The organism is Streptomyces similanensis (assembly GCF_039543625.1).
GTDB classification, from domain to species: Bacteria; Actinomycetota; Actinomycetes; order Streptomycetales; family Streptomycetaceae; genus Streptomyces; species Streptomyces similanensis.
On sequence record NZ_BAABKC010000147.1, the window covers coordinates 57,219 to 106,342 of the forward strand.

Here is a 49,124-nt window from a genome sequence, read left to right on the forward strand (position 1 = left end):
GCTCCGGCCTGCCGCCGTCCACCTCCAGCAGTCCGTCGCCCGCCTCCACCACCGCGATCCCGGCCGTGTGCAGCGCGTCGAGCAGCCGCTCGCGGTCGGGGGTGCGGATACGCACCCAGGAGCGGGAGTTGCGCTCGATGAAGTCGGCCATCGTGGTGTCGGCGAGCAGCCGGCCCTGGCCGATGACGACGAGGTGGTCCGCGGTCAGCGCCATCTCGCTCATCAGATGCGAGGAGACGAACACGGTGCGGCCCTGCGCGGCCAGCGACTTCATCAGACCGCGGATCCAGTGGATGCCCTCCGGGTCGAGGCCGTTGACCGGCTCGTCGAACATCAGGATCCGCGGGTCGCCGAGCAGCGCGCCCGCGATGCCGAGCCGCTGGCTCATGCCCAGCGAGAACCCCTTCGCCTTCTTCCGGGCGACCGCCGTCAGCCCGACCGTCTCCAGCACCTCGCCCACCCGGCGGGCCGGGATGCCGTTGCTCTGGGCCAGGCACAGCAGGTGGTTGCGGGCGCTGCGGCCGCCGTGCACCGCCTTGGCGTCCAGCAGCGCGCCGATGTACGTCAGCGGGTCGGCCAGCTCGTGGTAGTGCCGCCCGTCGATCCGGACGTCACCGCCGGTGGGGTGGTCGAGACCGAGGATCATCCGCATGGTCGTGGACTTCCCGGCGCCGTTGGGCCCGAGGAACCCGGTGACGGTCCCCGGCCGCACGGTGAAGGTGAGACCGTCGACCGCCAGCTTCTCCCCGTACCGCTTGCTCAGCCCCGCAATCTCGATCATGCGGCCACGCTAATTCCGCCTCCCACCCCCCGCCACCGGAGCCACCCCCGGACCACCCGCTCGCCCCTCGGGCCGGCCTCCCGGTACCGGGCCGACCGTCCGCCCCCGAAGCCGCCTCCCGCCACGGGGCCGGCCTCCCCGCCCCGGACGCGCACGAAGCCCCCCGCTGCCCGAGGGCGGCGGAGGGCTTCGCGACGTCGGTCCCGTTCGCAGGGGCTACCGGGTCTGCTGGGCCGGCACGCTGCGGGAGACCGGCTCGTCCTCGGCCGGGGAACCCGCGGCGGCCACCGCGGCACCGGTGAGGGTGGCCAGCATCTCGCGCACGTTGGTCAGCTGCGCGTTGATCGAGTCGCGGCGGTTGGTCAGCGCCGCCAGCTCACGCTCGGACTCCGAACGGATGCGGTCCGCCTTGGCGTTGGCGTCGGCCACGATGTCCTCGGCCTGACGCTGCGCGGTCTCCACCGTCTGCCGGGCCCGGCGCTCCGCGTCGGTGCGCAGCTTCTCCGCCTCAAGACGCAGCTGCTCGGCGCGGTGCTCGATCTCCGCCAGCCGCTTCTCCGCCTTGGCCTGACGCGACGCCAGGTCGCGCTCGGACTGCTCGCGCCGCTTGGCGAGGTTGGTCTCGAAGTCGGCGGCGGCCTGCGCGGCCTTGGCGCGGGTCTCCTCGAAGAGGGCGTCCGCCTCCTCCCGCTTGGACTGCGCGTCCTTCTGCGCCTCGGACCGCAGCTGCGTGGCGTCGGCCTTGGCCTTCTCGACGATCCGGACGCCCTCGTCCTCGGCCTTGGACTTGCGCTCCGCGGCGAAGGACTCGGCGTCGTTGCGCACCTGCTGGGCCGCCGACTCGGCGAGTTCGCGGTGCTGCTCGGCCGCGCGCCGGGCCTCCTCACGCAGATCCTTCGCCTCCTCCTCGGCGAGCCGGAGGATCTTCTCGACCCGCGCGCCGAGACCCGCGTACGACGGTTCGGCGTCGGTGATCTGCGCCTGCGCGTTCTGCGTCTCGAGGTGCAGCTCCTCGATGCGCTTCTCCAGGGCGGTGATGCGGGAGAGAGCACTGTCACGGTCGGAGACGAGCTTGGAGATACGGTCGTCCACCTGAGCGCGGTCGTACCCACGCCGCACAAGCTCGAAGCCGTAGGGGGAAGTGTCGCTCATGGGGTTCCTGTCGAATGAGACCGGTGAGGTGATAGGTCGAATCCTAGGGGCCGAAGCGGTGTGTCATCGAGCGGATACGTGTTTGATCTGGAGAATGACACCTCTTTTGGGTGGCTGACCGCCGCGAGGCTTGCCAACACCCCTAGCCGAACCCCCGGAGACTCCCCCGTCAAGTCCCCGAATTCACCTCAAAGACTACCCTTCTGACGATTTGCCACCCGAGCGGGGTGCGCCCACCGTCGCCCCGGCCCGCACCCCGGAGTCCTTGGCCGGCGCGGGCGCCTCGAAGGACTCCAGCGCCTCCAGCACGTCCTGGACCCGGGAGATCTCGGCGTTGATGTCCTCGCGCCGGCGCACCAGGACCTCCAGCTCGCGCTTGCCCTCCTCCACCGTGCGCCGGGCCTCGTGGACCGCCTCGGCCTTCAGCTCCTCGGCCTCCTTGACCAGCTTGGCCTTCTTCTGCTCGGCCTCCTTCAGCAGGCCCTCGGCCTTCTTCACCGCGGCGATGCGCACCTTGCCCGCCTCGGAGTTGGCGTCCGAGACGATCTCCTTGGCCTTGGCCTGCGCCTTGGCGAGCTGCTCCTCGGCGGCCTTGATCAGCGCGTCGCACCGGTCGCCCGCCGACTTCATCGTCTCGGCGGACTCGCGCCGGGCCCGCTCGTGCAGCTCCTCGATCTCGCTGGTCAGCCGCTCGCGCAGCTCCTCGGCGCGCTCCCGGATCTGGGTGGCGTCCCGGCGGGCGCCGACGAGCAGCTCGTCCGCGTCCGTACGGGCCTTCTCCACCGCCGTGTTGCCCCGCACGGTCGCCTCGGCGAGGATCCGATCGGCCTCCTGGCGGGCGGCGCCCACCATCGTGTCGGCCTGCGACTCCGCGTCCGCCTTGGTCTTGACCGCGCTCGTCTGCGCCTCGGTCAGCAGCTTGTCGGCCTCGGCGGCGGTCTCCGTGATCAGCGTGTCGACCTGCTCGGCCGCCTCCGAACGCCGCTTGTTGGCCTCCTTGCGGGCCTCGTCCAGGGTCCGCTCGGCCTCCTCGCGGGCGGCCGTCAGCGTGCGCTCGGCCTCCGCCTCCGCGTCGGCCTTCAGCCGCTCGGAGTCGGTACGGATCCGCTCGGCACGGCTCTGCGCGGCGCCGACCGTCTCGGCCGCCTCCGCCCGCAGCCGTTCCGCGTCCCCGCTCGCGTCCGAGATCAGCTTCTCCGCCCGGTCGACGGACTCCGCCCGCACCCGCTCGGCCTCGGCCAGCGACCCGGTCCGCACCCGCTCGGCCTCCGCGGCCGTCTCGGTGCGCAGCAGGTCCGTCTCGGCGGCCGTCTCCGCGCGCAGCCGGTCGGTCTCGGCGATCGTCTCGGTGCGCAGCCGGTCCGCCTCCGCGACCGTCTCCGTCTGCAGCCGCTCCGCCTCCGAACGGGCCTCGGAGATCAGCGCGTCCGCCTGCGTCGCCGCGTCCGAACGGATCCGGTTGGCGTCCTCGCGGGCCTCGGCCCGGGTGCGCGTGGCGTCCTGGTCGGCCTGCGCGATCGTGTCCGATGCCTCGGTGCGCACCCGCTGGGCGTGCTCGGCGACATCGGTGCGGACCCGGTCGGCCTCCGCGATCGCCTCGGACACCGTGCGCTCGGCGAGCGCCTTGGCCGCCTCGGTCTCCTCCTGCGCCTCCCGGCGCAGCCGGGCCGCGTCCTCGCCGGCCCGCTCCCGCTCCGCGTAGGCGTCGGTGCGGACCCGGTCCGCCTCCTCCTCGGCCTCCCGCCGGGTACGGTCCGCCGCGTGCTCGGCGGCCGAGCGCAGCCCGGCGATCTCCTCCTGCGCCTGCTCGTGCAGCCCGGCGACCGACTCCCGTACCTGCTGGGCGTGCTGCTCGGCGGCCGACACCAGCTCGGTGGCGCGCCGGTCGGCCTCCTCCACCAGCCGGACCGCCTCGGCCTGCGCCTCCTCCACGCGCTTGCGCGCCGAGGCCAGCAGTTCCTCGCTCTGCTCGCGGGCCCGCTCGCGCTCCTGGCCGGCGTCGGCACGCGCCGCGCCGAGCAGCTCCTCGGCCTCGCGGCGGCGCCGGGCGGCCTCCTCCTGCGCGGCGGCCAGCGTCTCGGACGCCTCCGCGCCCAGCCGCTCCGCCGCGGCCTGCGACTCCGCGCGGACCCGGTCGGCGGTCTCCTGCGCCTCGGTCCGCAGCCGCTCCGCCTCGGCCGCGGCCTCCGACCGCAGCCGCACCGCCAGCGCCTCGCCCTCGGCACGGGAGGCGGACGCGTCGGCGGCGGCCTCGTCGCGCAGCCGGACGGCCTCCGTCTCCGCCTGCTGCTGGAGCGTACGGACCCGCTCGGCGGCCTCGGTGCGCAGCCGCTCGATCTCCTCGCCGGCCTCACGGCGGATCCGCTCGGCCTCGGCCCGGGCGTCGGTCAGCGCCTCCTCGGCGGCGGCCAGACGCTGCTCGGCCTCGCCGTGCAGCCGGGTCAGTTCCTCGGTGGCCTCGCCCTGGCGGGCCGCGATCGCCCGCTCGGTCTCCTCGCGCAGCTCGCGCGCGGCCCGCTCGGCCTCGGTGCGGACCGTCTCCGCCTGCTCGTCGGCCTCCGCGCGGTGCCGCTCGGCCTCCTTGCGGGTGCGCTCCAGGGTCTCCTCGGCCTGCCGGCGCAGCACGGTGGCCCGCTCGATGGCCTCGGTGCGGACCTTCTCGCTGTCCGCCGTGGCGGTCTTGCGCAGCTCGTCGGCGTCCGCCTTGGCCTTGGCCAGCAGCTCCTCGGCGGACTTGGCCGCCTCCTCGATCTGCGCGACGGCCTCGCGCCGGGCCTCGGCGCGGATCCGCTCGCCCTCGGCGACCGCCTCGGAGCGCAGCTGCTCGGCCTCGCCGCGCAGCCGCCGCGCCTCCTCCTGGAGCTCGACCGTCTTGGCCCGGTACTCCTTGGTGTCGTCCTTGGCGGCGCCCTTGAGCTGCTCGGCGATGTCGTGCGCCTCGGCGCGCAGCCGGTCCGCCTCCGCCTCCGCCTCGGTGCGGATCCGCTCGGCCTGCTCGGCGGCGTCCTTGGTGGTCCTGCGAGCGTCCTCGGCCGCCTTGTTCAGCACGTCCTCGGCGGTCTTCGCCGCCTTGGACAGCTGGGTGGCGGTCTCCTCGGCGGTGGCGCTGCGGGCCTTCTCGGCGGCCTCCGCGACGATCTTCTCCGCCTCGGCCCGGGCGTCGGCGACCAGCTGCTCGGCCTCGGAGCGGGTGTTCTCCGCGTCCTTCGTGGCCTCCTCGACCAGCCGGGCGACCTGCTCCCTGGCGGTGCGCGTGCGCTGCTCGTTGGCCGACTCGGCGCTCGACAGCGCCTTGGCGGCGGCCTCCTTCGCCTCGGTGACCAGCTTCTCCGACTCGGTCTGCGCCTTGCGCAGCGCCTCCTCGGCCTCGGCCATCCGCTGCTCGGCCGACCGGCTCAGCTCGGCGGCCTGGCGGCGGGCGGCGTCCGACTCGCTCGCCGTGCTGCTGCGCAGCTGCTCGGCGTGGTCGGTGGCCTCCTGGGCCTGGGTGGAGGCGGCGGTCAGCAGCCGCTCGGCGTCCGCGCGGGCGCGGCGCAGGAGCTGCTCGGCCTCCGTACGGGCCGACTCGGCCTCGCTCTGCAGCCGCTGCCGGGCCTCGGCGGTCAGCCGCTCGGCCTCCGCGCGCGCCGCGGCCATCGCCTGCTCGGCCTCCGCGCGGGACTCGTCGAGGAGCCGGCGGGCCTGCTGCTCGGTGCGGGCACGCAGCTGCTCCGCCCACGCCACGTTCTCGTTGACGTGCGACTCGACGGTCTGCCGGCGCTCGGCCAGCTCCTGGTCGAGCTGCTGGCGGCGGCTCACCGCCTCCTGGTGCAGCTCGGCCTGGAGCCGCGCGGCCTGCTCGGCGTGCTCCTGGAGGATGCGCTGCGTCTGCGACCGGGCCTGGCTCAGCTCCCGCTCGGCGTCCGCGCGGATCTGCTCGGCCTGCACCTGCGCCTGGCGCAGCAGCTGCTCGGCCTGGTAGCCGATGTCCGCGCTGTCGTAGGCGGGCCGGGTCATGATGGTCCGGCGCGCCTCGTGCAGCTTGGCGCGCAGCACCTCTACCTGGTAGCCGAGATCCTCGGCGTGCTGGATCGCCTTCTCCCGCTCGGTCTTCAGCCGATCCATCTCGGCCTCGAACCGAGAGAGGTGGTCGACGTCAGCCGCCGGCTCTCGCTCCTGGCGTTCGTAGCCCCGCACTGCGCGGTCCCATCCGTCCCCTGGTCGCAAGCCTGTCCAACGAGCTCCGTCCATCCGCCGGACGGGGCCCCCGGGGAATGGTGTCAGACCGACGGCGGAGCATGGGCTGCCGCCCGTCGCCCGTCCCCCGAAACGCGGACCCCGGAAAGCGGCCGCCCCCGCTTTTCAGGTGCGACCGCCCCCAACCCTACCGGCCCTTATGTACGAGGGTCAGTGCTCGGCCGACTCAACAGCCGCCGAAGTGACCAGTTCTGTCAGGACACCGTGGCAATCCTTGGGGTGCAGGAAGGTGATCCGGGACCCCATGGAGCCGACACGCGGCTCCTCGTACAGAACGCGTACGCCCTTCGAGCGGATGTCCGCGGCGTCCGCGTCCACGTCCGCCGTGCCGAAGGCGATGTGGTGGACGCCCTCCCCGTTCTTCGCCAGCCACTTCCCGACGGCGGAGTCCTCGCGGGTCGGCTCCAGCAGTTGCAGATAGGAAGCGCCGCCGTCGGACGTCTCGTTGATCTTGAGCATGGCCTCCCGGACGCCCTGCTCCTCGTTGACCTCGGTGTGGAACACCTCGAAGCCGTAGGTGGCCCGGTAGAACTCGACGGTGGCGTCGAGGTCGTGGCAGGCGATCCCGATGTGGTCGATTCGCGTCAGCATGGTTTCAGTGCAACGCCAAGGCGGTGGTTACGCAACGTGCGCGCGATCACACCGAAAGGCCGATGACGGGCGAAGTACCGCTCAGTACATTCGAAGTAAACCCTCGTTCACTCCTCGGCTGTGCAGGCCGGTAAGGGGATCGCAGCTCATGTCTTCTGGAACTCCCGGTACGACCAGCTCGGTGATCGTCGCGGGCGCGCGCACGCCCATGGGCCGGCTGCTCGGCTCGCTGAAGTCCTTCTCCGGAGCCGACCTCGGCGGCTTCGCGATCAAGGCCGCCCTCGACCGCGCCGGGATCGGCGGCGACCAGGTGCAGTACGTGATCATGGGCCAGGTGCTCCAGGCCGGCGCGGGCCAGATCCCGGCCCGCCAGGCCGCCGTCAAGGCCGGCATCCCGATGAACGTGCCGGCGCTGACCGTCAACAAGGTGTGTTTGTCCGGCCTGGACGCCATCGCGCTGGCCGACCAGCTGATCCGCGCCGGCGAGTTCGACATCGTCGTCGCCGGCGGCCAGGAGTCCATGACCAACGCCCCCCACCTGCTGCCCAAGTCCCGCGAGGGCTTCAAGTACGGGGCCGTCGAGATGCTCGACTCGATGGCCCACGACGGCCTGACCGACTCCTTCGAGGGCGTCGCCATGGGCGAGTCCACCGAGAAGCACAACACCCGCCTGGGCATCGGCCGCGCCGAGCAGGACGAGATCGCCGCCCTGTCCCACCAGCGCGCCGCCGCCGCGCAGAAGAACGGCCTGTTCGAGGCCGAGATCACCCCGGTGGAGATCCCGCAGCGCAAGGGCGACCCGGTCCTGTTCAGCAAGGACGAGGGCATCCGCGGCGACACCACGGCGGAGTCGCTGGGCAAGCTGCGCCCGGCGTTCGCCAAGGACGGCACGATCACCGCCGGCTCCGCCTCGCAGATCTCCGACGGCGCGGCGGCCGTGGTCGTGATGAGCAAGGCCAAGGCCGAGGAGCTGGGCCTGGACTGGATCGCCGAGATCGGCGCCCACGGCAACGTGGCCGGCCCGGACAACTCCCTCCAGTCGCAGCCCTCCAACGCGATCGCGCACGCCCTGAAGAAGGAGGGCCTGGAGGTCTCCGACCTCGACCTGGTCGAGATCAACGAGGCGTTCGCCGCCGTCGCCGTGCAGTCAATGAAGGACCTCGGCGTATCCACGGAAAAGGTGAACGTGAACGGCGGCGCCATTGCCCTGGGTCACCCGATCGGGATGTCCGGCGCCCGTCTCGTGCTGCACCTGGCGCTGGAGCTGAAGCGGCGCGGCGGCGGTGTGGGCGCGGCGGCGCTGTGCGGCGGCGGCGGCCAGGGCGACGCCCTGATCGTCCGCGTGCCGAAGGCGTAAGCGCGGCCCGCGTGCCGAAGGCGTCGGCGCGGGCCCACCCCCTCGAACGGCCCGGTCCGCACCGCCGACCCGCGCGGACCGGGCGAGCCGATCACGTGAACGGAGCTGTGATGCAGGACGTCTCCTCTCTGGTGGCCCAGGCCAGGGAAGGCCGGCCCCGGGCCGTGGCCCGGCTGATCTCCCTGGTGGAGGGGGCGTCCCCGCAGCTGAGGGAAGTCATGGCGGCCCTCGCCCCGCTGACCGGCAACGCCTACGTCGTCGGTCTCACCGGCTCCCCGGGCGTCGGCAAGTCGACGTCCACCTCGGCGCTGGTGACGGCGTACCGCAAGCAGGGCAGGCGGGTCGGGGTGCTCGCCGTCGACCCGTCCTCGCCGTTCTCCGGCGGCGCGCTGCTCGGCGACCGGGTGCGCATGTCGGACCACGCCTCCGACCCGGGCGTCTACATCCGCTCGATGGCCACCCGCGGCCATCTGGGCGGCCTCGCCTGGGCCGCTCCGCAGGCGATCCGGGTGCTGGACGCGGCGGGCTGCGACGTGGTCCTGGTCGAGACGGTGGGCGTGGGCCAGTCGGAGGTGGAGATCGCCTCCCAGGCGGACACCAGCGTGGTCCTGCTGGCGCCCGGGATGGGCGACGGCATCCAGGCGGCCAAGGCCGGGATCCTGGAGATCGGCGACGTCTACGTGGTCAACAAGGCCGACCGGGACGGCGCGGACGCCACCGCCCGCGAGCTGAACCACATGCTGGGCCTCGGCGAGGCCCGCGGCCCGGGCGACTGGCGCCCGCCCATCGTGAAGACGGTGGCGGCGCGCGCGGAGGGCGTCGACGAGGTCGTGGAGGCGCTGGAGAAGCACCGGGCGTGGATGGAGGAACGGGGCGTGCTCGCCGAGCGGCGCCGCGCCCGCGCGGCCCGCGAGGTGGAGACGATCGCCGTCACTGCCCTGCGCGAGCGCATCGGCGACCTGCACGGCGACCGCCGTCTCAGCGCCCTGGCCGAGCGCATCGTCGCCGGCGAACTGGACCCGTACCGGGCGGCGGACGAACTGGTCGCGGGCCTGACGGAGTCCTGAGCCGGACACACGGCGGCGGGCGGGAACCCTATGGGAAGGGTTCCCGCCCGCCGCCGTGTGTCCACGCGTCCTTGTCCGCCTCAGGGGCGGCCGCGCTGCCCGCGCAGGTGCTCGGCGATGGGCTTGAGGGACTTGTCCAGCTCCGTCAGGGACTCGGGGTCCAGCAGGTCGATGAAGTGCCTGCGCACGGACGCCACATGGTGCGGCGCGACCTTCTGCATCGTCTCCATGCCGTGCTCGGTGAGGACGGCGTAGAGTCCTCTGCGGTCGGACTCGCAGTTCTCACGGCGCACCAGGTTCGCGTTCTCCATGCGGGTGATCTGGTGCGAGAGGCGGCTCTTGGACTGGAGGGTGGCGGACGCGAGGTCGCTCATCCGCATCCGTACGTCCTCCGACTCGGACAGATTCACCAGGATCTCGTAGTCGTTCATCGTCAGGCCGAACGGCTGCAGATCCTTTTCGAGCTGGTAGGACAACAGCCTGTTGACCTCCAGGTGGGTGCGCCAGGCGCACTGCTCCGCATCCGTCAGCCAGCGCGTGGCCGTCTCGGTCTCCATGTATGAAGTCTACCTAAGAAGTTGAAAAGCGAACGAGTGAGGGGTGCTGTGACGGTGCGCACGCGTTCGAGCCGTCACACTCCGCAGACTACCGCTCACAGCCCGAAGCGACGCTGGAGGTCCCCCAGCTGTCCGGGAAGACGCGGTGCGCCGGCGTGCGCCCCGTGCCCCGCGGAACCCCCCGCCCCGCCGGGCACCCCGGGCTCCTGTGGAACCGCTCCCGTGGCCTGCTCCGCCATGAGCGCCTCGGACGACTGCAGCAGCACCGTGCCGGCCCCCACGAACTCGAACTGGTGCTCCTCCCCGGAGACCCCGCCGAGCCCCGTCATCGCACGTAGACCGCCCATCACCCCGGTCAGGTACCCATGATCGTAGTGATGGCACGGGGAGGGGCAGTCGGCCCAGCCGACGAGCGCCTGGGGGTCCACCCGGACCGGGGGTTCCATGAACACCACCGGACCGTTCGACGCGGCCACGAACTTTCCGGTTCCGATCAGGGTCAGGAACCCCGGCACGATCGACTGCTTGAGCGCGAGACTTGGCTGAAAAGCAAGCAAGTTGCCCGAGCGAATGGTCAGATTGCCGTCGTCCAAGTCATACGAATTCACATCGAAGGCCCGGTCGGCGAGGAGCATCTTGCCCGAGCCCTCCGCCACCACCCAGTCGCCGGCGTGCAGAGGCGAATGGAACGAACTGCGCACCAGCCGGTCCAGCCGGCCGTGCCCGACGCCGTTGAAGTCGATCGCCCCGTAGTAGGCGATCATCTTCCCCTTCTGAAGGAACCACTGGCTCCCCTTCAGCTCCACGCAGAAGGTGTACGCGTTCACGTTGTCGTCGACCGGCAGGGTCGTCGGGTCGTACACGACGCTCACAGCTTCTCCTCCGAGGCCTGGACGTAGACCACGCCGTCGCCGCTCAGCTCCAGCTGGAACCCCTCGCCGGAACCGCGCCCCACCATCTCGCGCCAGCCCAGGGCCGTGGACAGCTTGTTGCGCACCTCGCCGTGGTGGGCGACGTAGGCCTGGGGGTCGACGTGCACCGGCCGCTGCGGGCTGATCGGGATCTCCAGCACGCCGCCGTGCGCCATCACGGCGACGGCCCCGTGCCCCTGCAACGTCGTCGTGAAGAGGCCCTGGCCGGTCACCTGCCCGCGCACCATGCCCATCACGCCGCCCTGCGAGCCCATGAACATCGTGCCCTGCTGGAGGGTGCCCTCGAAGGCGAGCAGCCGGTCCGCCTCCACGTAGAGGGTGTCGCCCGCCAGGGTGATGACCTGGACGTGATGGCCGCCGTGCCCGAAGAACACGGTGCCGCTGCCCTCCACGCTCATCAGGGGCGTCGCCTCGCCCGCGACCCGCCGCCCGATCATGGACATCACCCCGCCCTGACCGCCCTGGACGCTGGGCGTGAACGAGACGTCCCCCCGGTAGGCGAGCATCGCGCCCCGCTGGCTGAACAGCCGCTGCCCCGGCACGACGGCCGCCTCGACCACCTTCGAGTTGATCTCCCGGAAGCCCACGTCACACATCCCCCGCGATCGTGTTCCGCTCACTGGGCTGCACGTAGACGAGCCCGTCGCCCTCGAACCGGATCTGGAAGGCCTCGCCGCCGCCCTCGCCGAGGAAGGTGCGGAAGGTCACCCCGGACTGGAAGGACTGCCGTACGTTCCCCTGGTGGGCGATGTACGCCCCGGGGTCGACCACCAGCGGGAACTGCGGCGCGACCCGCAGCACCACGGCGGGCCCGTCCGATATGATCGCCGCCTGCCCGTGCCCTTCCACGGTCGTGGTGAACAGCCCGTTCCCCTGCGAGGCCCCCCGCAGCCCGGTGAACGAGGTCCCCGTCCTGAGCCCCCCGTCGGTCGCCAGCACGTTGCTGGACTCGACGAACAGCTTGTCCCCGCGCAGCTCCACGAGATTGATCTCGGACGCCCGGTCGGCGAACCAGCACGTCCCCTGCCCCCGCACCTCCATCACGGTCATCTGCTCACCGGTGAGCCGCCGCGTCACCATCCCCCGCAGCCCGTCACCCCCACCGGTCAGCCTCTTGAACGCCATCTGCCCGTCGTACGCGACCATCGAGCCGTTCTTCGCCTTCACGGCGTCCCCGGTCATGTCGACGGCGAGCACCCTGCTGCCTTGAAGTCGGAACATCGCCACAGATGCGAAGGTAGCGGCGAACCGGCCCCGACCAACAGAGCCCACAGGGTGGAGACACCCCCCAAACCCACCCCTAGGGGACGGGCGCGGAGGGGGCCCTATCCGGCCAGATGCCGTTCCACCGTCTCGACCTTGCTGCTCAGACCGTCGGTGACCCCCGGACGGATGTCGGCCTTCAGCACCACGGAGACCCGCGGCGCCCGGGCCTCCACCGCGGCCACGGCACGCTTGACCACGTCCATGACCTCGTCCCACTCACCCTCGATCGAGGTGAACATCGCATCCGTCCGGTGGGGCAGACCGGAGGCGCGGACCACCCGGACGGCGTCGGCGACGTACTCGCCCACGTCCTCGCCGACGCCCAGCGGAGTCACGGAGAAGGCGACGATCACGCGTTCACCACTCCCTCACGACGGGCACGGGAGGCGATCACCGCGTCCTCGGCCTCCCGCTTGAGCCGGCGCTCGGCGAAGAAGCCGCCGGTGGGCAGCACGGACAGGACGAAGTACAGGGCGGCGGTCTTCAGGGGCCACTTGGCGCGGTTCCAGGCGTCGGCCCAGAAGAGCACGTACAGAACGAACAGGATGCCGTGGATCGCGCCCATCACAGGCACGCCGTTGAAGTCCGTGGTGCGCTTCAGGACCGAGCAGACGAGCAGCAGGATGAAGCTGACCGCCTCGGGTGCGGAGACCAGGCGGAGGCGGCGGAGGGCGGAGGCTGTCTTGATGTCCACGGATCACCTTCGGTGGGAGAGACGCTGGGCCAGAGTTTGTGAACGCAGGCACAAGGTTCCCCCCATTGTGACAAACCCCGGAAGAGACCCCAGACGCGGCCCGCCTCTCCGAAGCGGTCACGCTCCCGCAGCCGCACGACGGACGGGAGCGGGCCGTGGTGGTGCGTCCAATGCCCGCCGCATACTGCGGTCCCTCCCTACCTCAACGAAGGAACTCAGGGCCGTACGTCCGTGCGCGGCGGGCTGGACGCACCACCACGGCCCCGACCCCCGACGAACAGCAGGCGGCACAGCGCACCGAAGGCCGCACACCCCCGTCACCCCGCACCCCCCACCAGCGCCATCCCCAACGGCGTCCGTTCGTACAGCACCTGATGCCCGTACCGCCGAGAAGCGAGCAGCCCCGCCCCCCGCAGCACCGACAGATGCGCGGACACGGACGACGGCGCCAGCCCCAGCCGATGCGCCAGCGCGGACGTGGTGGCCGGCTCCTCCAGCGCCCCCAGCACGGCCGCCCGCCCCCGCCCCAGCAGCCGCACCAGCGCCACCCCCCGCTCCCCACCGGGCTCCGCCCACCACCCCGCCAGCCCCCGCGCCGGATACACCACCGTCGGCTGCCAGGGCGCCTCGAACCCGCTGACCACTTCCGGCCAGGAGAACACGCTGGGCATCAGCACCAGCCCCCGCCCACCCAGGTCTCGTACATGCTCACCGTGCCAGTCCACGGTCAGCGTCCGCCCGTCCCAGGCCAGCCGCCGGTCCAGCTCGGGCAGCAGCGCCCCCAGCCCCACCTCGGCCAGTCGCCGCGAGTGGTACGCGACGTCAGCTTCCAGCAGCGCCCGCAACCGCGGCCACTCCGGCTCGACCAGCGCATGCCAGGCGGCTTCCGTCAGATCGGCCAGCTCCCGCACCGCCCCCGCCGGATCGGCGAGCCACGCCCGCCCGCGAGGCGACTGAAGCGCACCGGGCGTGTCGGCCAGCGACCGCGCGATGTCCGCCCGAGCGGCCACCGGATCGGCGGCCCGCACACCGGCGATCTCCTCCTCGAACGTGGCGGTGGGCCCGATCGGCGGCGGCCCCAGGAAGTCCGGACTGTGCCCGCGCACGGGCATGAGCAGCCACAGCGGCGCGAGATCGAGCCCGCGCGCGGCCTCGCGGATACGCCGCAGCCACTGCGGGTGATACCCGTGCCGGTCGGGCCGCCCCAGCGTCCGCACCGCCTCCTGCGTCTCCCACAGCGGCGAGACGGCGAACCGGCAGCGCAGCAGGTCGTCGTCCCCGAAAAACAGCCGAAACGGCACATCCCACCCCCGAAGATTCGCCGACAACCGAAACTTTACGTCCGCGACGACCCCGAGGGCAGTGTGCCGCCCATGCAAGAGCAAGCCCTGCCACCCGCCCCCGCACCAACGCCTGGACCCGCACCCGCCACCCCCGCCCCCACCCCCACCCCCTCGAACTACACCGCAGCCCTGGCCATCCCGGAGTTCCGAGCGGTCTTCGCCGCCCACGCCCTCTCCCTCCTGGGCGTGATCGTCAGCGAGATCGCCCTCTCGGTCCTGGTGTACGACCTGACCGGCTCCCCCCTGTGGAGCGCGCTGACCTTCGCGCTGGGCTTCCTCCCGTACGTCGTCGGCGGCACCCTCCTCGCCGGAGTGGCCGACCGCTTCCCCGCCCGCCGGGTCCTGGTGACGTGCGACCTGGTCTGCGCGGCCTGCGTACTGCCGATGGCGACGTCGAGCGCCCCCATCGGCGTCGTACTGGCCCTGCGCTGCGCCCTGGCGCTGGTCTCCCCGGTCTTCCAGGGCACCCGCATGGCGACTCTGGCCGACATCCTCGGCGACGGCGACCTCTTCGTCCTGGGCCGCTCCCTACTGCGGATCGTCTCGCAGAGCTCCCTGCTGATCGGCTACGGCCTGGGCGGCATCCTGCTCACCGTGGTCAGCCCGAGGCACGCGCTGCTGATCACGGTGGCCACGTTCCTGCTCTCCGCGGCGCTGCTCCGCCTGGGCACCCAGCACCGCCCCGCACGAGCCGCGCCCCACCGAACCGCCACAGGCACCGCCACCGGTACCGCCGCCACCGGTACCGCCACAACTGGTACCGCCCCCACCCCCCGCCCCCTCCTGACCGACTCCCTCCAGGGCGCCCGCCAGGTCCTGGCGGCCCCCCGGGTGCGAGTCCTGCTCCTCCTCTTCTGGCTCCCCGCGATGTTCTCGGTGGTCCCCGAGGCCCTGGCCGCCCCCTACGCGGCCGCCCTGGGCGCCGGCTCCACCGGCCTGGGCCTGCTGATGTGCGCGCTGCCCGTCGGCACCATCGCCGGCGAGCTGTACGCGGGCGCCCGCCTGCGCCCCGCCACCCGCGAGCGCGTCGCCCTGCCGCTGGTCTGCTGCATGCTCCTGCCGTACCTGGGCTTCGCCTGGCACCCGAACCTCACCGCCTCCCTCCTCCTGCTGCTGCTCTCGGGCGCGGGCTCGGCGTACACGCTGGGCCTGGACCAGTGGTTCGTGGCGGCCGTGCCGGAGGAGCTGCGGGGCAGGGCGATGACGTTGCTCACGGCGGGCCTGATGACGATCCAGGGCGTGGGGATGGCGCTGGCGGGCGTCGCGGCGGAGTTCGCAGGCGTGCCGGCGACGGTGGCGGCCGCGGGAGCCCTGGGAACGGCGGCCTGCGCAGTCCTGGCCGTGGCCGCCCGGAAGACCGACGCGGGACCGACAGGCGACCGACGGACGACCGACGGACGACCGGCAGGAGACCGACCGGCAGAGGACCGGCGGGAGACCGACAGGCGAGACAGGGCTGACCGCGATATGACCGGCGGGTAGGGTCTGATGCCGTGCCGAAGCCCCTCAGTCTCCCGTTCGACCCCATCGCCCGCGCCGACGAGCTGTGGAAGCAGCGTTGGGGAAGCGTGCCGTCCATGGCGGCGATCACCTCCATCATGCGCGCGCACCAGATCCTGCTGGCCGAGGTCGACGCGGTGGTCAAGCCGTACGGACTGACGTTCGCCCGCTACGAGGCCCTGGTGCTGCTCACCTTCTCCAAGGCCGGCGAGCTGCCGATGTCGAAGATCGGCGAGCGGCTGATGGTGCATCCCACCTCCGTGACGAACACCGTGGACCGCCTGGTCACCTCCGGCCTGGTGGCCAAGCGCCCCAACCCCAACGACGGCCGGGGCACGCTCGCCGTCATCACGGACAAGGGCCGGGAGGTCGTGGAGTCGGCCACCCGCGACCTGATGGCGATGGACTTCGGCCTGGGCGCGTACGACGCGGAGGAGTGCGCGGAGATCTTCGCGATGCTGAGGCCGCTGCGGGTGGCGGCGAACGACTTCGACGAGTCCTGAGACGCACCCGACCCGGGACAAGATCTCCCGGAACGGGCGGTTACGCTCGACGCCATGAAGAAGAGCGTGCTGACCCGCTACCGCGTCATGGCCTACGTCACCGGCGTGCTGCTGGTCCTGCTGACCCTCGGCGTGATCGCCAAGTACGGCCTCCAGATCGACGGCGCCGCGAAGTTCACCACCGTCATCGGCATCGCGCACGGGTGGCTGTACGTGATCTACCTGGTCGTCGCCTTCGACCTGGGCTCCAAGGCGAAGTGGCCGGTCGCCAAGCAGCTGTGGGTGCTGCTGGCCGGCACGATCCCCACCGCCGCGTTCTTCGTGGAGCGACGGATCAGCCGCGAACTCGACGCCAAGGTCGCGGACCCGGCACCCGTGGCCGCCGAGGCGTAGCGCCACCGCACGACGGCGCGACCGCGCACCTCAGCGGCGCGTCCGCGCACCGCGCGGCACCACCGCGCCGCCCCCGCGCGGCAGCGCCCCGCACGTCTCACCGCCGTACGTCATCACACGTACGGCGGTCACCCGTCGACTTTTACTAGGACGTCCTAGTAAATTCGGGGGTATGGACGCTGACGCCATCGAAGAGGGCCGCCGCCGCTGGCAGGCCCGGTACGACGCCGCACGCAAGCGCGACGCAGACTTCACGACTCTCTCCGGCGACCCCGTCGACCCGGTGTACGGACCCCGCCCGGGGGACGCCTACGAGGGCTTCGAGCGGATCGGCTGGCCGGGGGAGTACCCCTTCACGCGCGGCCTGTACCCGACCGGCTACCGGGGACGGACGTGGACGATCCGGCAGTTCGCCGGATTCGGCAACGCCGAGCAGACCAACGAGCGCTACAAGATGATCCTCGGCAACGGCGGCGGCGGCCTCTCCGTCGCCTTCGACATGCCGACCCTGATGGGCCGCGACTCCGACGACCCGCGCTCGCTGGGCGAGGTCGGCCACTGCGGTGTGGCCATCGACTCCGCGGCCGACATGGAGGTCCTGTTCAAGGACATCCCGCTCGGCGACGTCACCACGTCGATGACGATCAGCGGCCCCGCCGTCCCCGTCTTCTGCATGTACCTGGTCGCCGCCGAACGCCAGGGCGTGGACCCGGGCATCCTCAACGGCACCCTCCAGACGGACATCTTCAAGGAGTACATCGCCCAGAAGGAGTGGCTCTTCCAGCCCGAGCCGCACCTGCGCCTCATCGGCGACCTGATGGAGCACTGCGCTGCCCGCATCCCGGCCTACAAGCCGCTGTCCGTCTCCGGCTACCACATCCGCGAGGCCGGGGCCACGGCGGCGCAGGAGCTGGCGTACACCCTCGCGGACGGCTTCGGCTACGTGGAGCTGGGACTCAGCCGCGGTCTGGACGTGGACGTCTTCGCGCCCGGCCTGTCCTTCTTCTTCGACGCGCACGTCGACTTCTTCGAGGAGATCGCCAAGTTCCGCGCGGCACGCCGGATCTGGGCCCGCTGGATGCGGGACGTGTACGGCGCGCGGTCCGAGAAGGCGCAGTGGCTGCGCTTCCACACCCAGACCGCGGGTGTGTCGCTCACCGCGCAGCAGCCGTACAACAACGTCGTGCGCACGGCCGTGGAGGCGCTCGCGGCGGTGCTCGGCGGCACCAACTCGCTGCACACCAACGCCCTCGACGAGACCCTCGCGCTGCCCAGTGAGCAGGCGGCGGAGATCGCGCTGCGCACGCAGCAGGTGCTGATGGAGGAGACCGGGGTCGCGAACGTGGCCGATCCGCTGGGCGGGTCGTGGTACGTCGAGCAGCTGACCGACCGGATCGAGGCGGACGCGGAGAAGATCTTCGAACAGATAAGGGAGCGCGGCCTGCGGGCTCACCCGGACGGGCGTCACCCGGTCGGGCCGATCACGTCCGGGATCCTGCGCGGGATCGAGGACGGCTGGTTCACCGGGGAGATCGCGGAGTCGGCGTTCCAGTACCAGCGGTCGCTGGAGAAGGGGGACAAGCGGGTCGTCGGGGTCAACGCGCACACCGGGTCGGTCACCGGGGACCTGGAGATCCTGCGGGTGAGTCACGAGGTGGAGCGGGAGCAGGTGCGGGCGCTCGCCGAGCGGAAGGGGCGGCGGGACGAGGAGGGGGTGCGGGCGTCGCTGGACGCGATGCTGGCGGCGGCGCGGTCGGGGGCGAACATGATCGAGCCGATGCTGGAGGCGGTGCGGGCGGAGGCGACGCTCGGGGAGATCTGCGGGGTGCTGCGGGAGGAGTGGGGGGTGTACACGGAGCCGCCCGGGTTCTGAGCCGTACGGGCGGTGGGGGCGGGTTTCCTCGCCCCCACCGCCCCTACCCGTCCCGTCCCCCGGGGGCTGCGCCCCCGGACCCCCGCTGTCGGCCTGAACGGCCTCGTCCTCAAGCGCCGGACGGGCTGTCGGGGCGGGTGCGGCTTTCGAAGGACGGTGCGGCGAGGGAGGTCAGGCCTGTTACCAGGACGCGGGTGAAGCTGCGTACCCACTGTTCGTCCGCCGGTTCCGCGCTGACCAGGGTGCGGTGCACCACCGCGCCGGCCACCACGTCGAAGATGAGGTCGACGGTGCGGGCCGCCTCCCCGGGGTCCGACTCCGGGGGGAGTTCGCCGCGCGCCTGGGCGCGGGCGCGGCCCTCCAGGACCAGCCGTTTCTGCCGCTCCACGATCGAGGCGCGGATGCGCTCGCGCAGCGGTTCGTCGCGGGTCGACTCGGCGACCACCGCCATCAGGCCGCTGCGCGCCTCCGGGCGGGCGAGGATCGCGGCGAACTGGAGGACCACGCCCTCGATGTCGGCGGCCAGGCTGCCGCGGTCGGGGACCCGCAGTTCGTCGAAGAGTTCCGCCACCGCGTCGACGACCAGCTCGTTCTTGCCCGCCCAGCGGCGGTACAGCGTGGTCTTCGCGACCCCGGCGCGCATCGCCACGTCCCCGAGGGTGAGCTTGGACCAGCCCAGTTCCACCAGGGCCGCCCGGGTGGCGGCCAGGATCGCCGCGTCCGCGGTGGCGCTGCGCGGGCGGCCGGCGCGGCCGGGCGGCGGGGTGCGACGGTGCATGTGCCGACCATAACCGGCGGATTCCGTGCGGTCGTGAGGGAGATCACCGGGACGCGGTTTCGCGGAGGCACCCGGTGCCATTACGCTACGGGTCGTATCGAAAGCGCGGGCGCCGCCCCGCGCGGAGCGACGACCACCACGCGACACCACGCACCACACCACGCGACACCACGCACCACACCACGCAACGGCACCGCCGCGACGGCGGCGACAACAGCACAGCACACGCCGGTCGGCGCCCGGCGTCCGGTGGGGACCGGACGCCCGTGCGGTCCGGCTTTCGAGCGGTTTTCACTTCGGCCCGCGGAACGGGGAGGATAGACGCATGCAGCCACGGAACATGTCCATGAGCGGTGTCGTCGACCTCGCCGCGGTGAAGGCGGCCCAGGAGGCCAAGGCGAAGGCGGAGCAGGCGCGCGCCCAAGCGGCCAGGGAGGGCGGCACCGGCGCCGTCTCCCCGGCCGACCTCGTCATCGACGTCGATGAAGCAGGCTTCGAAAGCGATGTCCTCCAGCGCTCCGCCGAGGTACCGGTCGTCATCGACTTCTGGGCCGAGTGGTGCGAGCCCTGCAAGCAGTTGAGCCCGGTTCTCGAACGGCTGGCCGTCGAGTACAACGGGCGCTTCCTCCTCGCCAAGATCGACGTCGACGCCAACCAGCTGCTGATGCAGCAGTTCGGGGTCCAGGGGATCCCCGCCGTCTTCGCGGTCGTCGCCGGCCAGGCCCTGCCGCTCTTCCAGGGCGCGGCGGGCGAGGCGCAGATCCGGCAGACGCTCGACCAGCTGGTGCAGGTCGCCGAGCAGCGGTTCGGGCTGACCGGTCTGGCCGTGGACCCGGACGCGGAGCCGGACGGCCAGGCGCCCGCGCAGCCCCAGGCGGGCCCGTACGAGGGGCTGCTGAACGCGGCCGCGCAGGCGCTGGACGCCGGTGACCTGGCCGGCGCGGTCCGCGCGTACCAGAACGTGCTGGCCGACGACCCGGCGCACCCCGAGGCCAAACTCGGTCTCGCGCAGGCCGAGTTGCTTCAGCGGGTGCAGGACCTGGACCCGCACAAGGTCCGTCAGGAGGCGGCCGAGAAGCCGTCCGACGTGCCGGCGCAGATCGCCGCCGCCGACCTGGATCTGGTGGGCGGTCACGTGGAGGACGCGTTCGGCCGGCTCATCGAGGCCGTGCGGCGCACCGCAGGTGAGGACCGGGACGCGGCGCGGCTGAGACTGCTGGAGCTGTTCGAGGTCGTCGGGTCCGAGGACCCGCGGGTGGCGGGGGCGCGCCGGGCGCTGGCCCGAGCCCTGTTCTGAGCCCGGACGGGGCACCGCGCCGAGCGGCCGCCGTACGGCGGGGCGTGTGGTGCCCGGGTGAAAGATCTGCCGCCGCTTCGCCACAGCGGCCGCGCTTTGCCAAAACTTGGTAAACGCGGCCGCTGTTACTGCGAGTAAGTCGAGAGCGGGTTCCTGCCCCGTTTGGTCCGGGAATCAATAGTTTTGCCCTGGCCAATGTTGCCACCGTGTGTCGCCGTTCGAGACCGGCGAGTCGCGCCCCGGTTATCCCCCCGTTACTAGCCAGTAACGAACCCCCTTGTGCGGGCGGCCAGAATGCACCACGATCGGCGACGCTCGGTCCATTCCCGTACCCCCGGCAGCCGGCCGGGTCCCGGGCCTCCTGGGTCCCCACCGAGCAGAGCCGGCGGCAGTGGCGCCGGCTCTCGGGCAGGGGGGTCTTCGCCGTCCGGCGAAGCCTGTCCAGCAAGGTTGTGCGTGATGCGTGTCAGGCGCGACCAGTGGTTGTCGCTCGGGGGTGATCGCCGGTGATTCGGGCGCTGTTCGCGCCGCCGAGCGCGGGCGCTCTCCTTACCGAGGACGTAGCACTTCTCCCATCCCTGCCCGGCCGAGCCGCCGAATCCGGGGCGAGCCGAGGCCAGGAGATGTACGTCCGAGAAGGAGGAACAATATGCAGTCCCAGGTGCGTGGCGGGACCAGATGGAAGCGGTTCGCTGTGGTCATGGTGCCCAGCGTCGCCGCGACGGCAGCGATAGGCGTCGCCCTCGCACAGGGTGCGCTCGCCGCGTCGTTCAGCGTGTCGGGCCAGGAGTTCAAGGTCACGGCCGATGAGCTCAACGGCACGAAGTTCACGCAGTACGGCGCGGTCGACTCCGGCTACACCCTCACGGGCGAGAAGACCGCGCACGCGGTCGCCGTGTCGTCGTTCGACACCGCGCGGATCAACAACCTGTGCCAGTCGGTGGTCACGCCGGACATCCCGTTCGTCGGCACGATCACGCTCAGGCTGACGGCCGGCAAGAGCAGCGACGAGGACCAGCAGGTCCACGCCGGCAAGCTGTTCATGGACGTCTCCGACCTGAACACCACCGGCTACGCCAAGTTCGGCAACATCGACATCGGTGTCGCCGCCAAGGACACGGGCGACCCGAAGGCCGGCGGCAAGGGCATCGGCCTGAACCCCGACGAGGTCCAGAAGAAGCAGACGAACCCGTACGGCTTCGCCCAGCAGGCCGACACGGCCCAGCTGGTCGGCGTGCAGTCGACGGCGTGGGCGACCACCGCCGGCACCTTCACGCTCCCGAAGCTGCACATGGCCCTGGTCAAGGGCAGCGGCAAGGGCGTCGAGTGCTACTGAGCACCCGGTGACGGGCGGGGGAGGCCCTGCGCCGCCCCCGCCCCCACCCCCTGCTTCCGACGCGTGCCCTCACACCCCCCACGTCACCACCGCACCACAACCCACAGCAACGCTGCACCAGGGAGCTGTTTTCCATGAGCGCCGAGACTCCTGCCGTACCCGGCCAGTTCACTCGCCGGAGGCTGCAGTTCCGCGCCTGGCGGGGCACCCGGCCGTTCTGGGCCGGCCTGTTCGTCTTGCTCGGTGGCTTTCCGATCATGTACTTCCCGTACGCGCATCTCCAGCTCGGCCACCTCACGCTCGCCATGTCCACCACGGCGGGCGCCGGCTCCCTGATCATCGGCGTGCTGCTGGTCGTCCTCGGCATCAGCCTCTGGTTCCAGAAGCACATCCGGGTCTTCGCGGGCGTCGCGTCGATCCTTCTGGCGCTGGTGTCCATCCCCGTGTCCAACTTCGGCGGCTTCGTCCTCGGCTTCCTCTTCGCCCTCATCGGCGGGGCGATGGCCGTGTCGTGGGCGCCGGGCGCACCGCCCGCGCCGCAGGACTTCGAGGCGGCCGGCCCGGTGGCCGGCGGCGCCCCCGAGCCCGTCGGCGACCCGGCGGCGGACACGGCGACCGACGGCGGCCACTCCCAGGGCTACGAAGTGCTGGGGGAGAACGACCTGTCAGGAACGAGCCCGGCCAACGGGGCGAACGGGAGGCACAGTGCCGGCTGACGAGGTGACCCGCGGGGCCGACCCCGGGGAGTCCCGGGCGAGAACCGGCGGACCGCGCCACGCGGCGCCCAAGAAGCCGCTGTTCACCAGGTTCCATGTGCCGGCCGGCAAGGCGATGGCCATGGCGGCGATGCCGACGGCGGTCATCGTGGGGATGGGATTCACGGCCTCCCTCGCGGTGGCCGACAACAACCGCACGGTGGCCGACAACAACAAGATCGCGGCGGCGTCCCCCACCGAGACCATGTCGGCCGAGGACTACAAGGCCTGTGTGGAGGCGCTGAAGGACGACAAGGACAAGTCCTCCGAGTCCCCCTCGCCGTCCGCCTCCGCGAGCGCGTCCGACGCGGCGAAGGAGAGCACTCCCTCCCCGTCGGCGTCCGCCTCCGACACGGCGGATGAGGCGGGCAGGACCGACAAGGCCGACACGGCCGGCTCGGACACGGCCTCTTCGGACGACGCGGTCTCGGGCACGCCCTCTTCGCCGGATTCAGGTTCCGACGACAAGGACGCGCCCAAGACGTCCGCCACCGGATCGCAGGACAAGGCGGACGGCGGCTCGGCCGCCGCGCCGAAGCCGTCGGCGACCGACACGAAGAGCGGCGGCGGCCTGCTGGACACCATCGGGGACACGATCGACGACACGATCGGGAGCATCGGGGACATCCTGACCGGCGGCAAGCCGGGTGCGGACGCCTCGCCCTCGCCGAGCGCGTCGCCCTCGCCGTCCGCCTCCCCGTCGGCCGACGGGGGCAAGGGCGGCTCGGACGGCGGCGGTACGGCGGACACCGCCGGCAAGAAGGCGTCCGACACCGTGGAGGACACCACCCGGAAGGCCGCCGACACGGTGAAGGACACCGTGAAGGACGTGACCGACACGGCGTCCAAGGCGGCCGAAGACGCCAAGAAGAAGGCCGACGACGCCGCCGACACGGCCACCGGGTCGCCGAGCCCGAGCCCGTCCGCGAGCGCCTCGGCGAAGCCGGAGGACTGCCCGGCGGCCACCGACGCCGAGGGCGGCGTCGACAACACGACCACGCTGCCGGACGACCCCTGGTACCTCAACGCCACCTCGCTGACGCTCAACGGCGCCGACTACAAGGGCATCGTCGAGGTCCGCACGGCCAACGGCACCGTCAAGAAGGTGCTGAAGTACGTCATCTCGGCCGGCACGCAGATCGTCGACCTGCACCAGACGGTGAAGGACAAGCAGGCCGGCAAGACGTACCACGTGCAGTCGGCCAAGGGCAAGGAGTCCACCATCACCGGCGGCGACACGGTGATGTACACCGAGAGCATCTCCGGCAACCTGCTCGGACTGCTCCCGGTCACCTTCAGCCCGGACAACCCGCCCCCGCTGAACATCCCGTGGATCCTGTTCACGAAGGTCAAGGTGGTCCAGGCGGGACAGTTCGGCGGCACGCTGAAAATCCCCGGGATGCACGTGTACACGACCGACGGCGTGTAGCCGCCGGTCCATCGAGCCCGTCCGGGAGCCGAGAAGAGGCCGAGGGCGCCCTCCGCGCACAGCGGAGGGCGCCCTCGGTCGTCGTACCGGGCCGTGCCGGACGGCCGTGCCCGGGCGCGCGGCCCGGGCGGGGGCCGTCAGTCGCGGCCGGCGCCGCCCAGGTGCAGCACGCGGACCATGTTGGTGGTGCCGGAGACGCCGGGCGGGGAGCCTGCGGTGATCACCACGACGTCGCCCGTGTTGAACCGCTTGAGCTTGATCAGCTCCTGGTCCACCAGGTCGACCATCTCGTCGGTGGTGTTGACGAACGGCACGACGTGCGGCTCCACGCCCCAGCTCAGCGCGAGCTGGTTGCGGACGGACTCGTCGGTGGTGAAGGCCAGGATGGGCTGGGTCGCGCGGTAGCGGGACAGCCGGCGGGCGGTGTCACCGGACTGGGTGAAGGCCACCAGGCCCTTGCCGCCCAGGAAGTCGGCGATCTCGGCCGCCGCACGGGCCACCGAACCGCCCTGCGTACGCGGCTTCTTGCCCGGGACCAGCGGCTGGAGGCCCTTGGACAGCAGCTCCTCCTCGGCCGCGGTGACGATCTTCGACATCGTCTTGACGGTCTCGATCGGATACGCGCCCACGCTCGACTCGGCGGACAGCATCACCGCGTCCGCGCCGTCCAGGATCGCGTTGGCCACGTCGGAGGCCTCGGCGCGGGTCGGCCGCGAGTTGGTGATCATCGACTCCATCATCTGGGTCGCCACGATCACCGGCTTGGCGTTGCGCCGGCACAGCTCGATCAGGCGCTTCTGCACCATCGGGACCTTTTCGAGCGGGTACTCGACGGCGAGGTCGCCGCGGGCCACCATCACGCCGTCGAACGCCATGACGACGTCCTCCATGTTCTCCACCGCCTGCGGCTTCTCCACCTTGGCGATGACGGGGGCCCGGCGGCCCTCCTCATCCATGACGCGGTGCACGTCGGCGACGTCCTTGGCGTCCCGGACGAAGGACAGCGCGACCATGTCGCAGCCCATGCCCAGCGCGAAGCGCAGGTCGTCGATGTCCTTCTCGGACAGCGCGGGCACGTTCACCGCGGCGCCGGGCAGGTTGATGCCCTTGTGGTCGGAGACCACACCGCCCTCGATGACGATCGTGCGGACCCGCGGGCCCTCGACGTCCAGCACCTTCAGCTCGACGTTGCCGTCGTTGATGAGGATCTGGTCGCCGCGCGAGACGTCGCCCGGCAGTCCCTTGTAGGTCGTGCCGCAGATCTGCTTGTCGCCGGGCACGTCCTCGGTGGTGATGGTGAACTCGTCACCCCGCTCCAGCTCCACCGGGCCCTCGGCGAAGGTCTCCAGCCGGATCTTCGGGCCCTGGAGGTCGGCGAGGACGGCGATGGCCCGGCCGGTCTCCTTGGCGGCGGCCCGGACGCGGTCGTACCGCCCCTGGTGCTCGGCGTGCGTGCCGTGGCTGAAGTTGAAGCGGGCCACGTTCATGCCGGCCTCGATCAGCGCGACGAGCTGCTCGTGGGAGTCGACCGCGGGGCCGAGAGTACAGACGATTTTCGAACGGCGCATGGGGGCGATCCTATCGGTTTGTTTCGCTGCGGAATATTCCGTCTGGCGGAAGATACAAATGGGCGCGTTCCCGCTCAGGCGAGTACCGAACGAATTCCGCGGAGGGGAAAAGTTACTCGGCGGTTTTGTCGTCCTTTCCGACCAGTGCGTAGGTCTGGCTGGCGATCTCCATTTCCTCGTCCGTCGGCACCACGGCCACCGCCACCCGCGCGCCCTCGGGCGAGATCAGCCGCGCCTGATCGCCCCGTACGGCGTTGCGGGCGCCGTCCACCGCCAGGCCGAGCCCCTCCAGGCCCGCGACGGCGGCCTCCCGTACGAAGTCCGCGTTCTCGCCGACCCCGGCGGTGAAGGCGACCGCGTCCACCGTGCCGAGTACCGCGTAATAGGCGCCGATGTACTTCTTGAGGCGGTGGACGTAGATCTCGAAGGCGAGCCGCGCCTGTGCGTCGCCCTCGTCCATCCGGCGCCGTATCTCCCGCATGTCGTTGTCGCCGCACAGACCGAACAGACCGCTCCTCTTGTTGAGGAGAGTGTCGATCTCGTCCATGGACATTCCGCCGACGCGCTGCAAATGGAAGATGACGGCCGGGTCGACATCGCCGGAACGCGTTCCCATCACCAGGCCCTCCAGCGGGGTGAGGCCCATGGAGGTGTCGACGCACCGGCCGGCGCGCACCGCCGAGGCGGACGCCCCGTTGCCCAGGTGCAGCACGATCACGTTGACGTCCTCGGGCGCCTTGCCCAGCAGCTCGGCGGTGGCCCGGGAGACGTAGCGGTGCGAGGTGCCGTGGAAGCCGTAGCGGCGCACCCGGTAGCGGTCGGCGAGCTTGGTCTCGATGGCGTAGCGGGCCGCCGGCTCCGGCATCGTGGTGTGGAAGGCGGTGTCGAAGACGGCGACCTGCGGCAGGTCGGGGCGCAGCGCCATGGCGGTGCGGATACCGGTCAGGTTGGCCGGGTTGTGCAGCGGCGCGACCGGGATCAGCCGTTCGATCTCGGTGAGCACGGTGTCGTCGATCACGGTCGGCTCGGTGAAGAACATCCCGCCGTGCACCACCCGGTGGCCGATCGCGGCCAGCTCCGGCGAGTCCAGGCCGAGCCCGTCCCTGGCCAGCTCCTCGGCCACCGCCTTGAGCGCGGCGTCGTGGTCGGCGATCGGGCCGTTCTGCTCGCGGGTGTCGCCGGAGTCGAGGCGGGTGTGCTTGAGCCGGGAGGTCTGCTCGCCGATCCGCTCGACCAGGCCGACGGCGAGCCGGCTCGCGTCGCTCATGTCGAGCAGCTGGTACTTCAGCGACGAGGAGCCGGAGTTGAGGACGAGGACGCGGGTGGCGTGCACGGGGTTCGGAGCCTTCTTCCGTGGACTCAGGTGGATTCGGGTGAACTCGGGTTGACCAGTACGGACTCAGGTGGATTCGGGTTGACCCGTGTGGACTCGGACGGGTTCAGGCGGGGTCAGTCGGCGGTCGGTCGGGCCTGGGCCTGGATCGCGGTGATGGCGACGGTGTTGACGATGTCCTGCACGAGAGCGCCGCGGGAGAGGTCGTTGACCGGCTTGCGCAGGCCCTGGAGGACCGGGCCGACCGCGATCGCGCCGGCCGAGCGCTGCACGGCCTTGTAGGTGTTGTTGCCGGTGTTCAGGTCGGGGAAGACCAGCACGCTGGCCTGTCCGGCGACCTCCGAGCCGGGCAGCTTGGTGGCGGCCACCGACGGCTCCACGGCAGCGTCGTACTGGATCGGCCCCTCGATCATCAGGTCCGGGCGGCGCAGCCGCACCAGTTCGGTGGCCTCGCGCACCTTGTCCACGTCGGCGCCGGTGCCGGAGGTGCCGGTGGAGTACGACAGCATCGCGATCCGCGGTTGGACGCCGAACTGGGCGGCGGTGGCCGCCGACTGGACGGCGATGTCGGCCAGCTGCTCGGCGTCCGGGTCCGGGTTGACCGCGCAGTCGCCGTAGACGAGGACCTTGTCGGCCAGGCACATGAAGAACACCGAGGAGACGATCGAGGAGTCCGGCTCGGTCTTGATGATCTCGAAGGCGGGCCGGATGGTGGCGGCCGTGGAGTGCACGGAGCCGGACACCATGCCGTCGGCCAGGCCCTCCTGCACCATCAGCGTGCCGAAGTAGTTCACGTCCGAGACCACGTCGTAGGCCAGCTCGGTGGTGACGCCCTTGTGGGCGCGCAGCCGGGCGTACCGCTCGGCGAAGGAGTCGCGCAGCTCGGAGACGGCCGGGTCGATCAGCTGGGTGTCGCCGAGGTCGATGCCGAGGTCGGCGGCCTTCTTGCGGATCGCGTCCACCGGGCCGAGCAGGGTCAGGTCGCACACGCCCCGGCGCAGCAGCACCTCGGCGGCGTGCAGCACGCGCTCCTCGGCGCCCTCGGGCAGCACCACCCGGCGCCGGTCGGAGCGGGCCTGTTCGAGCAGCTTGTGCTCGAACATCATCGGGGTGACCCGGTCGCTGCTCGGCGCGGAGACCCGCTTGTTGAGGTCGGCGGTGTCCACGTACCGCTCGAACAGGCCGAGCGCGGTCTCCGCCTTGCGCGGGGTGGCCGCGTTCAGCTTGCCCTCCAGGGCGAACAGCCGTTCGGCGGTGGGGAAGCTGTTGCCGGTGACCGAGACGACCGGGGTGCCCGGGGCGAGCCGGTCGGCCAGGGTGAGGATCTCCGCGCCGGGCTCCTCGTTCAGGGTGAGCAGCACACCGGCGATCGGCGGGGTGCCGGCGCTGTGCGCGGCCAGCGAGCCGACGACCAGGTCGGCGCGGTCGCCGGGGGTGACGACCAGGCAGCCCGGGGTGAGCGCCTTGAGCAGGTTGGGCAGCATGGCGCCGCCGAAGACGAAGTCCAGCGCGTCGCGGGCCAGGCCCGAGTCGTCGCCGAGCAGCACCTTGCCGCCGAGGACCTGGGTGATCTGCGCGACGGTCGGGGCGGACAGGGCGGGCGCGTCGGGCACCACGTAGCAGGGCACCGGCAGCCGGCCGGCCAGCCGCCGGGCGATCTCGTCGCGGTCCTCGGGGGCCACCCGGTTGGTGACCATGGCCAGCACGTCGCAGCCCAGGCCGTCGTAGGCGCGGTAGGCGTTGCGGGTCTCGGCGAGCACGGACTCCGCGCTCTGCTTGCGGCCGCCGACGACCGGGAGCACCGAGGCGCCGAACTCGTTGGCGAGCCGGGCGTTGAGCGACAGCTCGTCGGGGAGCTGGGTGTCGGCGTAGTCGGTGCCGAGGACGAGGACCACGTCGTAGTCGCGGGCCACCAGGTGGAAGCGGTCGACCAGGGTGGACACCAGTTCGTCGGTGCCCCGTTCGGCCTGGAGCGCGGACGCCTCCTGGTAGTCCATGCCGTAGACCGTGGCCGGGTCCTGGGAGAGCCGGTAGCGGGCGCGCAGCAGCTCGAAGAGGCGGTCCGGGCCGTCGTGGACGAGCGGGCGGAAGACGCCCACCCGGTCCACCTGCCGGGTCAGCAGCTCCATGACTCCCAGCTCGACGACCTGGCGGCCGTCGCCGCGGTCGATGCCGGTCACGTACACGCTGCGGGTCACGCGGCTCTCCGTTTCCTCAGGGTCCTCAGGTTCTCCGGGGCCTCGGGCGCCTCCGGGCCTTTCGGGGCTTCGGGATTCCCGGGTTCTGCCGCTCGGCGTGCGGGAAATCCCGCCGGGCGCGCGGGGCCCTCTTGACAGTACCCCCGGCGCTGGATAAGGCGCCCGTCAAGACGTAGCCGCCCCGGGGACGTGAAACAATCGGAAAGGATCACCGGTATCAACAGTGAGCAGGAGACACAGCGCGATGCGTATCGGAGTTCTCACGGCGGGCGGCGACTGTCCGGGACTGAACGCGGTGATCCGGTCGGTCGTGCACCGAGCGGTCACCACCTACGGCGACGAGGTCATCGGCTTCGAGGACGGCTACGCCGGCCTGCTCGACGGCCGCTACCGCGCGCTCGACCTGAACGCGGTCAGCGGCATCCTCGCCCGCGGCGGCACCATCCTCGGCTCCTCGCGGCTGGAGCGCGACCGGCTGCGCGAGGCCTGCGAGAACGCCTCCGACATGATCCACCGGTTCGGCATCGACGCGCTCATCCCGATCGGCGGCGAGGGCACGCTGACCGCGGCCCGCATGCTCTCCGACGCCGGGCTCCCGGTGGTCGGCGTGCCCAAGACGATCGACAACGACATCTCCTCCACCGACCGCACCTTCGGCTTCGACACCGCCGTCGGCGTGGCCACCGAGGCGATGGACCGGCTGAAGACCACCGCCGAGTCCCACCAGCGGGTGATGGTCGTGGAGGTCATGGGCCGGCACGCGGGCTGGATCGCCCTGGAGTCCGGCATGGCGGCCGGCGCCCACGGCATCTGCCTGCCCGAGCGCCCCTTCGACCCCGCCGACCTGGTCAAGATGGTCGAGGAACGCTTCGACCGCGGCAAGAAGTTCGCCGTCATCTGCGTCGCCGAGGGCGCCCACCCCGCCGAGGGCAGCATGGACTACGGCAAGGGCGAGATCGACAAGTTCGGCCACGAGCGCTTCCAGGGCATCGGCACGGCGCTGGCGTACGAGCTGGAGAGCCGGCTCGGCAAGGAGGCCAAGCCGGTCATCCTCGGCCACGTCCAGCGCGGCGGCGTGCCCACCGCCTACGACCGGGTCCTGGCCACCCGCTTCGGCTGGCACGCGGTGGAGGCCGCGCACCGCGGCGAGTTCGGCCACATGACCGCGCTGCGCGGCACCGACGTGGTCATGGTGCCGCTGGCGGAGGCGGTGACCGAACTGAAGACGGTCCCCAAGGACCGGATGGACGAGGCGGAGTCGGTCTTCTAGGCCGCGTCCGCGCGGTGCGGACCGGCCGGACCGGCGGTCCTACGGCCGCGCCGTCTCCCAGAAGCGCTCCACGATCCGGTCCAGGAAGTCGCGGCCGGCGTCGCCCGACTGGCGGGCGGCGCTGTTGCCGCCCCAGCTCAGCGAGGCGACCACCTGCCCCTGGTAGTCCTGGTGCAGCTGCTGGAGCGCCCGCTCCAGCTGCTGCCGCTCCATCGGCACCAGCTTGCCGACCGGACGGACGTACGCCTGCCAGCGGGTGCCGACCGCGCTGCGCAGCAGGCCGGCGAGTTCGGCCTCGCGGTCGGTGACGGCGACGAAGTCGGGCAGGGCCAGGTCCAGCACCCGGGCGAGCGCGGCGGTCTGCCGCTCGGTGCCGCGCCAGCCGCCGCCGTCCTCCATCCGCTGGTAGCGGGCCAGGTCGAGTCCCAGGGCGCGGGCCACCTCCTCGGCCGGCAGCCCGCGCGCCACGCGGTGCTCGCGCAAGGTGCGCGGCCGGCCGATCAGCTCACCCGGCGAGCACCACAGCACTCCTGCCAGCGCGGTGAGTTCGGGGCTGGACGGGGAGGCGATCCCGCGTTCCCAGGCGGTGACGAGGTCGGGGGTCGCGTACGGCAGGCCGTAGGAGACGCGCAGGGTGTGGGCCACGTGCTCGGGGCCCATGCCGAGGGCGGCACGCATCCGGCGGGCGGCGGGGGCGTTGAACGGAGGCGTGGAAGCGTCCGACGGGCCGGGCTGGTTCGAGGGGACTGAGGGTCGGTGCACGGGCACAAGCTAGGGGTCCGGCGCGCCGTTGACCACGGTCCGTTCCGCCAGGATCACGGATTGTGGGAAAGTACGGCCGGGCGGGTCCGGCGGTACCGGCACGGGGGGAGGCGGGCCGGGCCTTTCCGGTGCGCGCTAGCGGGGACCGCCGCTCCCGCGCACCCAGCGGTAGACCAGCTCCGGCCGTCCCACCTGCCCGTACAGCGGCCGGCGGGCGGCCCGGCCCGCCTCCACCAGGTGCTCCAGATAGCGGCGGGCCGTGATCCGGGAGATGCCCGCCGTCTCGGCCAGGGCGGCCGCCGTCAGCCCCTCGGCCGCCTCCCTGAGCGCGCCCGTCACCCGTTCCAGGGTGGGCGCGCTCAGGCCCTTGGGGAGCGCGGCCGGGCCGGGGGCGCGCAGCGTCGCCAGCGCCCGGTCGACCTCGTCCTGCCCGCTGGCCTCGCCGGCCGCCGCGCGGAACTCGGCGTAGCGCACGAGACGGTCCCGCAGCGTCGCGAACGTGAACGGTTTCAGCACGTACTGGACCACGCCGAGCGAGACTCCTTCGCGCACCACCGCCAGGTCGCGGGCCGAGGTCACCGCTATCACGTCCGCGTGATGGCCGGCCGCCCGCAGCGAGCGGGCCAGCTTCAGGCCGTGCACGTCCGGCAGGTGCAGGTCCAGCAGGAGCAGGTCCACCGGAGCGCGCTCCAGCTCGCGCCGGGCCTGCGCGCCCGTGTGCGCCTTCCCGACCGCGACGAAGCCGGGCACCCGGTCCACGTACAGCGCGTGCGCGTCCGCCGCGACGGGGTCGTCCTCCACGACGAGCACCCTGATCGGGGTTCTGTCGTCGGTCATGCCTCGCCTCCCGGGGCGGTCGTCGTGGCGGCGGGGGTCGCTCCCAGGGGCAGACGGGCCTCGAACACCGCGCCGCCGTCCGCGGCCGCCGTCACCGTCAGCTTCCCCGCGTGCCGGTGCACCGCCTGCCGGGCCAGGGCCAGCCCCAGACCGCGCCCGCCGGAACCGGTCGCCTTGGTCGAGAAACCGCGCTGGAACACCAGGTCGGTGTGGGCCGGGTCGACGCCGGGCCCGGTATCCGCCACCCGCAGCACCAGCTCGCTCTCCCGCGTCCCCGCGGTCACGGTCACCGTCACCCGGGGCCGCGGTGCGCCCTGGGCCGCGTCCACCGCGTTGTCGACGAGGTTGCCGAGGATGGTCACCAGGTCCCGGGCGGGCAGGGCGTCCGGCAGCAGCCCGTCGTCCAGGCCGCTGTCCCCGGACACCACCAGCTCCACGCCCCGCTCGTTGGCCTGCGCCGTCTTGCCGAGCAGCAGCGCGGCCAGCACCGGTTCGCTCACCGCCGAGACCACCTGGTCGGTGAGCGCCTGGGCCAGCTCCAGTTCCGCCGTCGCGAAGCCGACCGCCTCCTCGGCGCGGCCCAGCTCGATCAGCGACACCACGGTGTGCAGGCGGTTGGCCGCCTCGTGCGCCTGGGAGCGCAGCGCCTGGGTGAACCCGCGCTCGGAGTCCAGCTCGCCCATCAGCGACTGGAGCTCCGTCACGTCGCGCAGGGTGACCACGGTGCCCCGGCGCTGCCCGCCGGAAACCGGGGAGGTGTTCACCACCAGCACCCGCGACGCGGTCAGGTGGACCTCGTCGAGCCGGGGCTCGGAGGACAGCAGCGCGCCGGTGAGCGGGGCGGGCAGCCCCAGGTCCGCCACCGACCTGCCCACCACCTCCGCCGCGCCGCCCACGCCCAGCAGCTCGCGGCCGCCGTCGTTGATCAGCGCCACCCGGTAGCCGGCGTCCAGCATCAGCAAGCCCTCGCGCACCGCGTGCAGCGCGGCCTCGTGGTAGTCGTGCATCCGGCTGAGCTGCTCGGCGTTCATCCCGTGGGTGTGCCGGCGCAGCCGGGCGTTGAGGACGTACGTGGCGAGCGCGCCCACCGCAAGGATGCCGGCCGCGACCCCGAACAGCGCCGTGACCTGCTCGCGGACCCGCTCGCTGATCGCCTCCACCCGGATGCCCGCGCTGACCAGGCCGACCACCCGGCCGCCGTCGAAGACGGGGGTGACCGCGCGGACGGACGGGCCGAGGGTGCCGGTGTAGGTCTCGGTGAAGGTCGCGCCGCGCCGGGCGGGGGCGATGGTGCCGAGGAAGGGCCGGCCGATCTGCGCCGGGTCGGGGTGGGTCCAGCGGATGCCCTCGGGGTTCATGATCGTGACGAAGTCGACCCCGGTGTCCCGCTGCACCCGCAGCGCGTACGGCTGGAGGTCGGCGGTGGGGCGGGCGGTGCGGATCGCGTCCCGCACGGAGGGCGAGTCGGCGGTCGAGCGGGCCACCGCCGTGGCCTGCCGGCGCGCCGCGTCCTCCGCCTGGCCGCGGTCGCTGACGTAGGTGAACAGCGCGTATCCGGCCACCACGAGCGCCAGCAGCACGGCCTGCATGGCGAAGAGCTGGCCCGCCAGGCTGCGCGGTCTCGGGAGGGCGGGGGTACGCATGCGGCCAGTCTGCCTCCCGGCCCTGGCGTGAACTAAATGAACGGAAGGGTGACCGCTCCCACGGGCCGGGAGATAGTCGCGGCATCCCCTGAACTCCCCGGACGTGAGCCGCACGCCGGTGATGCCGACGACGTCGTCAAGGAGGGCCGCCGTGACCAGCGCAGCCGATACGCCGCCTGCCGCGCCCGCAGCCGGGCCCGGCCCCGCAGTCAAGCGGGACCGCACCCACTACCTGTACCTGGCGGTGATCGCCGCGGTGGTGCTCGGCGTCGTCGTCGGGTTCGCCGCGCCCGGCGTCGCCAAGGAGCTGAAGCCGCTCGGCACCGGCTTCGTGAACCTGATCAAGATGATGATCTCCCCGATCATCTTCTGTACGATCGTGCTCGGCGTGGGCTCGGTGCGCAAGGCCGCCAAGGTCGGCAAGGTGGGCGGCCTCGCCCTCGGCTACTTCGTCGTCATGTCGTTCGTGGCGCTCGCCATCGGCCTGGTGATCGGCAACCTGGTCCACCCGGGCAGCGGGATGCACCTGACCGAGGCCGTCAAGGGCGTCGGTCAGGCGCAGGCGGACGCCGCGAAGGAGGGCCCGGTCGACTTCGTGCTCGGGATCATCCCGACCACGCTGGTGTCGTCCTTCACCGAGGGCCAGGTGCTCCAGACCCTGCTGGTGGCGCTGCTCGTCGGGTTCGCGCTCCAGGCCATGGGCCGCAAGGGCGAGCCGGTGCTGCGCGGCGTCGAGCACATCCAGCGGCTGGTGTTCCGGGTGCTCGCCATGATCATGTGGGCGGCGCCGGTCGGCGCGTTCGGCGCGATGGCCGCCGTGGTCGGCGAGACGGGCGTGGACGCCCTGAAGGCACTCGCCACGATCATGTTCGGCTTCTACGCCACCTGTCTGCTGTTCGTGATCGTGGTGCTCGGCGCGATGACCCGGCTGGTGGCCGGCGTCAACATCCTCCGGCTGCTGAAGTACCTGGGCCGCGAGTTCCTGCTGATCCTGTCGACCTCGTCGTCCGAGTCCGCGCTGCCCCGACTGATCGCCAAGATGGAGCACCTGGGCGTGAGCCGCCCGGTCGTCGGCATCACCGTGCCGACCGGCTACTCCTTCAACCTCGACGGCACCATGATCTACCTGACCATGGCCTCGCTGTTCATCGCGGACGCCATGGACCAGCCGCTCTCCCTCGGCCAGCAGATCACCCTGCTGCTGTTCATGATGATCGCCTCCAAGGGCGCGGCCGGCGTCACCGGCGCGGGGCTCGCCACCCTCGCGGGCGCCCTCCAGTCGCACAAGCCCGCCCTGGTCGACGGCGTCGGCCTCATCGTCGGCATCGACCGCTTCATGAGCGAGGCCCGCGCGCTGACCAACTTCGCCGGCAACGCGGTCGCCACGCTGCTGATCGGCACCTGGACGGGCGAGGTCGACCAGGACCGGGTACGGCGGGTGCTCGCGGGCGAGCTGCCGTTCGACGAGCGGACCCTGCTGGACGACTCCGACGACGCGCCTGCGGCACAGGAGAACGAAGAGAAGCAGCTCGCCACGGCCTGACCCTTTCCCTTCCGGCGGCCTGCGACGAACGACGAACAAGGCCCGTCCGCCGGCTCCCGCGCCGTGCGGGAACCCTCTCGCTCCGGACGCCCGGCCTCGCCTGAACCCTGGCCGGGCGTCCGGCCTTTCGCCGTGCCCCTCGCCGGCCGTCCGCGGGCCGGTCAGTCCGTCAGCCGGGCGACCAGCGCGTCCGCCGGCGCCGCCGGCACCCCCGCCGCCGTCAGGACCGTCACGGCGGCCGAACGGCCGGCCTCGTGCGCCGGGAGCAGTCCGTCGTTCACGGCCTCCATCAGGGCGAACAGGATCTGCTCGTGGACGTGGGCCAGCGCGGCGGCGGGCAGCGGCGAGCTGAAGGCGCCCCGCTCGATGCCGTGCCGGAGGAGGTCCGCGCAGGCCGTGCGGACCGGCGCGAGCCGCTCCCGGATGCCCTCCATGGTGACCGTGCGCTGGGCGAGCGCCACCAGCAGCCGGTAGCGGTCGGCGATGGGCCAGATGGCCAGCACCGAGCGGGCCACCGCCTCCGCCGGGTCCGCGACGCCCGCGCGCCCCGCCGCGTGCGCCTCCGCCAGCGCCTGCACCGCGTCGTCCACCAGGGTGCTGATCAGCGCCTCGCGGCTGGGGAAGTGGCCGTACACGGTGCGCCGTACGACGCCCGCGGCGCGCGCGATCTGGTCCATGGAGGCGTCGGGGTCGCGCAGCAGCTCGGCGAGGGCGACGTCGAGGATGCGGCGGCGGTTCGCGTCGGCGCGAGTGCTGTTACCCGTGGTCATGGCTGACATTCTGCTACCTCCCTCGATTTGCACAGCCCTGTGCACCAACGTACATTGCACAGGGTTGTGTAAGTGCACACGCCTGTGCAATCTCTGTCGCGTACCCGAGGAAGGCGACCCCTGCCCATGCGACTCGTCGTGAACGAACCGGTCGAGCGGACGGACCGCCCCTACGCCCGGCGCTGGTGGGCGCTGCTCGTGCTCTGCCTGAGCCTGCTGATCATCGTGATGGCCAACACCGCCCTCACCGTCGCCGCGCCCGACATGACCCGCGACCTCGGCCTCTCCAGCGCCGACCTGCAATGGGTCATCGACGGCTACACCGTCCCGTACGCGGCGCTGATGCTGCTGCTCGGCGCGATCGGCGACAAGTACAGCCGCCGCGGCGCCCTCGTCCTCGGGCTGCTGGTGTTCGGCGGCGGCGCCGTCTTCGGCTACCTCGCCGGCAGCGCGGCCACCGTCATCGCGGCCCGCGCCGTGATGGGCCTCGGCGCCGCGCTGATCATGCCGGCCACGCTCTCCCTGCTCGCCGCGACCTTCCCGCGCGCCGAACGCGCCAAGGCGATCACCCTGTGGACCGCCACCGCCGGACTCGCCATCGCGGCCGGCCCGGTCGTCGCCGGCGCGCTGCTCAGGAACCACGGCTGGGCCTCCACATTCCTGATCAACGTGCCCGTCGCCGCCGTCGCCCTGGTCGCCGCCCTCGTCCTCGTCCCGCCGTCCAAGGCGGGCCACCACGACCGGATCGACTACGTCGGCGGCCTGCTGTCGGTGCTGTGGACCGGCGCCCTCGTCTACATGATCATCCAGGGCCCGCACTTCGGCTGGGACGTCAAGGCGATCACCGCCGCGGCCGTCGCGGGCGCCGGCCTGGTCGCCTTCGTGCTGTGGGAGCTGCGCCACCCGCGCCCCCTCCTCGACGTGCGCCGCTTCGCCCACCGCCGCTTCGCCGGCGCCAACCTCGCCGTCGCCCTGTTCTTCCTCGCCGTCTTCGGCGCCTTCTACTACCTCACCCAGCACCTCCAGTTCGTCCTGGGCTACGACGCGCTCGCCACCGGCGTGCGCATGCTGCCGCTGGCCGGCGCGGTCTTCGCCGGCTCCGCGCTCACCGGCTACCTCACCCCGCGCGTCGGCATGAAGTGGACGGTCGGCGCGGGCATGGTCGGCGGCACCGCCGCGCTCGCCCTGCTGACCCGGGTCGACGGCTCCTCGGCGTACGGCGACTTCGTGCTCCCGCTGGTCGTCCTGGGCCTGGCGATCGGCCTCGCCCTGTCGCCCTGCACCGACGCGATCATGGGCTCCTTCCCGGAGTCCGAGCTGGGCGTCGGCGGCGCCGTCAACGACACCTCGCTGGAGCTGGGCGGCTCGCTCGGCATCGCCATCCTCGGCTCCCTGCTGGCCACCTCCTACTCCGACCGCCTCTCCGACGCCACCGCCGGCAGCCGCCTGCCGGCGAACGCCCTGGCCACCGCGCAGGACTCGGTCGGCGCCGGATACGCCGTCGCCCAGGGCATCGGCGACAAGGCGCGCCAGCTCGCCGCCCAGGCCGCCCACGCGGGCGACCCCCAGCAGGCCGCCCAGCTCAAGGCGCAGGCCGGACAGCTCGCCGAGGGCGCCCGGCAGATGAAGGACGCCGTCGGCTCCGCCTTCGCGGACGCGGTCGCCCGCACCAGCCTGGTCGGCGCGATCGTCCTCGGCGTCGGCACCGTGGCCGTGGCCCTGCTGCTGCCGCGCGGCACCGCCCCGCAGCCGGAGCCGGCCGAGGAGGAGGCGCAGGAGCCGGCGGACAGCGCGGTGAACTGAACGCCCCCGTACGTCGTCTCTCACCGGGCGGCGCACCGACGCGCCGTGCCGTACCGTCCGGGTGCGGCACGGCGGTGCGCGCACCGGACACGGATGAGGGAGGCAACGGGGGATGGCGATCGACTGGGACCGGCGCACCTGCGCACGCAAGGGGCACGTGACCTACGCGCCGGACGACCCCCGGCTGCGGATCCGGCTGCACGCCGACACCGCGCTCGGCGAGGTCTGGCGCTGCCTGCGCTGCGGCGACTTCGTGCTCGGCGACCCGCACGGCTCGGGACCGGCCGCCGAAGCCCCGCTGGTGCCGCGCGGCAAGGTGCTGCGGGACCTGTTCATCCTGCGCTTCCTCGCCGTCGAACGGGCGGTGCGCGGCGTGTTCATCGTGCTGGTCGCGGTCGCGGTGTGGAAGTTCAGCAACAGCCAGGACGCGGTGCGCCGGCTGTTCGACGAGTACCTGGACGTCCTGCGCCCGGTCTTCCGGCACTTCCACTACGACCTCGACCACTCGCCGGTCGTCGGCACCGTCCAGAAGAGCTTCGGGTACCGGCACTCCACCCTGCTGCTGGTGGCCGGACTGCTGCTGGCCTACGCGCTGATCGAGATCGTCGAGGCGGTCGGCCTCTGGTACGCCGAGCGCTGGGCGGAGTACCTGACGGTGGTCGCCACGGCCGCCTTCCTGCCGCTGGAGATCTACGAACTCACCGAGCACATCAGCGCGCTGAAGATCACCACCCTGGTCCTCAACATCCTCGCCGTCCTCTACATCGCCCTCGCCAAACGCCTCTTCGGCCTGCGCGGCGGCCGCCGCGCCTTCGACGAGGAACGCCGCAGCGCCTCCCTGCTGGAGGTCGAGGAGTCGGCAGGCGTGCTGGTCTGACCGCGCGCGGCCGCGCCGGCTTGTTGCCTTGACGTCGGCGTCAACCCGTACGGTCGTCGGCATGCGAATCGGTGAGCTGGCCGCGCGGACCGGGACGACGACCCGGGCGCTGCGGTACTACGAGTCGCGGGGGCTGCTGCCCGCGCGGCGGGACGCGCACGGGCACCGCACGTACGACGAGGGGGACCTGAGGCTGCTGCGGCAGATCAGGACGCTCCAGGACTTCGGGTTCGACCTGGAGGAGACCCGGCCGTTCGTGGAGTGCCTGCGGGCCGGGCACCCGGAGGGCGACTCCTGCCCGGCGTCGCTCGTGGTGTACCGGCGCAAGCTGGACGAGCTGGACGCGCTGATCGCCGAGCTGGCGGCCGTACGGGCGAAGGTCGGCGAGCAGCTGGCGCGGGCCGAGTCGGCGCGGGACGGGCTGGCCGCCGAGGCGCTGGTTCCGGGGGGTCCGGAACCCGTGTGCGAACTGGGAGGAGGGCGACGATGAGCGACGCCCCCGGGGTGTCCGAGGTGACCGACGCGGACTTCGCGCGACAGGTGCTGGCGGCCGAGCTGCCGGTGCTGGTGGAGTTCACCGCCGACTGGTGTCCGCCGTGCCGGCAGATGGGGCCGGTGCTCGGCGCGCTGGCCGCGGAGGAGGCCGGCCGGCTGAAGGTGGTCCAGCTGAACGTGGACCGCAACCCGGACACCACGAACGCGTACAGGGTCCTGTCGATGCCGACGTTCCTGGTCTTCCGGGACGGCGAGCCCGTGCGGTCCATGGTGGGCGCCCGGGCCAAGCGGCGGCTGCTGGCGGAGCTGGCGGACGTACTGCCGGACGTGCTGCCCCGCGAGGCGGCGCCGCCCGGTGCCGTGACCTCCTGAGCCGGCCGCCGGAAACGCCGCCGGAAACGAGGAAATGCCCCGGACAATTGCGTCCGGGGCATTTCTCTGCGTATATTCGGTGGTTCGCGACTTTGTTGTGGACGGTCGCGAAAGAAGTTCAGTGAGCATAGTATATCCGGGCGGGAGCGGAATTGTCAAACACCGAATTGACCGACGGTGAATTGCGACGGGAACAGGAATTCGTCGACGGTCTGTACGCACGGGTGGACGCGCTGCGCGGCGACACCGAGTCCTCCGTCGCCGACGCGCTCGCGCAGGGCGACAAGCCCCTGCAGGCCAGGCTGGAGCGGGACATCCTCGTCGCCGAGCGCTCCGGGCTGCTCGCCGCGCTGAACGCCGTGGACGGCTCCCTGTGCTTCGGCCGGATCGACCTCGCCGACGGCACCAGCCACCACATCGGCCGCATCGGCCTGCGCGCCGACGACGCCGAGCACACGCCCGTCCTGATCGACTGGCGGGCCGACGTCGCCCGCCCCTTCTACCTGGCCACCGGCCACACCCCGATGGGCCTCACCCGCCGCCGGCACATCTCCTCCGAGGGCCGCCGGGTCACCGCCCTGCACGACGAGATCCTCGACCTCGGCGACGCCACCCGCACCGGCCACGAGGACCCGACCGGCGACGCGGTGCTGCTGGCCGCGCTCGACTCCGCGCGCACCGGCCGCATGGGCGACATCGTCCGCACCATCCAGGCCGACCAGGACCGCGTCATCCGCGCCCCGCACCGCGGCGTGCTGGTGGTGGAGGGCGGCCCCGGCACCGGCAAGACCGCCGTCGCCCTGCACCGCGCCGCCTACCTGCTCTACGAGCACCGCGAGCTGCTGGCCCGGCGGGCCGTCCTCATCGTCGGCCCCAACCCCGCCTTCCTCGGCTACATCGGCGAGGTGCTGCCCGCGCTCGGCGAGACCGGCGTCCTGCTGGCCACCGTGGGCGAGCTGTTCCCCGGGGTGAGGGCCACCGCCGCCGACACCCCCGAGGCCGCCGCCGTCAAGGGCCGCGCCGACATGGCCGACGTGCTCGCCGCCGTCGTACGGGACCGGCAGGCGCTGCCCGACCCGGTGATCGCCGTCGAGCACGACCGCGAGGTCCTGATGCTGGACGACGGCCTGGTGAACGTCGCCCGCGAACGCACCCGCGCCGCGAAGCTGCCGCACAACGCGGCCCGCGAGCACTTCGAGGGCCACATCCTGAACACGCTCACCGACATGGTCGCCGAACGCATCGGCACCGACCCCTACGACGGCTCCAACCTCCTCGACCCGAGCGACATCACCCAGATCCGCGACGAACTGGCCGAGAACCCCGAGGTGTGGTCGGCCATCGACCGGCTGTGGCCGCGGATCACCCCGAAGCGGCTGGTCGCGGACTTCCTCGCCGCGCCCGAGGGGTACCTGCCCGCCCCGGACGCCGCCGCGGTCCGCCGCCCGGTCACCCGCGCCTGGACCGTCGCCGACGTCCCCCTGCTGGACGAGGCCGCCGAACTGCTCGGCGAGGACGACCGGCTGCTGCGCGCCCGCGCCGAACGCGAGCGGGAGACGCAGATCGCCTACGCGCAGGGCGTCCTCGACGTGTCCTACGCCTCGCGGACCTACGAGTTCGACGACAAGGAGGACAGCGACCCGGACGCCTCCGAGGTGCTCTCCGCGCACGACATCATCGACGCGGAGCGGTTCGCCGAGCGGCACGAGGAGGACGACCACCGCAGCGCCGCCGAACGCGCGGCGGCCGACCGCACCTGGGCGTTCGGGCACATCATCGTGGACGAGGCGCAGGAGCTGTCGCCGATGGCGTGGCGGCTGCTGATGCGGCGCAGCCCGACCCGCTCGATGACGCTGGTCGGCGACCCGGCGCAGACCGCCGAGGCGGCCGGCGTCGGCGCCTGGGCGGACATCCTCGACCCGTACGTCGGCGACCGCTGGGAGCACACCCGCCTCGGCGTCAACTACCGCACCCCGGCCGAGATCATGGACCTCGCGGCGGCCGTGGTCCGCGCCGAGCACCCGTCCTTCCGGCCGCCCAGCTCGGTCCGCTCCACGGGGGTGCGGCCCTGGGCGCGCGCCACCGACGACCTGCCCGGCGCGGTGGAGAAGGCCGTCGCCGAACTCACCCCGGCCGAGGGCCGGCTCGCGGTGATCGCCCCGCGCGACCTGCACCGGCGGCTGGCCGCGCGGCTGGACGACGTGACGGCCGGCGCCGAGCCCGACCTGACCCGGCGGGTGGTCCTGCTCGACCCCCGCCAGGCCAAGGGCCTGGAGTTCGACTCCGTCCTGGTGGTAGAGCCCGCCCGCTACGGCACGAGCGACCTGTACGTGGCCCTGACCCGGGCGACCCAGCGACTGGGCGTGGTGCACGTGGAGGCGCTGCCCCCGGCCCTCGCCGAGGCGCTCGCCCGGTAGGCGCGGACGTTCCGGGGGCCGCCGCTCCCGGGCCCCCGCCACCGCCCCGGACCGCCTCCCGCGCGGGCGGCCGGCCGCGCCCTCACGCCGGCCGGAGCCACACCGTGCCCAGTGGGGGCAGGGTCAGGTGGACGCTGGCGGGGCGGCCGTGCCAGGGCTGGGGGTCCGGCTTGACCGGGTCCGGGCGGACCACGTCGCTCCCGCCGTAGCGGGCCGCGTCGGTGTTCAGGACCTCCCGCCAGGCGGGCACGTCGTCGGGGACGCCGAGGCGGTAGTCCGGCCGTACCACCGGGGCCAGGTTCGACACCACCAGCAGCGGGGAGCCGTCCGCGTCGTAGCGCAGGAAGGCGAACACGTTGTCGTCGGCCGCGTCGCCGACGACCCACTGGAAGCCGTCCGGGTGCACGTCCCGCGACCACAGGGCCGGGGTGTCGCGGTAGACGGAGTTGAGGTCGCGGACCAGGTCGAGCACGCCCCGGTGGTCGGCGGCCGCGCCGTAAGCCGGGTCCAGCAGCCACCAGTCCGGGCCGCGCTCCTCGGACCACTCGGCGCCCTGCGCGAACTCCTGCCCCATGAACAGCAGTTGCTTGCCGGGATGAGACCACATCCAGGCGAGGTAGGCGCGCAGGTTGGCGCGCTGCTGCCACCAGTCGCCCGGCATCTTCGACACCAGCGAGCCCTTGCCGTGCACCACCTCGTCGTGCGAGATCGGCAGCACGTAGTTCTCGCTGTACGCGTACACCATCGAGAACGTCATCTCGCCGTGGTGGAACCTGCGGTGGACCGGCTCGTGGCTCATGTACTCCAGCGAGTCGTGCATCCAGCCCATGTTCCACTTCAGCGCGAAGCCGAGCCCGCCGAAGCCGCTCGGGCCGCGGTGATGGGTGGCGCGGGTGACCCCGTCCCAGGCCGTCGACTCCTCCGCGACGGTCACCACGCCCGGCACCCTGCGGTACACGGTGGCGTTCATCTCCTGGAGGAACGCCACCGCGTCCAGGTTCTCCCGGCCGCCGTGCTCGTTGGGCCGCCACTGGCCCGGCTCGCGCGAGTAGTCCAGGTAGAGCATCGAGGCGACCGCGTCCACGCGCAGACCGTCGATGTGGAACTCCTCGCACCAGTACACGGCGTTGGCGACCAGGAAGTTGCGCACCTCGCGGCGACCGAAGTCGAACTCCAGCGTGCCCCAGTCGGGATGGGCCGCGCGCAGCGGGTCCGAGTGCTCGTACAGCGGCCGCCCGTCGAACTCGGCGAGCGCCCACGCGTCGCGCGGGAAGTGCGCCGGCACCCAGTCCATGATCACGCCGATGCCGGCCCGGTGCAGCGCGTCCACCAGGTACTTGAAGTCGTCCGGGCTGCCCAGGCGTGCGGTCGGCGCGTAGAAGCCGGTGACCTGGTAGCCCCACGAGCCGCCGAAGGGATGCTCGGCGACCGGCATCAGCTCCACGTGTGTGAAGCCCAGGTCCTTGACGTACGCGGGCAGTTGGGCGGCCAGTTCGCGGTAGGTCAGACCGGGCCGCCAGGACGGCAGGTGCACTTCGTACACCGACAACGGCGCCTCGTGCGCGGGCCGTTCGCCGCGGCGGGCGAGCCACTCCTCGTCCTGCCACTCGTGGCGGGAGGCGGTGATGACCGACGAGGTGGCCGGCGGCACCTCGGTACGGCGGGCCATCGGGTCCGCGCGCAGCGTCATGGAGCCGTCCGGCCGGGTGATCTCGAACTTGTACAGCTCGCCCTCGCCGATCCCGGGCACGAACAGCTCCCACACGCCCGTCGCGCCCAGCGAGCGCATCGGGAACGCGGCGCCGTCCCAGAAGTTGAAGGTGCCGGCCACCCGCACGCCCCGCGCGTTGGGCGCCCACACCGCGAACCGGGTGCCCTCGACGCCCTGCTGGGTCGTCGGGTGCGCGCCGAGCGCCCGCCACAGCTCCTCGTGCCGTCCCTCGCCGATCAGGTGCAGGTCCAGCTCGCCCAGCGTCGGCAGGAAGCGGTACGCGTCCTCGGCGACCTGCACCGTCCCCGCGTACGCCACCTCCAGCCGGTACTCCGGTACCTCGCCGAGCGGCAGCAGCCCCGAGAAGAAGCCGTCGCCGTCGTGCCGCAGCTCGACCTGGAGATCCCCGGCGACGACGGCGACACCGAGCGCGTACGGCTTGAACGCCCGCACCGCCACGCCGCCGGGCACGGGGTGCGCGCCGAGCACGGCGTGCGGATCGTGGTGCGTGCCGGTGAGCAGCCGCTCCCGGTCCAGGGTGTCCACGGCGGGCGAGACGCCCAGGGAGACCTCGGGGGAGACGGGGGAGAGGGAGGGCGGGGTGTTCCTGGGCGCGACCGTCCCGTCCGCCGCGTGCCCGCCCGGCGTCCCGGCGGCGGAGGCGGCCCCGGCGGGCGCCTTCTTCGCGGCGGCTTTCTTCGCCGCGGTCTTCTTCGTCACGGCCTTCGTCGCGGCCTTCTTCGCGGCCGCCTTGTTCGTGACGGTCCTCTTCGCGGCGGCCGCGGCGTCCGGCGCGGCCTTCTCCGCCACTGCCTTTTCCGCCACGGCCTTCGCCGCGGGCGCCTTCCTGGCGGTGGTCTTCTTCGCGGCGGTCGTCTTCTTGGTGGCCGCCGTGTCCGGGAGGGCCTTCTGCGCGGTGGCCTTCTTGGTGACGGTCTTCGCCGCGACCGCCTTGTCAGCCGCCGTCCTGCGGGCGGGCGTCTTCTTGGCGGCGGCGGTCTTCTTGGCAGCCGTCGTGTCCGGGGTCGCCTTCTGCGCGGCGGCCTTCTTGGTGACGGTCTTGGCCGCGACCGTCTTCTCGGTGACCGTCTTGGCGGCGGGGGCCTTCTTCGCGGCGGTGGGGGCCTTCTTGGCAGCCGTCGTGTCCGGGGTCGCCCTCCGCGCCGCGGCCTTCGTGGTGACGGCCTTCTTCATGACGGCGGCCTTCTTCGTGACGGCCTTCTTCGCGGCGGCCTCGCGGGCGGGAGCCGTCCGCGTCGCCGGGGGCGTCTTCTTCGCGGCCTTCTTGGCGGCCGCCGGCGGTTCGGCACCGGCGGCCTGGGCCGTCCGCTGGGGATCCGGACCGCTGGACGGGGGACGGGCAGTCACGGGCGGAGCCTCCTCGGCGCAGGACAGAACAGATCGGATGCGGTGGTGCGTGGGTCAGCGGACGTCGGCCCCGGCGCCGGCCCCGGCGTCGGCCTCCGTGTCGGTGGCCAGCCGCCGTACGGCGGACAGCGGCACCGGAAGCCAGTCGGGGCGGTGCCGGGCCTCGTAGACGACCTCGTAGATCGCCTTGTCCGTCTCGTAGGCCCGCAGCAGCACCGGGTCGGTGCGCGGGTCGTGCCCGCCGGCCTCGGCGTACCCGGCGCAGAACGCGGCCCGGCAGGCCGCTGCCCAGGCCGGGGCGGGCGGGCCGCCGGCCGAGTGCGCCGCGTAGTCGAAGGAGCGCAGCATCCCGGCGACGTCCCGCGCCACCGGCTGCGCCATCCGCCGCTCGGCCAGCGGCTTCGCCGGCTCGCCCTCGAAGTCGATCAGCGACCACTGGCCGGACGCCGAGCGCAGGCACTGCCCGAGGTGGAGGTCGCCGTGCACGCGCTGGGCGGTCCAGGTGTGGCCCTCGGCGGCGAGATCGGCCAGCGCGTCGAAGGCGGACTGCAACCCGGGGGCGTACGGCCGCAGCGCGGGCACCGCCTGCGCGGCCGCCTGGAGCCGCTCGGTCATGCCGTCGACCAGCGACTGGACCTGGAGGTGGGCCAGGGTGACCGTGGGCAGCGCCCGGGCCAGCGCGGTGTGCACCTCGGCCGTCGCACGGCCCAGCGCCCGCGCCTCCGCGCTGAAGTCCTCGCCCTTGGCCAGCCCGCGCAGCGCCAGCTCCCAGCCGTCGGTGGCGCCCTGCACGAACGGCTGGAGCACGCCGAGCAGGTACGACTCGTCGGCCACCTCGGCACTCATCCAGGCGGTCGGCGGGGGCACCCGGGGGCAGCCCTCGCGGGCCAGCGCCAGCGGCAGTTCCAGGTCCGGGTTGACGCCCGGCAGGACGCGGCGCAGGAGCTTGAGGATGAACGCGTCCCCGTATATCACCGACGAGTTGGACTGCTCGGCGGTCACCAGCCGGGGCACCAGGTCGGAACGTATCTCCTCGCGCCGCTCGAAGCGCAGCCCGCCGACGCGGGCCTGGGCGCGCAGCGCCTCCAGGATCACTTCGGCGGGCCGGGGGTCGTACAGGGCCTCGTACACGGTGCGGCCGGCGAGCGGGCCCTCGTGGACGTGGCCGATCAGCGCGGGCGCCAGCCTCGGCGGCAGCGCCTCGCGCACGCCTATGAGCAGCTGGTAGCAGTCGCCGGGGTGCGGGACGCCGCCGCCCTGCACGGGCGGCAGCGGCTGGTGGGCGCGCACCAGCAGGTGGTACAGGCCCAGCTTCGCGTCCAAGGGCAGCAGCTCGGTGGCCGCGACCAGCGAGAACCCGGTGACCGGCCGCCCCTTGCCCGCGAACCAGCGCTGCCGGGGCAGCCACTCCCGCAGCAGCGGGTCGAGCGAGGCCAGGAGGCCGGGACCGCCGGTGGCGGCGGAGCGGGTGACGGCTTGCGGCGTCGCTTCCGACATGGCGTCGCGTCCAATCGCTGGTCGGGTGTGACTCACGCGTGCCCACAGGCGGGGCGGCGGAAACCGCCCCGCCCGGGGGCCGGGGCCCCGCGTCCGGATCACGTCGGGGATCGTCCGCCGCCTCCGGACGCGGGCCGGGCCCGCGTCCGGGCGGAGGCCGGCGGTCCCGGCCCCGCGCGGAGCGGCGGGCTAGACCGTGGCGTCCTTGCGGAGCCGGAACCAGTAGAAGCCGTGTCCGGCCATGGTCAGCAGATACGGCAGCTCCCCGATGGCCGGGAAGCGCACCCCGCCGAACAGCTCCGTCGGGTGCCTGCCGTGGAAGGCGCTCAGATCGAGTTCGGTGGGCTGGGCGAAGCGGGAGAAGTTGTGCACGCACAGCACGAGGTCGTCCTCGTACTCGCGCAGGAAGGCGATGACCGCCGGGTTGGAGGACTGCAGTTCGGTGTAGGAGCCGAGTCCGAAGGCGGGGTTCTGCTTGCGGATCTCGATCATGCGGCGGGTCCAGTGCAGCAGCGAGGAGGGCGACGACATGGACGCCTCGACGTTGGTGACCTGGTAGCCGTAGACGGGGTCCATGATCGTGGGCAGGAACAGCCGGCCGGGGTCGCTGGAGGAGAAGCCGGCGTTGCGGTCCGGGGTCCACTGCATGGGGGTGCGCACCGCGTCGCGGTCGCCGAGCCAGATGTTGTCGCCCATGCCGATCTCGTCGCCGTAGTACAGGATCGGCGAGCCGGGCAGCGACAGGAGCAGGGCGGTGAACAGCTCGATCTGGTTGCGGTCGTTGTCCAGCAGCGGCGCCAGGCGGCGGCGGATGCCGATGTTGGCGCGCATCCGCGGGTCCTTCGCGTACTCCGCCCACATGTAGTCGCGCTCTTCGTCGGTGACCATTTCCAGGGTCAGCTCGTCGTGGTTGCGCAGGAAGATGCCCCACTGGCAACTGGAGGGGATCGGCGGGGTCTTGGCGAGGATCTCGGAGACCGGGTAGCGCGATTCTCGGCGCACCGCCATGAAGATGCGCGGCATCACCGGGAAGTGGAACGCCATGTGGCACTCGTCGCCGCCGCCGGCGAAGTCGCCGAAGTAGTCGACGACGTCTTCCGGCCACTGGTTGGCCTCCGCCAGCAGCACCGTGTCCGGGTACTGCGCGTCGATCTCCTTGCGCACCCGCTTCAGGAAGTCGTGCGTGGCGGGCAGGTTCTCGCAGTTGGTGCCCTCCTCCTGGTACAGGTACGGCACCGCGTCCAGCCGGAACCCGTCGATGCCGAGGTCCAGCCAGAACTTCAGCGCGGAGATCATCTCCTCCTGCACGGCCGGGTTCTCGTAGTTGAGGTCCGGCTGGTGGGAGAAGAAGCGGTGCCAGTAGTACTGCTTGCGCACCGGGTCGTAGGTCCAGTTGGACGCCTCGGTGTCGACGAAGATGATCCGGGCGTCCTGGTACTGCTTGTCGTCGTCGGCCCACACGTAGTAGTCGCCGTAGGGGCCGGTGGGGTCCTTGCGGGACTCCTGGAACCACGGGTGCTGGTCGCTGGTGTGGTTCATGACGAAGTCGATGATGACGCGCATGCCGCGCTGGTGGGCGGCGTCCACGAACTCCACGAAGTCGGCCAGGTCGCCGAACTCGGGGAGGACCGCGGTGTAGTCGGAGACGTCGTAACCGCCGTCCCTGAGGGGTGACTTGAAGAACGGCGGCAGCCACAGGCAGTCCACGCCCAGCCACTGCAGGTAGTCCAGCTTGGCGGTCAGGCCCTTGAGGTCGCCGACGCCGTCGCCGTTGCTGTCCTGGAAGGAGCGGACGAGGACCTCGTAGAAGACCGCGCGCTTGAACCACTCCGGGTCACGGTCCTTGGCGGGTGTGTCCTCGAAGGTGTCCGGAACGGGCTCATTGACGATCATATGGTGGGTGACCCTCCGATCTGCGGGTTGGACGGTCGCAGAACCGTGCCGTGCTCGTCCGGGGACCGGCCCCCGGGCTCGGGGCCGACGACGAGGACGTGTGCCCCGCCCGGTCCGAGACGCACATAGTTGGCCCTGCCCCAGTGATAGGTCTCGCCGGTGAGCTCGTCGCGGACCGGCACCGACTCGTGCCATTCCAGGCCGAGTTGCGGCATGTCCAACGAGACCGTGGCCTCCTGGGTGTGGTGCGGGTCGAGGTTGGCGACCACCAGAACCGTGTTCGATCCGCTCCGCTTCGAGTACGCGATCACGGCGTCGTTGTCGGCGTGGTGGAAGCGGAGGTTGCGCAGCCGGTGCAGGGCGGGGTTGCGGCGGCGGATGTCGTTGAGGCGGGTGACGAGGGGGGCGATGGAGCGGCCCTCGCGTTCGGCGGCGGCCCAGTCGCGGGGTTTGAGCTGGTACTTCTCGGAGTCGAGGTATTCCTCGCCGCCCTGCCTGAGGGGGGTGTTCTCGCAGAGTTCGTAGCCGCTGTAGATGCCCCAGGAGGGGGCGAGGGTGGCGGCGAGGACGGCGCGGACCTCGAAGGCGGGGCGGCCGCCGTGCTGGAGGTAGGCGTGCAGGATGTCGGGGGTGTTGGGGAAGAAGTTGGGCCGCATGTAGGAGGCGGCCTCCCCCGACAGTTCGGTGAGGTACTCCGTCAGTTCCTCTTTGGTGGTGCGCCAGGTGAAGTAGGTGTAGGACTGCTGGAAGCCGATCTGGGCCAGGGTGTGCATCATCGCGGGGCGGGTGAACGCCTCGGCCAGGAAGATCACGTCGGGGTCGGCGGCGTTGATCTCGCCGATGACGCGTTCCCAGAACACCACCGGTTTGGTGTGGGGGTTGTCGACGCGGAAGATCCGCACGCCGTGGTCCATCCAGTGCCGCAGC

General features: G+C 72.3%; 40 protein-coding genes (1 of these 40 only partly in view). 17 read left to right on the forward strand and 23 right to left on the reverse strand.

Annotated features, from left to right (window positions below):
* From ABEB07_RS38170 to mce, 4 genes are all read right to left on the reverse strand, one after another.
* On the reverse strand, positions 1 to 781 hold the 5' portion of the coding sequence (locus ABEB07_RS38170; protein ID WP_345672646.1) for an ATP-binding cassette domain-containing protein. 257 nt of this gene lie to the left of the window's left edge; 781 of the gene's 1,038 nt are visible here — the first part of the coding sequence; it begins with the start codon at positions 779 to 781; its stop codon lies beyond the left edge, outside the window.
* Positions 782 to 997: 216 nt separating this feature from the next.
* Positions 998 to 1,933: a coiled-coil domain-containing protein gene (locus ABEB07_RS38175; RefSeq protein WP_164583368.1), complete on the reverse strand. Its 936-nt coding sequence runs from the start codon at positions 1,931 to 1,933 to the stop codon at positions 998 to 1,000.
* 195 nt (positions 1,934 to 2,128) lie between these two features.
* Entirely contained in the window at positions 2,129 to 6,109 is a 3,981-nt protein-coding gene (gene scy / locus ABEB07_RS38180) for a polarized growth protein Scy (protein WP_345672647.1), read from the reverse strand.
* Positions 6,110 to 6,319: 210 nt separating this feature from the next.
* Positions 6,320 to 6,760, reverse strand: a complete 441-nt coding sequence (mce, locus tag ABEB07_RS38185) for a methylmalonyl-CoA epimerase (protein WP_176150525.1) — start codon at positions 6,758 to 6,760, stop codon at positions 6,320 to 6,322.
* 148 nt (positions 6,761 to 6,908) lie between these two features.
* Here mce and ABEB07_RS38190 point away from each other — a divergent pair, with 148 nt between their 5' ends.
* Positions 6,909 to 8,117 (forward strand): acetyl-CoA C-acetyltransferase, encoded by a 1,209-nt coding sequence (locus tag ABEB07_RS38190; RefSeq protein WP_176150526.1) that lies wholly within the window; start codon positions 6,909 to 6,911, stop codon positions 8,115 to 8,117.
* Between the two features lie 110 nt (positions 8,118 to 8,227).
* Positions 8,228 to 9,184, forward strand: a complete 957-nt coding sequence (gene meaB, locus ABEB07_RS38195; RefSeq protein ID WP_345672648.1) for a methylmalonyl Co-A mutase-associated GTPase MeaB — start codon at positions 8,228 to 8,230, stop codon at positions 9,182 to 9,184.
* 80 nt (positions 9,185 to 9,264) lie between these two features.
* Here the strand turns inward: meaB and ABEB07_RS38200 are convergent, their stop codons facing one another.
* The 7 genes from ABEB07_RS38200 to ABEB07_RS38230 form a co-directional block, all read right to left on the reverse strand.
* Positions 9,265 to 9,741, reverse strand: a complete 477-nt coding sequence (locus ABEB07_RS38200; protein ID WP_164584527.1) for a MarR family winged helix-turn-helix transcriptional regulator — start codon at positions 9,739 to 9,741, stop codon at positions 9,265 to 9,267.
* Positions 9,742 to 9,836: 95 nt separating this feature from the next.
* Positions 9,837 to 10,613 (reverse strand): AIM24 family protein, encoded by a 777-nt coding sequence (locus ABEB07_RS38205; RefSeq protein WP_345672650.1) that lies wholly within the window; start codon positions 10,611 to 10,613, stop codon positions 9,837 to 9,839.
* On the reverse strand, positions 10,610 to 11,260 hold the full coding sequence (locus ABEB07_RS38210; protein ID WP_176152131.1) for an AIM24 family protein: 651 nt from the start codon (positions 11,258 to 11,260) through the stop codon (positions 10,610 to 10,612). Before ABEB07_RS38210 ends, ABEB07_RS38205 begins: the two co-directional genes overlap by 4 nt.
* A 1-nt stretch (position 11,261) precedes the next feature.
* Positions 11,262 to 11,894, reverse strand: a complete 633-nt coding sequence (locus ABEB07_RS38215; RefSeq protein ID WP_345672651.1) for an AIM24 family protein — start codon at positions 11,892 to 11,894, stop codon at positions 11,262 to 11,264.
* A gap of 104 nt (positions 11,895 to 11,998) precedes the next feature.
* Positions 11,999 to 12,292, reverse strand: coding sequence for an MTH1187 family thiamine-binding protein (locus ABEB07_RS38220; RefSeq protein WP_176150529.1), 294 nt, complete (start codon positions 12,290 to 12,292; stop codon positions 11,999 to 12,001).
* A complete protein-coding gene (locus ABEB07_RS38225) occupies positions 12,289 to 12,633 on the reverse strand; it encodes a DUF3817 domain-containing protein (RefSeq protein WP_164584523.1) in 345 nt (114 codons plus the stop codon). Before ABEB07_RS38225 ends, ABEB07_RS38220 begins: the two co-directional genes overlap by 4 nt.
* Positions 12,634 to 12,950: 317 nt before the next feature.
* Positions 12,951 to 13,934, reverse strand: a complete 984-nt coding sequence (locus ABEB07_RS38230) for an ArsR/SmtB family transcription factor (protein ID WP_345672652.1) — start codon at positions 13,932 to 13,934, stop codon at positions 12,951 to 12,953.
* A gap of 72 nt (positions 13,935 to 14,006) precedes the next feature.
* On the opposite strand from ABEB07_RS38230, the gene ABEB07_RS38235 reads away from it, so the two are divergent.
* From ABEB07_RS38235 to ABEB07_RS38250, 4 genes are all read left to right on the forward strand, one after another.
* The gene (locus ABEB07_RS38235) at positions 14,007 to 15,458 is read left to right on the forward strand and encodes an MFS transporter (protein ID WP_345672653.1); all 1,452 of its coding nucleotides are present in this window, start codon (positions 14,007 to 14,009) and stop codon (positions 15,456 to 15,458) included.
* An 11-nt stretch (positions 15,459 to 15,469) separates the two neighbouring features.
* Positions 15,470 to 15,979: a MarR family winged helix-turn-helix transcriptional regulator gene (locus tag ABEB07_RS38240; RefSeq protein ID WP_164584520.1), complete on the forward strand. Its 510-nt coding sequence runs from the start codon at positions 15,470 to 15,472 to the stop codon at positions 15,977 to 15,979.
* Between the two features lie 54 nt (positions 15,980 to 16,033).
* On the forward strand, positions 16,034 to 16,372 hold the full coding sequence (locus ABEB07_RS38245; RefSeq protein WP_164584518.1) for a DUF3817 domain-containing protein: 339 nt from the start codon (positions 16,034 to 16,036) through the stop codon (positions 16,370 to 16,372).
* A 172-nt stretch (positions 16,373 to 16,544) separates the two neighbouring features.
* Positions 16,545 to 18,245 (forward strand): acyl-CoA mutase large subunit family protein, encoded by a 1,701-nt coding sequence (locus ABEB07_RS38250; RefSeq protein WP_345672654.1) that lies wholly within the window; start codon positions 16,545 to 16,547, stop codon positions 18,243 to 18,245.
* Positions 18,246 to 18,354: 109 nt separating this feature from the next.
* Here the strand turns inward: ABEB07_RS38250 and ABEB07_RS38255 are convergent, their stop codons facing one another.
* Positions 18,355 to 19,023 carry a TetR/AcrR family transcriptional regulator gene (locus ABEB07_RS38255; RefSeq protein WP_345672655.1) on the reverse strand — a complete coding sequence of 223 codons (669 nt, stop codon included), beginning with the start codon at positions 19,021 to 19,023 and terminating at the stop codon, positions 18,355 to 18,357.
* Positions 19,024 to 19,348: 325 nt separating this feature from the next.
* Here ABEB07_RS38255 and ABEB07_RS38260 point away from each other — a divergent pair, with 325 nt between their 5' ends.
* From ABEB07_RS38260 to ABEB07_RS38275, 4 genes are all read left to right on the forward strand, one after another.
* Positions 19,349 to 20,320 (forward strand): tetratricopeptide repeat protein, encoded by a 972-nt coding sequence (locus tag ABEB07_RS38260; protein WP_164584513.1) that lies wholly within the window; start codon positions 19,349 to 19,351, stop codon positions 20,318 to 20,320.
* A gap of 649 nt (positions 20,321 to 20,969) precedes the next feature.
* Positions 20,970 to 21,656, forward strand: coding sequence for a DUF6230 family protein (locus ABEB07_RS38265; RefSeq protein ID WP_345672656.1), 687 nt, complete (start codon positions 20,970 to 20,972; stop codon positions 21,654 to 21,656).
* Positions 21,657 to 21,790: 134 nt separating this feature from the next.
* Positions 21,791 to 22,372: a DUF6114 domain-containing protein gene (locus tag ABEB07_RS38270; protein WP_345672657.1), complete on the forward strand. Its 582-nt coding sequence runs from the start codon at positions 21,791 to 21,793 to the stop codon at positions 22,370 to 22,372.
* Positions 22,362 to 23,840 carry a hypothetical protein gene (locus ABEB07_RS38275; RefSeq protein WP_345672659.1) on the forward strand — a complete coding sequence of 493 codons (1,479 nt, stop codon included), beginning with the start codon at positions 22,362 to 22,364 and terminating at the stop codon, positions 23,838 to 23,840. Before ABEB07_RS38270 ends, ABEB07_RS38275 begins: the two co-directional genes overlap by 11 nt.
* Before the next feature lie 137 nt (positions 23,841 to 23,977).
* Here the strand turns inward: ABEB07_RS38275 and pyk are convergent, their stop codons facing one another.
* The 3 genes from pyk to pta all read right to left on the reverse strand — a co-directional run bounded on the left by pyk (position 23,978) and on the right by pta (position 28,939).
* Positions 23,978 to 25,408 carry a pyruvate kinase gene (pyk, locus tag ABEB07_RS38280; protein ID WP_164584507.1) on the reverse strand — a complete coding sequence of 477 codons (1,431 nt, stop codon included), beginning with the start codon at positions 25,406 to 25,408 and terminating at the stop codon, positions 23,978 to 23,980.
* Positions 25,409 to 25,520: 112 nt separating this feature from the next.
* Positions 25,521 to 26,741 (reverse strand): acetate kinase, encoded by a 1,221-nt coding sequence (locus tag ABEB07_RS38285; RefSeq protein WP_176150537.1) that lies wholly within the window; start codon positions 26,739 to 26,741, stop codon positions 25,521 to 25,523.
* Positions 26,742 to 26,857: 116 nt separating this feature from the next.
* Positions 26,858 to 28,939: a phosphate acetyltransferase gene (gene pta / locus ABEB07_RS38290; protein ID WP_345672660.1), complete on the reverse strand. Its 2,082-nt coding sequence runs from the start codon at positions 28,937 to 28,939 to the stop codon at positions 26,858 to 26,860.
* Positions 28,940 to 29,183: 244 nt separating this feature from the next.
* Here pta and ABEB07_RS38295 point away from each other — a divergent pair, with 244 nt between their 5' ends.
* Positions 29,184 to 30,209, forward strand: coding sequence for an ATP-dependent 6-phosphofructokinase (locus ABEB07_RS38295; RefSeq protein WP_345672661.1), 1,026 nt, complete (start codon positions 29,184 to 29,186; stop codon positions 30,207 to 30,209).
* Positions 30,210 to 30,248: 39 nt separating this feature from the next.
* Here ABEB07_RS38295 and ABEB07_RS38300 read toward each other — a convergent pair whose 3' ends face one another.
* The 3 genes from ABEB07_RS38300 to ABEB07_RS38310 all read right to left on the reverse strand — a co-directional run bounded on the left by ABEB07_RS38300 (position 30,249) and on the right by ABEB07_RS38310 (position 33,451).
* Complete coding sequence (locus ABEB07_RS38300; RefSeq protein ID WP_345672662.1) at positions 30,249 to 30,971, reverse strand: helix-turn-helix transcriptional regulator; 723 nt, start codon at positions 30,969 to 30,971, stop codon at positions 30,249 to 30,251.
* A gap of 135 nt (positions 30,972 to 31,106) precedes the next feature.
* Positions 31,107 to 31,808, reverse strand: coding sequence for a response regulator (locus tag ABEB07_RS38305; RefSeq protein ID WP_176150541.1), 702 nt, complete (start codon positions 31,806 to 31,808; stop codon positions 31,107 to 31,109).
* Positions 31,805 to 33,451: a sensor histidine kinase gene (locus ABEB07_RS38310; RefSeq protein WP_345672663.1), complete on the reverse strand. Its 1,647-nt coding sequence runs from the start codon at positions 33,449 to 33,451 to the stop codon at positions 31,805 to 31,807. The genes ABEB07_RS38305 and ABEB07_RS38310 overlap by 4 nt, the downstream gene beginning before the upstream one ends.
* A gap of 121 nt (positions 33,452 to 33,572) precedes the next feature.
* Here ABEB07_RS38310 and ABEB07_RS38315 point away from each other — a divergent pair, with 121 nt between their 5' ends.
* Positions 33,573 to 34,994, forward strand: a complete 1,422-nt coding sequence (locus ABEB07_RS38315; protein WP_425589150.1) for a cation:dicarboxylate symporter family transporter — start codon at positions 33,573 to 33,575, stop codon at positions 34,992 to 34,994.
* 161 nt (positions 34,995 to 35,155) lie between these two features.
* Here the strand turns inward: ABEB07_RS38315 and ABEB07_RS38320 are convergent, their stop codons facing one another.
* Positions 35,156 to 35,773: a TetR/AcrR family transcriptional regulator gene (locus ABEB07_RS38320; RefSeq protein WP_176150544.1), complete on the reverse strand. Its 618-nt coding sequence runs from the start codon at positions 35,771 to 35,773 to the stop codon at positions 35,156 to 35,158.
* A gap of 117 nt (positions 35,774 to 35,890) precedes the next feature.
* Here ABEB07_RS38320 and ABEB07_RS38325 point away from each other — a divergent pair, with 117 nt between their 5' ends.
* The 5 genes from ABEB07_RS38325 to ABEB07_RS38345 all read left to right on the forward strand — a co-directional run bounded on the left by ABEB07_RS38325 (position 35,891) and on the right by ABEB07_RS38345 (position 41,728).
* Entirely contained in the window at positions 35,891 to 37,567 is a 1,677-nt protein-coding gene (locus ABEB07_RS38325; protein WP_345672665.1) for an MFS transporter, read from the forward strand.
* A gap of 112 nt (positions 37,568 to 37,679) precedes the next feature.
* Complete coding sequence (locus tag ABEB07_RS38330; RefSeq protein ID WP_176150546.1) at positions 37,680 to 38,444, forward strand: DUF2127 domain-containing protein; 765 nt, start codon at positions 37,680 to 37,682, stop codon at positions 38,442 to 38,444.
* A gap of 61 nt (positions 38,445 to 38,505) precedes the next feature.
* The gene (locus ABEB07_RS38335; RefSeq protein ID WP_164584491.1) at positions 38,506 to 38,934 is read left to right on the forward strand and encodes a MerR family transcriptional regulator; all 429 of its coding nucleotides are present in this window, start codon (positions 38,506 to 38,508) and stop codon (positions 38,932 to 38,934) included.
* The gene (locus tag ABEB07_RS38340; protein ID WP_345672667.1) at positions 38,931 to 39,311 is read left to right on the forward strand and encodes a thioredoxin family protein; all 381 of its coding nucleotides are present in this window, start codon (positions 38,931 to 38,933) and stop codon (positions 39,309 to 39,311) included. The genes ABEB07_RS38335 and ABEB07_RS38340 overlap by 4 nt, the downstream gene beginning before the upstream one ends.
* Positions 39,312 to 39,463: 152 nt before the next feature.
* Complete coding sequence (locus ABEB07_RS38345) at positions 39,464 to 41,728, forward strand: HelD family protein (protein ID WP_345672670.1); 2,265 nt, start codon at positions 39,464 to 39,466, stop codon at positions 41,726 to 41,728.
* 82 nt (positions 41,729 to 41,810) lie between these two features.
* Here the strand turns inward: ABEB07_RS38345 and glgB are convergent, their stop codons facing one another.
* The 4 genes from glgB to ABEB07_RS38365 all read right to left on the reverse strand — a co-directional run.
* Complete coding sequence (gene glgB / locus ABEB07_RS38350) at positions 41,811 to 44,807, reverse strand: 1,4-alpha-glucan branching enzyme (RefSeq protein WP_345672671.1); 2,997 nt, start codon at positions 44,805 to 44,807, stop codon at positions 41,811 to 41,813.
* A gap of 54 nt (positions 44,808 to 44,861) precedes the next feature.
* A complete protein-coding gene (locus tag ABEB07_RS38355; protein WP_176150548.1) occupies positions 44,862 to 46,304 on the reverse strand; it encodes a maltokinase N-terminal cap-like domain-containing protein in 1,443 nt (480 codons plus the stop codon).
* 189 nt (positions 46,305 to 46,493) lie between these two features.
* Positions 46,494 to 48,197, reverse strand: coding sequence for a maltose alpha-D-glucosyltransferase (treS, locus tag ABEB07_RS38360; protein ID WP_176150549.1), 1,704 nt, complete (start codon positions 48,195 to 48,197; stop codon positions 46,494 to 46,496).
* On the reverse strand, positions 48,194 to 49,124 hold a 931-nt coding region (locus tag ABEB07_RS38365), incomplete at its 5' end, for an alpha-glucosidase C-terminal domain-containing protein (RefSeq protein ID WP_345672672.1). The genes treS and ABEB07_RS38365, both read right to left, overlap by 4 nt.

Excerpts from the sequence above, each read along its gene's own strand:
- ABEB07_RS38315 (WP_425589150.1), top strand. The coding sequence starts at position 33,573 with ATGCCGACGACGTCGTCAAGGAGGGCCGCCGTGACCAGCGCAGCCGAT.
- ABEB07_RS38340 (WP_345672667.1), top strand. The coding sequence starts at position 38,931 with ATGAGCGACGCCCCCGGGGTGTCCGAGGTGACCGACGCGGACTTCGCG.
- ABEB07_RS38260 (WP_164584513.1), top strand. The coding sequence starts at position 19,349 with ATGCAGCCACGGAACATGTCCATGAGCGGTGTCGTCGACCTCGCCGCG.
- ABEB07_RS38310 (WP_345672663.1), bottom strand. The coding sequence starts at position 33,451 with ATGCGTACCCCCGCCCTCCCGAGACCGCGCAGCCTGGCGGGCCAGCTC.
- ABEB07_RS38270 (WP_345672657.1), top strand. The coding sequence starts at position 21,791 with ATGAGCGCCGAGACTCCTGCCGTACCCGGCCAGTTCACTCGCCGGAGG.
- ABEB07_RS38320 (WP_176150544.1), bottom strand. The coding sequence starts at position 35,773 with ATGTCAGCCATGACCACGGGTAACAGCACTCGCGCCGACGCGAACCGC.
- pyk (WP_164584507.1), bottom strand. The coding sequence starts at position 25,408 with ATGCGCCGTTCGAAAATCGTCTGTACTCTCGGCCCCGCGGTCGACTCC.
- ABEB07_RS38245 (WP_164584518.1), top strand. The coding sequence starts at position 16,034 with ATGAAGAAGAGCGTGCTGACCCGCTACCGCGTCATGGCCTACGTCACC.
- ABEB07_RS38335 (WP_164584491.1), top strand. The coding sequence starts at position 38,506 with ATGCGAATCGGTGAGCTGGCCGCGCGGACCGGGACGACGACCCGGGCG.
- ABEB07_RS38190 (WP_176150526.1), top strand. The coding sequence starts at position 6,909 with ATGTCTTCTGGAACTCCCGGTACGACCAGCTCGGTGATCGTCGCGGGC.
- ABEB07_RS38175 (WP_164583368.1), bottom strand. The coding sequence starts at position 1,933 with ATGAGCGACACTTCCCCCTACGGCTTCGAGCTTGTGCGGCGTGGGTAC.
- ABEB07_RS38330 (WP_176150546.1), top strand. The coding sequence starts at position 37,680 with ATGGCGATCGACTGGGACCGGCGCACCTGCGCACGCAAGGGGCACGTG.
- ABEB07_RS38200 (WP_164584527.1), bottom strand. The coding sequence starts at position 9,741 with ATGGAGACCGAGACGGCCACGCGCTGGCTGACGGATGCGGAGCAGTGC.
- ABEB07_RS38325 (WP_345672665.1), top strand. The coding sequence starts at position 35,891 with ATGCGACTCGTCGTGAACGAACCGGTCGAGCGGACGGACCGCCCCTAC.
- ABEB07_RS38255 (WP_345672655.1), bottom strand. The coding sequence starts at position 19,023 with ATGCACCGTCGCACCCCGCCGCCCGGCCGCGCCGGCCGCCCGCGCAGC.
- mce (WP_176150525.1), bottom strand. The coding sequence starts at position 6,760 with ATGCTGACGCGAATCGACCACATCGGGATCGCCTGCCACGACCTCGAC.
- ABEB07_RS38355 (WP_176150548.1), bottom strand. The coding sequence starts at position 46,304 with ATGTCGGAAGCGACGCCGCAAGCCGTCACCCGCTCCGCCGCCACCGGC.
- ABEB07_RS38305 (WP_176150541.1), bottom strand. The coding sequence starts at position 31,808 with ATGACCGACGACAGAACCCCGATCAGGGTGCTCGTCGTGGAGGACGAC.
- meaB (WP_345672648.1), top strand. The coding sequence starts at position 8,228 with ATGCAGGACGTCTCCTCTCTGGTGGCCCAGGCCAGGGAAGGCCGGCCC.
- ABEB07_RS38265 (WP_345672656.1), top strand. The coding sequence starts at position 20,970 with ATGCAGTCCCAGGTGCGTGGCGGGACCAGATGGAAGCGGTTCGCTGTG.
- treS (WP_176150549.1), bottom strand. The coding sequence starts at position 48,197 with ATGATCGTCAATGAGCCCGTTCCGGACACCTTCGAGGACACACCCGCC.
- ABEB07_RS38235 (WP_345672653.1), top strand. The coding sequence starts at position 14,007 with ATGCAAGAGCAAGCCCTGCCACCCGCCCCCGCACCAACGCCTGGACCC.
- ABEB07_RS38215 (WP_345672651.1), bottom strand. The coding sequence starts at position 11,894 with ATGTTCCGACTTCAAGGCAGCAGGGTGCTCGCCGTCGACATGACCGGG.
- ABEB07_RS38250 (WP_345672654.1), top strand. The coding sequence starts at position 16,545 with ATGGACGCTGACGCCATCGAAGAGGGCCGCCGCCGCTGGCAGGCCCGG.
- ABEB07_RS38295 (WP_345672661.1), top strand. The coding sequence starts at position 29,184 with ATGCGTATCGGAGTTCTCACGGCGGGCGGCGACTGTCCGGGACTGAAC.